Here is a 57,335-nt window from a genome sequence, read left to right on the forward strand (position 1 = left end):
ATAGAAACAATTCGTGACCAGGGCGTGACCTCCGTCAATGAAGGTCTTAGGCTTGCTGGGGAACGATGTCGCAGGAGACCACCCGATGATCCGCTGCAAACGTGTCTACGATGCCATCGAGGATCAGGACGGCCAGCGCGTGCTGGTCGACCGCTTGTGGCCGCGCAACAAGCGCAAGACCGACCTGCACGGCCAATGGCTGCGCGAGGTGGCGCCGTCCGACGAGCTGCGCAAGGCCTTCCATGCCGGCGCGCTGGACTTTGCTGGTTTCACTCGGCGTTACCAGCAGGAGCTGGCTGCCCACCCCGAACATTGGTACCCCTTGCTGGATCTGGCCGGCAAAGGCGACCTGACCTTGCTCTACGCCGGCAAGGACACCGTCCACAACAATGCCCAGGTGCTGGCCGAGTGGCTGGAGGCCGAGTTGGACCGCCGAGGGCCGGGCAGTTCCCCGGTCTGTTATGGCCAATGAGAGGCTGGCCCAGCCATGGAGCATCATGCCTTTGCAACTGACCCCGGCCAATGACAGCCACCGCACTTTCGCCCGCGACCTGACCCGCCGCGCGATGCTGCCGTACTACCGTGAATTCGACTTGCTGTGGATCGAGGAGGCCTTCGACCAGGCCTGGGGCTGGCGCGAGCAGTGGTTGGTGGAAGAGGACGGCGAGGTTCTGGGGTTTTGCAGCCTCAGCCAGGACCGCCAGGCGCTGTTCATCCGCGAACTGCACCTGTTGCCCGAGCACCGCGGGCGGGGTGTGGGCAGTTGGGTGCTGGAGGCGCTCGCTGGCTGGGCAGTACAGCGTCGCCTGCCGCTGCTGCGGCTGATGGTATTCAGCAGTAACCCAGCGCGGCAGCTGTACTTGCGCCATGGTTTCGTGGAAATGGGCGCGGATGGGTGTTTCGTCCGTATGCAGCGTCCAGTGGCTTGACAGGGCCTGGTGGGTGCCTGCCACTGCGACGTCTGGTTCGCCAGCAAGCTGGCTCCTACCGGATCATGCCTGGGCGGCGCATCAGTGTTGCCGCACCCGCGCCATCCGCCCCTGCGCCACTGTCGCCTCCAGCACTTGCCCCTGCACCGGCAACAGATCACCGATCAGCAGGTTCTGCAGCAGCGCCTTGCCATCGAAGGTATTACCGCCCAGCCACACTTCGTTCACCCCTTCGACCCGCACCAGTGCCTTGCCCACCTGGCCCAGATGATTGCCGCTGACCAGCAGCGGCCCAGGTTGCCGGGTGCTGTTGCGCAGGCTCAGGGCATATTCGGGGGTATTGCCGATGCGGTTATCCACCAGGGCCAGGCCGGTCACCTCGGCGGCATCTATCGCGCTGCCCTGGCTGCTGGCCAGCAGATTGGCGTCGATCAGCAAGGGATCTGCCGCGCTGGGGGCCAGGTTGCGTAGCTGGATGCCGTTGCCGCGACTGTCGCCGATGCGGTTGCCGGTCAGCAGCACCGGGCCGCGCTGGTCGCTGATCTCGATGGCGGCCTTGGCCGCGCCGAGGATCAGGTTGCCTTCGAGCAAGGCGCGGCTCTGGCCGCGCAGGCGCACCCCGCTGTTGTTGTCGATGCCGCGCAGCTGGTTGTCGTGCAGGCTCAACTGGCTGTCGCGGGCGTCGATTGCGTACTGCTGGGACTGCTCGAAGCGGCTGTGGGTGATAACGGCCTGGCTGTGCTGCAACTCGACACCGCTGGACATTTCACTGAACTGGCTGGCCTCCACCACCAGCGTGGCCGGGCGGGTGGCGGCGGGTTGCTGGGCGCTGAGCGCGGTGCTCAGGCCGCGGGACAGGTTGGCGTTGTAGCCCAGACGCCGCAGGCGCGAGTCGATCACCTCGGTGTGGCTGCCGGCCCAGGCCACCAGGAATGGCCGCCAGGCGCGGTCGGTGGCGCCGGGTTTGTCACCGCTCAAGCTTTCCAGGGTAGAGCGGCGCAGGCCCAGCCAGCCCTGGTTGATCAACGCGGTACCGGAAAAGCTGTAGAGGTACAGGTGGCTATCCTCCAGCAGCAACCCGGCATCGGCGCCGATCATCAACGGATAGCTCAGCAGGTAGCCGTCCTTGTAGCGCTTGAGGATGCGCGGGTCGTGCAGGGCGTCATGCAACTGCGCCAGGGTAATGCTGCCGCCGCGCAGCACCACGGCCTGCGGGTGGTGCGCCTGGTAACCGGCGATGGCACGGAACAGGCCGTTGTTGACGAAGGGCTCGAACGGCCAGCTGCCGGCCTGGGCCGAGAACATCGGCTGCAGGCTGATGCTGGCGCGGCCGGTGGGTTGCGCGCGCTGGACCGGCGCCAGGGCCACTGCGGCGCGGACCTGCTGGCGCAGTTGGGCGATGTACTGCTGGTGCTGGGCCGGGTCGATGGGCTCGACGCTGGGGCTGGCCTGCGCGGTGCTGGCCAGCAGCAGGGCGGCCAGGCAGGAGAGGGCGAAGCGACTGAGCGGTGCCATGGGAGCGTCCTTGTTCAAGGCAGGTTGGGGTAGGCTGGTTTCAGCGGGCCGCCGACCTGGCTGTAGTTGTCGACCTCGCCCTGTTCGCTGTCGTACAGCTGGCGGGCCAGGCGGTGCTGGGGCTGGCGGGCGAGGAACGGAATCAGCCAGGCCAGCTTGTAGGGGGCGACGTCGGCCTGGTCACGCCCCTTCAGCTCGGCCAGGGTGTCGGGGGCGAGCACGCTGCGGGCGGCGAAGCTGGCCAGTTGGTCGAGGGTGCGCTGGTCGGCCTCGGACCAGGCCAGGCCGTTGGCCCGGGCCGACTCGCTGAGCAGCACCAGCGGCACCAGGGCGTACTGGCTGTAGTTGGCGGCCAACTTGCCGCGCGCCACTTCCAGCGGCAGGTAGGCGTAATCGTCATGGCGCACAGCTTGGGCCAGGCCGCGGCGCAGGTTGCCGTCGGCCCATTGGATGAAATCGTCGCGGCCCACCAGCATGCCGGCGGCGGCCACGGCCCAGGCGGCCCAGTAGTCGTGGTTGTTGAAGTAGACCGTGGTGGAGTGCCGGCGCGGGTCGTATTCGTCGATCACCCGTTCACCGAGGCGGGTGAACCAGCGCTGTTGCGCCGGGCTGAGCGGGCGCTTGCCGTCCGCCGCGGCCTGGGTCAGCAGCACCGCGCCGGCCATGGCCGCCAGCGCCCATTTGCGCGCGGCCATGCCGCTGGCCGAGGCGTCCGGGTCGAGCAGGGCATCGGCTTGTGCCCAGTGTTCCAGCCACTGGTCCTGGCAGGCCAGGGCCCGGTTGGCCTCCTGCGGCTTCTTCGCCCGCTGGAAACGCTTGCCGGCGTAAATCAGGCCGCCGATGAACTGCTTGACCTGCTTGGCGATGCGTTCGCTGTCGGCGTCGGGGCTGGCACGCAGGGTCGACTTGCTGACGTCGCGCTGGTCGTACTTGCTTTGCAGGCGCAGGCTGCCCGTGTAGGGCGCGGGCGGTTGCTGGTTGCAGGTGAGGCTGCGGTAGTCGTCGATCATGGCCGCTTGCGCGGTGGCGCGGGGCGGCCAGATCGACTGGGCGGCCTGGGCCTGGGACAGCAGCGAGGCCATCAGCAACAGGCCGGCGCAGACCCCGTGGGAGCGGGCTTGCCCCGCGCTGGCGCTCACAGGCATAGCCGCGTCCGCACTTCGGTGGCCGCGGTGCCGGCCTTGGTCGGCTCGAGGAACACCGACAGCAGGTTGGCCCCGGCGAACTCGGGTGCCTTGCTCAGCTCCAGATAATACTGGCCGCCGCTCACCGCCGCTTCGCGGCGAAACCACACCTTGTCACGGGCCCCGTTGTCGTAATAGACGATGATGTAGAAGTCGCGCACGTTCTTGTCGCTCAGGCGGATATCGAGAAAGCCTGCGTTCAACGACTGCCGGGCGCTGCCGGCATTGCTCAGCAGCTCGATGCGCTCGCCTACCTTCAGCGCCGGACGCTGCAGCCTGGACCCCAATACCTCGGTGGACGCCTTGCAGCCGCCCTGAATCGCCGGCACCAGTTGCCGGTACATCAACGGCGAGTCCAGCCGGTAGTTGGCCGGCAGTTCCCAGATCACCAGCTTGGGCGGCGCCTCGGGCTTGTAGTCGGCCGACAGCAGGTACTCCAGCAGCGAGCCGTCCTCGCCGACCCCGGGCAGGGCATAGTTGAGGATGTCCACGCTCAGGTATTGCTTGAGGTAACCGTCGAAATTGAACTGCTTGCTCTCGTCCTCCCGGGCCGCGGCGTTACTGTCGCCGACCAGGATCACTTCGGGGTCTGGCGCCTCGTCGAACAGCGCGTCGCTGCTGTCGGCCACCGGGATGGTCTGGTAGCCGCGCACATACTGGAAACCGTAGTTGTTGCCGCAGATGTAGCTCAGCGCCAGGTTGAGTGTGCCGTCCTTGGGCACCATGACCCCAGGCTCGGTACGGTACTGCTTCTTGCTCAGCCCGGCGTAGAACGGCTGGCGGCGGATTTCCTCGGCCAGCAGCTGCGCCGTGGCCTCGGCGCCGGTGGGGGTCCAGTGGTGGTCGCGGCGGAAGAAATACTCGCCCTTGGGCGGCGTGCGCAGCAGTTGCATCATCGGCGCGACCACCGCGCCCCCCTGGCGCAACTGGCCCAGGTAGGCGTCGAAGTTGCGGCTGGCGCTGGCATGGTCGAAACCATGCAACTGGTCGGGATACAGCTTGTCGCGATGCATCAGCCCGCGGGTCGGTTGGATGGCCATGGCCACCTGGATGCCCTGGCGGTGGAAGGCGTCCATCAGGCGGGCGAACTCCGGGCGCATGGGCGCGGGGATGCCGAAGTCGTTGGTCAGGTCGACCATCGAGCGGAACAGCCAGCGCTCCTTGCCGGGGACGATCTGGCGCATCAGCTTCATGCGTCCTTCAGCATAGCGCTGCGGCTCGGCGAGCGCCGGGCAGATCATGCATTGCAGGTTGTCGCAGGCGCTGTCGGCCACCGGCTGCGCGGCCTGCGCCGGCAGGCTCAGCAGCGCCAGGGTGGTCGCCAGGCCGAAGGGGAGGAGGGGACTCATGGCGCGTTTCACTCGGTTGGGTCGATGCTGTTGGCCAGGCTCAGGCTGCGGTTGCCCGGCAGCAGCACGTAGCTGTAGGAACGGCCCTTCTTGAGGAACAACTCGTCAAAGCTGGCGACTTCCTGGTTGCCGACGTAAGCGGCGAAGTCAATCTTGATCTCGTTGACCATGCGCGCGCCGGTCTGGCCGTTGGCCAAGGCCTTGACCACCTCGTGCTTGCCATCGGCGGTGCGCAGCATGGCTTGCGCCGGGGTGAGGTTGTAGAAGGCCACCTGGGCTTTTTTCGGCTCGTTGACGTACTGGTCGGCGATCAGCCGCAACTGCTGGCCGTCGTAGACCACGGTGCTGGCGGCGTTGGCTGCCAGGTTCGGTTCGATGGCCTTGGCGCCGATGCCGATGCGGTGCACGCCGGCGGGCACGAAGCGGTAGCCACTGAGCTGGCCAGGGGCGACCTTCTGCGGGTTGACCTTGCCGCTGAGGCTGACATCGACGCTGGCTTCGGACAGGTTGAGCACGCGCACGAATGCCGAGTCGGCCGGGGCCACGGCGTCGTACAGGTCGGCGTTGCCTTCGGCGGCTGCGGCGGTATGGCTGGCGACGGCCAGGGCGAGGGCGGCGAACAGGGGCGGGATTTTCATCGGGTTTCTCCTTGAAACGTCAGAAATGCGCGGGCTGGGTAGGGCCTGCGAGGGTGCCGGGACGGTGGGCAAGCAGGGTGCGTAGCGGGAATTCCCAGATCACGGTGTCGATCTGCGGGTTGCGCGATTGTTCGCTGGCGAGGAACTGCTGCATCGCCTCGAACGGCCCGCGGGCCTCGACGGCGATGCTCAGCAGGTCGCGGTTGAGCGCTTCCTTGAGGAAACCGACGAAGTTCCAGTCGTCGATCTTGCTGTAGCTGGTGCCCACAAGCAGCAGGCTCTGGCGCTGCTCGGCGAACAGGTCGTCGCTGTTCTGCGCGGCCTTGAGGGTTTCGTACAGCTCGATGGTGTTGGCGCCGAATTGCGGGGCGAGGCGGGCATGATCGAATTGCAGGTAGTTCATCAGGTCGCCCTTGACCTGCTTGGTGCCGGTCGGGCGCGACAGGTATGTCTGATCACCCAGCAACTGCGGGCGCTGGCGCGCCAGCTCGTAGGCCGACAGGCGCGCGCCGTCCGGGCTCCAGTGGGTATCGGACTTGAGGAACAGGCGCGGTCCGGCCAGGTTGCGCAGGTACGCCTCGCGCAGCGGCACCACATCCAGCTGGCGGGCCCGAAGGTCGGCGACGAAGCGGTCATAGAGGCTCTGCACCCGTGGGTCGAAGGCCCGCGCGGCGTGGGCGGCGTAGACATCCAGCTTCATCGGCAATGGCAGTAGCAGCAGATGCTTGCCGCGCGCGGCCAGTTGCCGCTCGATGTCGGCGATCTGCGCCAGCTGGCTGTCTAGGTTGGCGTCCAGGTCGTTGGGCACGCGGTATTCCTGGTTGGTGAAGAGCCAACCCTCGTTGCCCAGCACCACCCCCTGGGTGCCCTCGCCGAACAGCTGGAACTGGGCATCGGCCCACAGCCTGACCGAGGGCTCGCGCAGGAAGAAACGCTTGTCGTAGGCCTGCTCGAACCTGCGCAGCAGCTTGCCGTCGACGAACAGGTGCCAGGCGTCGCCCTGGGTGCGGGCGAAGCTGAACACCGGCGGCAGCGAGTAGACGAACATCGCCGCCAGCACCAGCGCGAAGATCACACCATTGGCCTTGCTGGCCGAATTCATCACCGGATACACGGTGTTCTCCTAGAACTGGAAATACAGGAACGGCGAGAACGAACTGGCCGCCAGGCTGCTCAGGGCCAGCAGGAAGCCGCTCCACAGCAGCAGGCTGTGCAGCACGCCCACGTGACGCATGAAGTAGCCCTGTTGGTTGCCGGCGTAGAAGCGCACGTTGTTGAGCCCGGCCAGCAGCAGCCAGGCGACTGCCACCAGGGCGAAGGCCATGGCCATCTTCGAGGCGCCGAGCACGTACAGTTCCAGCGAGCCGAGGCCGTTGAAACCGAACAGCGCCTGGTAGATCGCCAGGCTGTGGCGCAGGTCCATGGTGAAGAACAGCGGCATGCTGAGGATGACCAGCAGCGCGGTGCGCAGGTTGCGCCCCAGGTGGTAGGGCGTGTTGACCTTGGTGGCCAGGCCGAACTTGCGCTCCAGCACCATGCCCAGGCCGAAGAACAGCCCCCAGCAGATGAAGGCGAAGCTCGCGCCGTGCCACAGGCCCGACAGCAGCATGGTCCAGACCAGCGCCGGCAGGGCGCCGGCCACGCGCTTGCGTACCAGCGGCATGTACACGTAGTCGCGCAGGAAGTGCGCCAGGGTCATGTGCCAGCGCGACCAGAACTCGGTGATGCTCTGCGACACATAGGGCTGGTTGAAGTTTTCCGGGAAGCGAAAGCCCATCATCAGTGCCAGACCCAGCGCCATGTGGCTGTAGCCGGCGAAGTCGAAGTACAGCTGCAGGGTCGAGACCAGCAGGCCGAACCAGGCATCGCTGAACTGCAAGCTGCCCTCGCCGATGAACAGCAGGTTGATCGGCGCCAGGCGGTCGGCGATCAGCACCTTCATGATGAACCCGAGCATGAAGCGACACACGCCCAGGGAGAACAGCTCCAGCGAGTGGCTGCGTTGGCGCAGCTGCGGCGCCAGCTGGCTGTAGCGCAGGATCGGCCCCGCCACCAGGTGCGGGAACAGCGCGACGAAGGCGGCGAAGTCGATGAAGCTGCGGGTCGGCGTGGCGTCCTTGCGGTAGATGTCGACGATGTAGCTCAGCGCATGGAACACGTAGAACGAAATGCCCAGCGGCAGGAAGATGGTCTCCAGGGTCCAGGTGTTGATGCCCAGCGGCGCCAGCAGCATGGCCAGCATCTCGGCGCCAAAATTGGCGTACTTGAAGTAGCCGAGGGTGGCCAGGTTGCCGGCCACGCCAAGCCACAGCAGGCGCAGGGCGACGCGCTTGGCGCCAGCGTCCAGGCGCGCCTTGATGGCCAGGCCGAAGCCGTAGTTCCAGGCGGTGATGGCGACGAACAGCAGCAGGAAGTCCGGCCGCCACCAGGCATAGAAGATGTAGCTGGCAGCGACGATCACCAGCGAGCGCCAGCGTGGCCGGGCCAGGTAGTAGATGGCCAGGAACAGCGGCAGGTAGAGGAACAGGAACACGTTGGAGGCGAAGATCATGCTGGGTGGCCCTCAATAACTGATCACGATGCCGAGGCTCAACTGGTAGTCGTCACCGGTGTTCAGCGCGCTGCCGGCGTTGAGATAGCTGGCGCTGACCAGGGTGTTGACGTCCAGGCGCTTGCCGTCGAGGGCCACCGGGAACATCTTCCAGTAGTAGTTGAGGTCGATCATCTGGCCGACGTTGTCGCCCTTGCCCTGGCCGGCGGCCAACGCGTCCTGGCGGCGCGCGCGGTAGTCGGCGCTCATGCGGATCGGCAGCGCGCCCTGGGCGTCGCGCAGGTTGAGCTGGGTGATACGCAGGTCCAGCGCGCTGCGCGGGGTTGGCTGGGTTTCCAGGGCCAGGCCGTAGTAGCTCAGGTTGCGCAGGTCCAGGGCCACGAAGGAACTGGTCAGGCGCGTGCTGTACGAGCCCTGGCGGGTGATGCGGTCGGACTGGATCGGGTTGAGCCGGAAGCCATCGTTGTCGTCGCCGGGCTTGTCGGTCAGGCCGCCGCGCAGGGCGACGCGCGGGGTCCAGGGCAGGTTGTCGAAGCGCTTGCCGACTTCGCCAAGTGCGGCCCAGCCACGGCTGGCGTGACCGGTGCTGGTGACGCCGCTGCCGTCGGTGTTGTCCATCGTGCCGTCGAGCGCCGCCAGCTCCAGGTGATAGTCGCTGTCCAGCGGCAGGTGCTCGCCCTTGAAGAACAGGCCGTAGCGCCAGCCCTTGAAGTCGTAGCGATCGTCGCTGTCGTGGTCGCTGCGATCGTTCTCGTGCATCAGGCGCAGCCCGACCTGGTGGTTGCTGCTCCAACGGTAGGCGTATTGGCCCATCAGGTAGAGGGTGCGCTCCTCGCTGGCGGGCAGCGAGTTGACGTCGGTGTTGTAGTTGTGGAATTTCTGGCCGACGGCGATGAAGGCGTCGGAGAAGCTGTCCTGGTAGTTGAAACGCAGCGATTCCAGGCTGTCGTCCCACCAGATGCCGTAGTCGTCGTTGAAGCGTTGGCGGCCGAACGACAGTGAGAAGCGTGGGTCGTCGCCGATCAGGTTGCGTTTGACGTACAGCTCGCGCAGCTCGGCGTACCAGCCCTCGGGTTGCTCGCGGGCGTTGTTGTTGGTCGACTCGTTCGCCAGGTTGCTCGACTGGCTGGAGTCGTAGTTCAGCCACAGGCGCCCATAGACCATCCACTTGGCCCAGCGTTTTTCCGGCGAGTACCAGGCGAACGACGGCTCATAGCGCAGGCTGTAGAAGCTTTCCCGGTTGCGACCGACCTGGGAGTCCTCGGGGCCGTAGCCGGTCTGCACGGTGAGCTTGTTGAAGAACTCCGAGGTAATCACCGGCTCGCTGCCGTCGGCGGCCAGGCGTACCGACGCTTGGCCGTCGGCCTCGGGGCCGGTGACTTCCTCCAGTGCCAGCGCCGCGGGCAGTGGCGCCAGGGCGAGCAGGGCGCCGAGCAGGGGATGGTGCGCTTTCACAGGGAGGCCTCCTTCAACAGATCGCCGCGCGCGGCCAGGGCGCGCTCGATGTCATCCTTGGGCAGGGTCTTGTCCAGCCGTTTGAGCAGGCCGCGGGCGCGGGTTTCGCCCAGGTCCATGGCGATGCGGGCATAGGTGTAGGCCTTGACCGGGTCGTGGCAGATCGCCCGGCCGCGCAGGTGCACGGTGGCCATGCGGTACCAGGCAGCGGTCGAGCCTTGCTCGGCCTGCTGTTGCCAGATGCCCAGGGCGCGCGTCTGGTCGGGCTGGTCCAGGCCGCCCTTGCTGTACAGGTCGCCCAGCAGCAACTGGGCATCGGGGTAGCGGGCCGCGATCAGTTCGTCGATCAGCCCCTGGGCTTTCTCCGGGTCCAGGGTCAGCCAGTTGTTGACCATGTAGAACGACGCCTCCAGTGCCTTGGCCTGGGTCGGCGCCTTGGCCCGCACCTGGGCGATCAGCGCCTGGGCTTGCTCGGCGTTGTGCTCGGTAGGGTTGGAAATCATGAAGTTGGCCTTGGACACCAGCGCCGGCAGATAGCCGCGAGCGACGGCGTTGTCCAGCCAGCGCTGGGCCTCGGCGATGCCGTCGGCGCGCAGCTTGTCGTTGGCCTGGTCGCGGGCGATCTGCGCGGGCGTTAGTTCCTGCTTGGGACCCAGGGCCTGGCCCAGGCGCTGCTCGCGCTCGGCATCCAGTTCGGCGCGGGTGACGCTATGGATGTTGTCCACCAGAGCACCGACGCGCTGAACGATTTCCACCGCCAGGCTGGCCATTTGCGGTTCCAGTTGGCGGGCAAAGGCAAGGAACGCGCTGTCCTGCTGTGCGCCGAGGAAGCGGTAGTAGCGGTCGACGGCGCGTGGGTCGATGCGCGCGGCCTGCTGATACCAGCGTTCGGCCCCGGCGCGGTCGCCTTGGCGTTCGGCGACCACCGCGTGGTACAGCTCGGGGCGGCAGTTGAGCAGGCAGCTACGTTCGTACAGCGCTAGCAGTTCGGCGGCACGCTCACCGGGGACCAGTTGCGGGTAGACCAGGAACACTTCCAGGCTGGTGCTGGTGCTGCGTGGGTCGAGGTCGTTGGGGTAACGGCCCAGCGCCTGGCGCATCCAGGCCTCATGGCGGCGCTGCAAATTCGGCGTGCGATCGAGCAGGCGCGCCAGCGAGGCCAGGGCCGGGACCTGCCCATGGCCGTCGGCGAAGGCTTCCTGGTACAGGCGGATGATGTCCTCCCGGCTGGCGCCGTCACTGCCGGCCAGCACGTCGCCGAGCAGCTGCTTGGCGGCCAGGTCGCCGCGCTCGGCGAGCACGCGCAGGTCGGCGCTGACGTTGGCGCTAGGGTCCTTGTACAGCGCGTAGCGCACCTGCTCCAGGCTCAGCCCGGCGCAGGCGTTGCCGACCCAGGCCAGGCCCAGGCCGACCAGCAGCAGGCGCGGGGCGTTCTTGGCGTTCATGGCCGGCCCTCAGTTGCCGCTGCCGAACGGCAGGCCCAGGTACAGGTCGACGGCCACCGCCTTCTGGTAGGCCGCCGCCGGCAGGGGCTGGTCCGGGGCAATGGTCAGGGCCAGGTTGCGGTTGACCTCGTCAGAGCGGGCGTCCACCACCTTGCCGCTGAAGTGCTGGTCCAGACCGAACACCTGCAGGTCCACCGAACGCACGCGGTCGATATCGGCGAGCTTGTCGAACGGCACGTTGGCACGCACGAACAGGCCCTGGTCCTTGGGCAGCAGGTGCATCAGCGGCGCGCCCTTGTAGCCGAAGCCGGCGAGGGGCGGCGCTGGGTAGTAGACCTGGCAATCGCACGGGCTGTTGATCACAGTCTCGACCGTGGCGCGCCCGAGCAGCGCCTGCACATCGCTGGGGGCCAGGTCGGCCAGGGCCTTGATGTCCGCCGGGGTGGTGAGCTGGGTGGCCAGCTGGGTGGAAATGCTCGCCAACGGCTGGCCGGCCTGCACCTCGGTGGCGCCGGCGGGCAGCAGGTATTTCACGTAGCCGTTGTCGGGCATGCTGATCACCTGGGCATGGGTCGCCACCGTGGCCTGCAGCGCCGGGATGCGAAAGAACAGCAGGTAGCCCTTGTAGCCGACGAAACCCAGGGCGGCGAGGCCCGCTGCGGTGTACAGCGCGGTACCGGCCAGGGCCTTGAGGCGCTCGCCCGGGGTGCGCGCGTGGGCCTGCTTGTGCTTGCGTTCCTTGATGTAGTTTTCCCGCTGCATCACGTTGAACAGGCCGTTGATGTCGGCGATCTCGCCAGACAGGTAGGCGCTGATCAGGTAGCGCAGGATGTCGCGCTTCTGCGCGTCGAGGTCGACGAACTGGGCACCGACCTCCTGGCCGCGCTGGGAGACGATACGCACCTTGCCGTCGATCGACAGGTCGACCTGGTTCAGGCGCAGCTGGATCGAGGCGTCGTACAGCGCGCCGATGGTCAGCGGCGCGCCGTGCAGCAGGCCGATGCCGCCCAGCGAGATATCCTGCAGGTCGGCCGCGAAGGGCTCGCGGCCGCTGCCGGACAGGCGCACCCGGGCGTTCATCCGGGTGCGCACGTACTGGCGCTCGTCGATGGCTTCGTGGACGATATTGGCCGCCGTCTTGCCCGGGGCCGATGGGGTGTTCGAAGTACTCATGGCAGGCGCCTTTCCTTAACGTTGCGTGAGTTCCAGCAGGACGGTGATGACCCCGAAGAAGATCGCGATGGACGCGCACAGCATCGCCTTCGAGGACCAGCGGTTCAGGCTTGCGTCGAAGTCGACGCTGCCGTTGGCCAGGGTGGTCTGCTGCCGCGTCCAGCGTTGCTGGTCCATGTGGAACAGCGCGTAGACCTTCATCAGCGAGCCGACGATCTGGTTGTAATAGAGAACGAACGGGTACATCGGGCTGACCGGGTGCCCGGCGAAGACGAACAGCACCGTCACCAGGCTGCGCGAGACCAGCACCCAGAACAGGTACACCAGCAGGTACTGGATGCCGAACACCAGGCCGGCCACCAGCGAGGCGGTCAGGCCCATCAGGCAGGTCCACATCGACACCCGCTGGTCGAGTAGCACGTACAGCGTGAACAAGCCCAGGCGAGCGCGGCCGAGCAGGGCGGTGGCGCGAAAGTTCTGCCGCAGCGAGTTGCCGTACCAGCGGAACATCAACTGGCGGGTGGCCACCCAGAAGCTGTCGCTGGGGGGGTGCTCCACGGTCAGGGTGTGGCTGTCGGGCACGTAGAAGGTGTCCCAGCCGGCGCGCATCAGGCTCAGCCAGCTCGACTTGTCGTCGCCGGTGAGGAACTGGAAGCGGCCCAGGCGCCAGTGCTCGAGAAAGTCCGCCTCGACATCGCGGATGAACGCCGGGTTGGTCATCACCCCGGCACGGAAGAACGACAACCGCCCGGTGAGGGTCAGCACCCGGTGCGACAGGGCCATCGAGCACATGTTGATGTGCCGCTGGACGAAGCGCATCGAGTGCCACTGACGCATCCAGCGGCTGCCCTCGACTTCGCAGAACTCGTTGGTGGTCAGGCCGCCGACCCTGGGCAGCACGGCGAACAGCTTGACCGCGCGCTCGACGCAGCCGGGCAGCAGCATGGTGTCGCCGTCGACCACGCCGACCACCGCGTCGTCCAGCGGCATTTGCCGTGACAGCGCGCGGAAGGCGTGGGCCAGGCCATCGCGCTTGCCGGTGCCGCGGGCGCGGACGATCACCAGCTCGATGTCGTCGCGCTCGCGCACTTCGTTGCGCAGGATGTCCTTGATGAACTGCTCGTCGCCTTTCTCGACGATCGAGGCGATCACCGTGCACGGCACCTTCAGCCGCTGCACTTCCTGGAATACCGACTGGTAGACCTTGAAGGTGGTGTGGGTGGGGATGCGGAAGCTGGTCACCACCATGAACAGGCGCGACGGCAGCGCTGTGTCGCCCAGGCGCTCGACCTGGCGGCGCAGGCGCGGGAAACGCCAGTGCAGGAAGTACATGCCGCGCAGGTAGTGAACGATGGCATTGCCATAGCGCCACAGGCCCAGGGTGCCGATGATGAAGATGAACAAATGGTGGTTGGGGTCCAGGTACTGTGGCGCGACCATCTGCGAGGCCAGCGCGATCAGCCCGGCGAGCAGCGCCCAGGCGCAGAAGCGGGCGGCCGCGCGCAGATGGGCCGGGGCCGCGAAGGGCCGCTGTTGCTGTCGATCCATGGCGCTGTAGCTCCTGTTGTCGGGTACCCGCCACGGCCGTGGCGGGGCGGCGTGGTTTACCAGCAGATGCCCTGGTGGCGGGTGTCGCTGGTGCCGTTCATGAACCCGACCAGGTCGACCACCTGCTTGCCGCTACCGGCATCCAGGGCGCGGGCGAAGCGCTCGTCGTTGTTGCCCAGCACGATCACCTCGGCGTCGTCGATCACCTGTTGCAGGTCGCTGCGCAGCAGCGCGCTGACGTGGGGGATCTGCTGTTCGATGTACTGGCGGTTAGCGCCATGGCGGCGGGCGTGCTCGACATTGGCGTCGTAGATGCGCAGCTCGTAGCCCTTGCCAATCAGTTGTTCGGCCAGGGTCAGCAGCGGGCTTTCGCGCAGGTCGTCGCTGCCGGCCTTGAAGGCCAGGCCGAGCAGGGCGATGCGCCGCTTGCCGGGGCGGGTCACCAGCTCGAAGGCCTGGCGCACCTGGTTGCGGTTGCTGTCCATCAGCGAGGCCAGCAGCGGGTGGGCGACGTCCAGCTGGCCGGCGCGGTAGGTGAGGGCGCGCACATCCTTGGGCAGGCACGAGCCGCCGAAGGCGAAGCCCGGGCGCAGGTAGTAGCGCGACAGGTTGAGCTTGTGGTCCTGGCAGACCACGTCCATCACCTCGCGGCCATCGACGCCCGAGGCCTTGGCGATGTTGCCGATTTCGTTGGCGAAGCTGACCTTGGTGGCATGCCAGACATTGCAGGTGTACTTGATCAGTTCGGCGACCTCGACCGACTTGCGGATCACCGGTGCTTCCAGGCCCTGGTACAGCGCCTCGAGCAGGTCGCCCGAGGCGCTGTCGAGTTCGCCGATCACGGTCATGGCTGGGAAGTCGTAGTCCTGGATCGCGGTGCTTTCACGCAGGAACTCGGGGTTGACCGCCACACCGAAGTCGATGCCGGCCTTCTTGCCCGAGGCGCGTTCCAGGGTCGGGACTACCAGGTTGTTCAGCGTGCCCGGCAGCACCGTGCTGCGCACCACCACCGTGTGGCGGCTGGCCTTGTCGCGCAGGGCGGCGCCGATCTCGCGGCACACGGCCTCCATGTATGCCAGGTCCAGGTCACCGTTGGGCTTGCTCGGCGTGCCGACGCACAGCAGCGACAATTCGCTGGCCAGTATCGCCGCCTGTACGTCCGTGGTGCCGCGCAGACGGCCCTGGCGCACGCCGTCGAGCAGCAGTTGCTCAAGGCCCGGCTCGACGATGGGGGAGCGTCCCTGGTTGATCATGTCGATCTTCGCCTGGTCGATGTCCACGCCCAGAACCTGGTGCCCCCGTGCCGACAGACACCCGGCGCAGACCGCGCCCACATAGCCAAGTCCGAAGATACTGATGTTCATAGGTCCCTCTCCCCAGGCGCAGCACAAGGCCGGCCGAGATATGCCGTTCATGGAAGTTGGTAAAGACAGCCGCGCAGGATCAAGCCGCGCTTGGATATGGCGAAGCAGGTTGGTTCTTGGTGGTCTTTTTACATCCTAATGAGGTTTTTGTTAGTTGGGCAAGTGTTGTTTGGTTGTTGTTTTGTTTATGTGTTTTTATTTTTGTTTTTAGTTAAAAAATCGTTATAAATCAATCAGTTAAAGTTTTCGAAAAGTTCGGCGTCAAAAAAATGATTACACTATTTGTGTCGACATATTGGCGTCAAATTCGGTATTTAGCGCTTGTGTCAGGGGGGCTGGCTTTTTGCAATGCGCCTTTTCTAGCGGTTTTTAGCGATGTTTTTGGGGGCTCTATGTGGTGCTGATTGCGTAAGTTTTGATGTTGTCGAGGGGGATTTGATCGCGTGAGGGCGGCGCTGCACTACTTTCGGCGAACCTCCCTTCATCCCAAACCCAACCCCCAACTCACCCAAAACCATGACTTGCATCGATTGGATCCAAAAGGCATAGTGCCCAGCGACCAAGCAAGTATTCACACGGGTGCCGGATGCACCCGTGTTCCACTCATGCAAAGGAGGCAATGCAGATGAACGGATTCGGTCCGCGACTCAGAGAAGAACGCGAACGCCTGGGCTTGACCCAGCGCATTTTCGGCGACATCGGCGGCGTCGAGCCCAACGCCCAGGGCAAGTACGAAAGCGGCGAGCGCACGCCGCGCATGGATTACCTCGCGGCCGTGGCCAACCGCGGTGTCGATGCCCTCTATGTACTCAGCGGCGTGCATACCCCCGCGCCGCTGGACAGCCTTACCGCCGACGAAGACCGCCTGCTCGGCGCTTTTCGCCGTTTGCCCGAGGCCGACCAAGCCGCCGTCTGGCACCTGCTCAACCGCCTGGCCGGCGAAACCGCTGGCCAGGATGCCCTGCGGATCCGCCGCCCCGACCGTCAGGCATATTTCCATGACGCTTTACGCTAGGTTGGTTGTGAAAAATTTTGTTAAGGTGGCGGGATCCAATCGCCCCACTGACGAGGTGTCTGCTTGATTAGGGTCCTGGTGGTCGACGATCACGATCTGGTACGTACAGGCATCACCCGCATGCTGGCCGACATCGATGGCCTGCAGGTGGTGGGGGAGGCGGACTCAGGCGAGGCCGCCCTCAAGCTGGCCCGTGAGCTCAAGCCCGACGTGGTCCTGATGGACGTGAAGATGCCCGGCATCGGTGGTCTGGAGGCCACGCGTAAACTGTTGCGCAGCCACCCGGACACCAAGGTGGTCGCGGTGACCGTCTGCGAGGAAGATCCGTTCCCCACCCGGCTGCTGCAAGCCGGTGCCGCCGGCTACCTGACCAAGGGCGCGGGCCTGGACGAAATGGTCCAGGCCATCCGCCTGGCATTCGCCGGCCAGCGCTACATCAGCCCGCAGATTGCCCAGCAGTTGGCGCTCAAATCGTTCCAGCCGCAAGGGTCGCCGTTCGATGCGCTGTCCGAGCGGGAAATCCAGATTGCGCTGATGATCGTCGGCTGCCAGAAGGTGCAGATCATCTCTGACAAGTTGTGTCTGTCGCCCAAGACCGTCAATACTTACCGTTATCGAATCTTCGAGAAACTCTCGGTCACCAGCGACGTCGAACTGACCTTGCTGGCTGTCCGTCACGGTATGGTCGACGCCAGTCTGTAAAAGCACACCTCATGTCTCAAACCTTTGACGCAAGCGCGTTCCTGGCGACCTGCAGCGGTCGCCCGGGCGTGTACCGGATGTTCGACGGCGAAGCCCGCCTGCTGTACGTGGGCAAGGCCAAGAACCTCAAGAAACGCCTGGCCAGCTACTTTCGCAAGGCCGGCCTGGCGCCGAAGACGGCTGCCCTGGTGGCGCGCATCGCCCAGGTCGAAACTACCATTACCGCCAACGAAACCGAGGCGCTGCTGCTCGAGCAGACGCTGATCAAGGAATGGCGGCCGCCCTACAACATCCTGCTGCGCGACGATAAGTCCTATCCCTACGTGTTTCTCTCCGACGGCCAGTTCCCGCGGCTGGGCATCCACCGTGGCGCGAAAAAGGCCAAGGGCCGTTATTTCGGCCCATATCCCAGCGCCGGGGCGATTCGCGAGAGCCTGAGCCTGTTGCAGAAGGCCTTCTCGGTGCGCCAGTGCGAGGACAGCTACTACGCCAACCGCACCCGCCCGTGCCTGCAGTACCAGATCAAGCGCTGCAAGGGGCCCTGCGTGGGGCTGGTGGAACCGGCCGAGTACGCCGAGGACGTGCGCCATTCGGTGATGTTCCTCGAGGGTCGCAGCCAGCAGCTGGGCAACGAGCTCAACGCCGAAATGGAAAAGGCCGCCATGGCCCTGAATTTCGAGAAGGCCGCCGAGCTGCGCGACCAGATCGCCCTGTTACGCCGGGTCCAGGACCAGCAGTACATGGAAGGCGGCTCCGGCGATGTCGACGTGGTGGCGGCTTTCGTCAACCCAGGCGGCGCCTGCGTGCACCTGATCAGCGTGCGTGGCGGCCGGGTGCTGGGCAGCAAGAACTTCTTCCCCCAGGTGGGCATCGAGGAGGAGGTGGCCGAGGTCATGGCCGCGTTCCTTTCCCAGTACTACCTCGGCAACGCCGAGCGCGAACTGCCAGGCGAGCTGATCGTCAACGTGGTGCATGACGACTTCGCCGCCATCACCGAGGCGGTGCAGACCCTGCGCGGCCGCGAGCTGAGCATCAGCCACCGTGTGCGCGGCACCCGGGCGCGTTGGCAGCAACTGGCGGTGACCAACGCCGAGCAGGCCCTCAACGCCCGTCTGGCCAACCGCCAGCACATGGCTGCGCGCTTCGAGGCCCTGGCCCAGGTGCTGGGCCTGGATGACGTGCCGCAGCGCCTGGAGTGCTACGACATCAGCCACTCCAGCGGCGAGGCCACCGTGGCCAGCTGCGTGGTGTTCGGCCCGGAAGGCCCGCTCAAGTCCGACTACCGCCGCTTCAATATCGAAGGCGTCACCGCCGGCGACGACTACGCCGCCATGCACCAGGCGCTGATGCGCCGCTATGGGCGCATCAAGGACGGCGAGGGCAAGCTGCCCGACGTATTGCTGGTGGACGGCGGCAAGGGCCAGTTGAACATGGCCCGTGACGTGATGCAGGAGCTTGGCCTGAGCGACCTCACCCTGCTCGGCGTGGCCAAGGGCGTGACCCGCAAGGCCGGTTTCGAAACCCTGTACCTCAACGATGTGGCCCACGAGTTCACGCTCAAGGGCGATTCGCCGGCGCTGCACCTGATCCAGCAGATCCGTGACGAAGCCCACCGTTTTGCCATCACCGGCCACCGCGCGCGGCGCGGCAAGGCCCGACGCACCTCGAGCCTGGAAGACGTGGCCGGGGTAGGGCCCAAGCGCCGCCGCGACCTGCTGAAACATTTCGGCGGCCTGCAGGAGCTCAACCGCGCCAGTGTCGACGAGATCGCCAAGGCCCCCGGCATCAGTAAAAAGCTTGCCGAGTCGATTTATGCCAGCCTGCATAGCGAGTAGAATGCCGGGTTCAACCCGCAGCCAGTCGTACCGATGAATATTCCAAACCTGCTCACCGTTCTACGCGTCCTGCTCATCCCGATCTTCATCCTGCTGTTCTATGTGCCCTATCACTGGAGCTACATGGCCGCCAGCACGGTGTTCGCCATCGCCGCCGCCACCGACTGGCTCGACGGCTATCTGGCGCGTCGGCTGCAGCAGAGCACGCCGTTCGGCGCCTTCCTCGACCCGGTGGCCGACAAGCTGATGGTGGCCGTGGCCCTGGTGTTGCTGGTGCAGGTGCACGCCAACTTCTGGCTCACGCTGCCGGCGGCGGTGATCATCGGCCGCGAGATCGTCGTCTCGGCGCTGCGCGAGTGGATGGCCGAACTGGGCGCCCGCGCCCATGTGGCGGTGTCGAACCTGGGCAAGTGGAAGACCGCCGCGCAGATGCTGGCGCTGGTGATCCTGCTGGCCAACCCGCCGGTGCTGACCTTCTGGGTGGTGCTGGGCTACGGCCTGCTGCTGGTGGCGGCGGGGCTGACCCTGGTGTCGATGGTGCATTACCTGCTGGCCGCCTGGCCGCACCTGCGCGAAGGTTCGGAGCAGAAGTAAAAGTTTTTTTGAATCAAGGGGTTGACGCCATTCTGTAAATCGCTAGAATGGCACCCATCACGACGCGGGAATAGCTCAGTTGGTAGAGCACGACCTTGCCAAGGTCGGGGTCGCGAGTTCGAGTCTCGTTTCCCGCTCCAAATATTGGCTCAAAGAATTTTATAGAATTCTTTGAGCTCTCGAAAAAAGACGCTTCGGCGTCTTTTTTCGTTCTTGTCCAAGCCATTTGCCGGTTTTGCTGTTAATCAATCAGCCAACCCGGATCACCCTCGACCAAGATTCCGCCATGGCTGGTGGTGTCTCCCTCCCTCGCTGCCGGTTGGCCCTCGATGATCGTGCTGCCAGCACCGGTTTCGATGACAGCGCCACAACTGATTCGGTCGCCGACGCGTGCTATTGCCCTGCCATCCACGAATGCTGCGCTTGCGCCTGTTTCTACGGTGCCTTCGCCATGGATAGGGCAACTATGACGATGGCCTACGAGTACGATGGGTTTCATTTGCGCTTTCCTTTTTTTAGTTGAATAGGGGCTTCGTCGTAGGCCTGTGGCGGGGGCGGTGCTGCCCGGACATTGAACAGGCGGCACACGCCGTACCAGCAGAGAGCAAGGCCGAGGTTGTAGGGGAACAACACGGCCCAGAACGGCAGTTGCCAGTTCTTCTTGCCCTGCATTTCTCCGGGCTCGCCGGTTCGCCAGGGAGCGTAATGGCGCCAGGCTTCTGCCGGGGTCAGGCAGATGGCATGAAGTGGTCGGTACCACCAGTTGGGTTCGCCGGGAGGAGGGAGTTTGGCTGGGCCGTGGTTCATGAAATGGCGGAGGTACTCCCAGACTTCGGCGACGTGCTTGATGCCGGATTCGGTGGGTTCGTTGCTGTCTACCCATAAGCAATCTTTTTGGTGCAGGCTGCCATCCTCCCGAGGTGGGGCGAAGGCGAGTGCATAACTGGTGCTGAAGGATGAGCCGCCGAATTCAGTGCGTTCGAATACGCCTCCGTATAAATTTTTCCAATTAAAGGTTATGAGTTTTTTGCCGCGCTGATAGTAAATTTTCTTGGTTGAGCGGTTGAAGTAAAATCCAGAGAGGTTCCTTATAAAATAGATTCGGTAAAGCAGAAAGGGGAGAAAAATTAAGGGTGAAATTGCCATCATGGCTATGAAGGCAAGATCGGGGGTGTCGATATTTAATAACTTAATTATTAGTAGCTCTGGGTAGACAACAATCATTCCTCCGAGGATTAGTGCAGTATAGATTTTTCCCATAAACACGGAGTCTGTTACCCAGGGGTTTCGTAAGCATAATGTGTTGTTATGCAAATTTACTAGTTGCCCAGTAATTGCGGCTTCATTTCCGGATTTTGAATTTATGCTAAACATCCATCTAACTGCCATGATCAACGCTCGAGACGAAAAATTGAATTAACCTCATTTCCTTCATTTAAACCTTGATTGGAGCTATAGGCTAAATGCAGTGAGACATGATTTTGATTGTTTATCGTGTTCTTGAAATTCAGAATTAAGCCGGCGCCTGTAACGTAGCAAACAGCAGCGAGTGGAAAGACGACCATTTCACCGTCTTCACGAAGGCTACTTAAGCTACCTGACCATTCGCTTGTGCCTACGATGAAGCCCGGTAGGAATACTGTGAATTCAACGGTGGGTTGTGTGATGGTGACTTCGTTATGTGTGATGGCGGTCCAGTCTGCTGGCGCCCAGTAATTATTTTCATGCCAAGTGCTGTCGACTCCGGTTATAGCAAAGAATCGCGCTTCTTCTGCGGATATTAATCTTGGTCTGTAATGCTCATCGTGCCAGACTTTAAGTTCGTCTTGCAGAGAAAGGAATGTAGGAAGCTTTTTTTCATGGTCCAGAACGACTTCGGGATGCACCTCTCCATCGTTTTTACGATTACCGAATATGCTCCTTGCTGCCCACAGTTCGATAGGGGTATGGAGGTGTTCATGCGATTTGGCGTGAAGGTATAAGCCTCCAGCGATGATCGCTGCTCCCAGGAGTACAAGCGCTGCCGCGCCCCACCCGGCAAAGGGTACAACTGACGTAACCCCCGCAACCGCGAGCCCGCCCTCCAGTACTAAAACGGAGCCTGCCGCAACAGCGCTTCCGCCATAAAGTGTCAAGTCAGATGCTTCAGGGTTACCGTGTAGTTTTTGTCTTTTCGATTTTTGAAGGTCTGAAGAAAATCCTAGAAAAATAGCAGGGTAACCGGATAATCGTGCAAACAGATTGCTCCCCAAGAACTTGATCACGCCATTACCAAACGCCATCCCCGGCGCCGTCGAACTCAATCTCAACATCACCGCCTTCTGCGTTGCGCGTACGCTGACCAATGTCGCCCCGGCCGCACCGATCACACCGAAAATCGACGCCGCAAACCCCAAGGTGTATTCTGGCGCATTGCTTTTCTGCAGGCTGTTGTAAGCCGTCTTCAGCGAAATCACGTTGAACCACAGCATCCCGGCATTCAGGCCACCGCCCCCGCCCGACGTGAGCAACCCGAGAAAGTTGGGTTTAACCCGCGCAGTGGTGGTCGACTCAACCGCCACCGTCCGATTGCCCGAAATACGCAGCTGCTTCATTTCCTCAACCTGCGCCATGCCGCTCTTCAAATACCGCTCCACCTCCTGGCTGAACGGGTTCTCGCGGATGGCCTGGTCGGTGATCTGGTAACGCGCCGCCAACAGCCCCAGCGCTTTCTCGGCATTGGCCTCACGCGCCGCCAGCAGCACTTGCTGACGCAGGGTATGGCTGGCATCGCCCGTACGCGGCACGATGGCATAGCGCACCGGCAGGATGGGCACGCGTGGGCTGCAGGCCGGGCCGGAGGTGGTGCTATTGGCAGAAACGTCGGTCATTTACGCTGCCTTTTGGTTGAGCGTACTGGGGCTTGCTCGAAGGCCTCTGGTGGAGGCGGTGCAGCCCGGACATTGAACAGGCGGCATACGCCGTACCAGCAGAGGGCAAGGCCGAGGTTGTAGGGGAACAACACGGCCCAGAACGGCAGTTGCCAGTTTTTCTTGCCCTGCATTTCTCCGGGCTCGCCGGTTCGCCAGGGGGCGTAGTGGCGCCAGGCTTCTGCCGGGGTCAGGCAAATGGCATGAAGCGGCCGGTGCCACCAGTTGGGTTCGCCGGGAGGAGGGAGTTTGGCCGGGCCGTGGTTCATGAAGTGGCGAATGTATTCCCAGACTTCGGCGACGTGTTTGAAGCCCGGTTCGGTGGGCTCGTTACTGTCGACCCAGAGGCAGTCTTTTTGGTGGAGGCTGCCGTCTTCTCTGTAGGGAGCAAAGGCAAGTGCATAGGAAGTGCTGAAGGATGCGCCACCATATTCAGTTCGCTTGAAAAAGCCACCGCCTGTAGTGTTCCACTCGAAAGTGAACAGCTTTCTTCCTCGCTGGTAGTATATTTTTTTGGTTGCACGGTTGAAGTAAAATCCGGAGAGATTTTTTATAAAATAGATTCTATAAAGCAAGAAGGGGAAAAAGACGAAGGGTGTAAGTGTCATTATGGCTATGAAGGCAAGATTGAGGGTGTCGAGGTTTAATATTTTGATTGATAGAAGGCTTGGGTAAATGCCAGTCATTACTCCGATGATTAGTGCGGTATAGATTTTCCCCATAAATACGGAGTCTGTTACCCAAGGATTTCGCAGGCTTAATATATCTCCAGACAGGTTTGCTAACTGTCCAGCAATGGCTGGTTTGTATCCGGAATCCGAATTTATATTAAGTGCCCAAATGACTGACATTATTAGCGCTCGAGACGAAAAATTGAACTAACCTCATTTCCTTCATTCAAGCCTTGGTTGGAGCTATAGGCTAAATGCAGTGAGGCATGAGTTTGGTTGTTTATGGTGTTCTTGAAATTCAGAATTAAGCCGGCGCCTATGACGTAGCAAATAGCAGCAAGTGGAAAGACGACCATTTCTCCGTCTTCACGAAGGCTGCTCAAGCTAGCTGACCATTCGCTTGTGCCTACGATAAAGCCCGGTAGGAATACTGTGAATTCCACGGTGGGTTGTGTGGTGGTGACTTCGTTGTGGGTGATGGCGGTCCAGTTTGCTGGTGCCCAATAATTATTTTCATGCCAGCCACTGTCGATCCCGGTCATGCCAAAGGATCGCACTTCTTCTGCGGATATTAGCCTTGGTCCGTAATGCACATCATGCCAGGCTTTAAGTTCGTCTTGCAGATAAGGGAATGGAGGAAGTTTTTTTTCATGATCCAGTACGATTTCGGGATGCACTTCTCCATCATTTTTACGATTGCCGAAAATGCTCCGTGCTGCCCAGAATTCAATAGGGGAGTGCAGGTGCGCATGTGCTTGGGCGTGAAGGTATAAGCCTCCGGCAATAATCGCTATTCCTAGAAGCACTAGCCCAGCTGCGGCCCACCCGGCAAAGGGCACTACTGACGTAGCTCCCGCTACTGCGAGTCCTGCTTCAAGGGCGACCACAGAACCCGCGGCCATGGTCAGTCCACCGCTAGCTGTATAGATAGCGGCAGTTAAATTACCGTTGTTATACTGGCGATACGCCTTTAAACCGTCTGAGACTAAGCCAAAGCCAATTGCAGGGTAGCCTGCTAAACGAGCAAACAGATTACTCCCCAAAAACTTGATCACGCCGTTACCAAACGCCATCCCCGGCGCCGTCGAGCTCAATCGCAGCATCACAGCCTTCTGCGTTGCCCGTACGCTGACCAATGTCGCCGCAGCCGCACCGATCACCCCGAAAATCGATGCCGCAAACCCGGCGGTGTATTCCGGCGCATTGCTTTTCTGCAGGCTGTTGTAAGCCGTCTTCAGCGAGATCACGTTGAACCACAGCATCCCGGCGTTCAGAGCACCGCCCCCGCCCGACGTGAGCAACCCGAGAAAGTTGGGTTTAACCCGCGCAGTGGTGGTCAACTCAACCGCTACCGTCCGATTGCCCGAAATACGCAGCTGCTTCATTTCCTCAACTTGCGCCATGCCGCTCTTCAAATACCGCTCCACCTCCTGGCTGAACGGGTTCTCGCGGATGGCCTGGTCGGTGATCTGGTAACGCGCCGCCAACAGCCCCAGCGCTTTCTCGGCATTGGCCTCACGCGCCGCCAGCAGCACTTGCTGACGCAAGGTATGGCTGGCGTCCCAGCGGGTGTGACCACGCAGGCGTTTGAGCACCACGGCGTTGACGGACTGGGCCGTGAGATCGGTGATGTCGGCAATGGCCGGAAAACGCCCGGCCAGCCCTTCGATGACATTGTCGCTGCCACCCAGCACATTGCCGGCCGCATCGGCTTTGTCCTTGAAGGGGTTGAACGGCGCCAGGGCGGTGTAGAGCGGGCTGTCGTGCTGGTCCAGCCACTGTTCCAGGCGTTTGAAGCGCCGGTCTCGGTCTTCGGTACCGGGTGTCGGCTGGCCCATCGGGTAAATCAGCAGGGCCAGGGAGATTTCCAGGCCACGGGCCGAGATGCGTTCGTCGCGGTCATAGCACGCCAGTGCGGCGGCCAGGCTGTAGGGGTCATCGATATGCGCGGCTTCGGCCGTGGCCAGCCACGCGTCGTGATCATGACTGGCTTGCAGGGCAAGGTTGCGCAGGCCTGCAATGCGCTGCTCCAGCTCATCGCGTTCGGCGAGGAACTGCAGGTATTTGTCGGTATCGATGCGCAGCGCCAAACGTGCACCGTTCGGGGAATAGTCCTCGTGTGTGAGCGCCCGATAACGTGCCTCGGCCGGGGAGAGAGGGCGTCCGGTGCGGGTGGACTGCAGTCTTGTTTCGACCACGTCGGTAGCGGGCATATCCGCCGGGTACATCGTCTCCAGTGTTTTGTTCAGCAACAGGGCGACCAGGTTGCGATGGTGAAAATCGCGGCTCTGCTGGCTGAGCCGTTCGGCATCGAGCTGGTAGCACGCCGGTACGCCTGCCTGCTCGGCGCCTTGCGCGGGCTTGGTGTGTTCGAGCTGCTCGGCGGGCATCAGGTCGTGCAGTTGGTGCTGGTAAGCCGAAACCGACAGGCTCAGGTCCAGGGCCATGCCTTCAGCATCAGCCAGCGCCACCACCACCGGTATCTTCGGTTGGGTGCTGGGATAGTCCCGGGCAATGGCGTTGAGCCTGCCGATGGACAAGGTGGTTGTGGACGCGTGGCTGCTCCAGGTCAGGGACATACGCCGGCTTGCCGGTTTGTAGTCTTCGACCCAGTTTTGCAGCGCACTGAGCGGCAGTACATGGGGCTGGGTGGAGGGGGCCGGGTTGCCGGCAATCAGCTCGGCCATGTCCAGCTGGCGCATATGCCGTTTGCGCAGGGCTGCTGAAGCGGTGATGCGGGCAGTCGTGGCGTTGCTCCACAGGTGCGGGCTATAGCCGATCCACACTTCCTTGGCGGTGTCCGGGCTGGTGTCGGCCCATACCCAGCCCATGCTCTGGCTGGACAGGTAGCGTTCGCGCAAGTGGTAGCCTTCCAGTCCTTGGTAGCGCAGCTCCTGGTAGCGTCCTTCGCCGTCGTACTCATGAATGACCAGCTTTTCGCCCTGGGGACCTTTCATGAACACGTAGATATAGCCTGGGCGCAGCGCGCGCAGGGTGTAGGACGAGTGCTGCAGCGGGGCGAAGCCTTGTTCCAGATTGAAGCCTGCGCCTGCATAGCGACAGGCCGGGGCATCGCCCGTACGCGGCACGATGGCATAGCGCACTGGCAGGATGGGCACGCGTGGGCTGCAGGCCGGGCCGGAGGTGGCGCTGCCGGCGGCAGTATCAGTCATGGTTGGATTCCTTGATTTGGACCAGTGCGTGCAGCTCGCGAAGACGGGCCTGGGGCGACTCGTTGAGGTTGGTGTAGATCTTCGTAGCCTGGTCACTGCTCATCAGCCACATGTGCCCGGCCATCAGCCGAATGAACTGACCTGCACTTTCCTCGTCGCGAAAGTTGAGGGACTTCAGCTGTGGCAACAGGGCTTCAATCCATTCCCTAATGGCGGCTAACGTTTGGGTGGCATGGGGTGGCATGGCCAAGACTTCGTGCGCCAGCGTGAGGATGAAGTGCTCGCGTATACCTGCGTGCAGCCGGTCCAGTTCATGCACGCGAAGGCGCAGCGGTGCTTGCGATATCAGGCGGGCAGTAGTCGGGGAGCGTTCGTGTGTTTTCCATTCATGGGCCGGCCCCCAGTTGACTCGCCAGGCCAGTGACGACACAGGTCCAAGCCAGGTGGCGCGATGATCGCCGTCCAATGCATCGAGCCAGGCTGCAAGATGATCCGGCTTGAAGTAAAAATTGGCCGCTCCCTGATCCGGGAGCATGACCTGAGTAAGGCTGGTGAAATGGTCCGCTAGCACTGCGAGGCAAGCTTCGCTATCCAGTGCTATGGCCCCGCCAACGGGCATCCAGGTGGTGATTGCATGGGTAAGGAGTTCTGGCGCTTCTGAAACGTCGACCAGCAAAGGGCCAAATTCGTGGCGGTCGTCCAGCGCGCTGCGCTTCCATAGCCATGCATGTCGAGTATTTCGACTGACGTTATGGATGAGGTCGAGTACTGATGGGGCATAGGCCGGTACCAATTCGCCTTCTTGCGGTATGGGCCGGTAGGCCCAGTACTCGAGCTCGCGGGTCATGAGCAGGATGAAGCGAAAGGGATGTCCGAGAGGTTCGCCGGACAGCTGCGAGGGTGTTGTATTCATTGGACTGGCCCTTTGATACAGCGGCAGTCGGGCAACGGGCAGGTGCCATCGGGGCGCCGCCCGCATAGGCGTTCCAGAGGTTTGCCAGTGATGGGTGCGCTGCTGATGGAAAAGTGGTTGGTGCTACCGCTTGGAGATTGGAGCAGGACGCCGTTGATGTGTATGGTCGGGCTGTCCAGGGTGATGCCCTTGTCATCAATCCGGATGGAGCCTCCAGGCCCTTGGATGATCACAGCTTCCGCTGTTCGAAGGTCGTAGCGTCGGGTGCGCCTGCGGATTTCCAGCCCCGCCTCCAGCTCTGCATGGCCCTCGACCTGCTGCTCAAGATTGCCGCCGACGCTGATGTGGTGATTGGCTGTGATCCGGTCGTGGCGATGATTGCCGACGGCCTCTATACGGTCTTTGGCGATGTTTATTTTCTGATTTCGGCCTATATCGACAAACGTATCCTGGCCAATCCGGACCCGCTCATCATTGCCCACCGTTTTGCTGCGGTCATGCCCGATACTGAGCGACTCGTCATGATCGACCTGTTCACTGCGGTCATTGCCGACGAAAGTGGTTTCGTTGTGTTTGACGACGTTGTTCTGGTCTTTCTGCGCATGGATAAACACCTCCTGCCGGCCCAGCTCATCCTCGAACCGCAGCTCGTTGAAGCCATCGCCCTTGTGGGTCTGGCTCTTGATGGTCATGCGGGTCTTGTGGTCGGGCAGGTCGTAGGGCGGCAACTGGTTACCGCAATAGGTGCGCCCGGTGATCATCGGCTGGTCGGGGTCACCGTTGACGTACTGGATGATCACGTCCTGGCCGATCCGCGGGATGGCCATCGACCCCCAACTGCCACCTGCCCATCCCTGGGATACCCGCACCCAGCAGGAACTGAACTCGTTGTTGTTGCTCTCCCGGTCCCAGGGAAAGCTGACTTTGACCCGACCCCATTCGTCGCAATAGATCTCCTCACCGGACGGCCCGACCACGGTGGCCATGTGAGGACCGTCGACGCGGGGCTTTTTGAGCGGAGCAGGGCGCCACTCGGTTCTGCCGGGTACAAGCTGCGCGGTTTGCTCGTAACGTGTGCTCTGATCGAGGCCGGCGGCTTCTTCCTGCAGGCTGGTGAACTGGCTGCCCTTGTGAACCACGCTGTTCACGCGCCAATGCGCATTCAGATCATCGCGTGGGTGGCCTGTGAGCGTGAAGCTGAGCCCAGGCTGCAGCCTTACGTCATCGCCCTGAACTTCCGCAATGCGCACATCATGGCGCAGGGCAGTTATCCGGTTTTCGGTGAACGGTTTGCCCACGGCATCGCGTTTGTAGCGGCCGGGATAGTCGAAGCGTTCGTACTCGGTGGACTGGTGTTCCAGGAAAGGGCCGCAAGCACGGTGTTCCTGGCGATACGCCGGGTGAGTGAAGGTGTAGTCGCGCTGGACCTGTCGCGAGGTTCGTACCTGCTCGCTGTAGCGCAAACGCCGAAGGCAAGGCCTGGCTTGATCGCCGCCACTGCTGGATTGATACAGGACGGTGTTCGGATCGATAACCTCCTCGCTATCGAAGAGGTCATCGTTGTCGGTCTTGAGCGCGCCATGGCTGATCAGTCCGAGGGATTGCAACTGATCAGTGATGATCAATTTATGCAGTTTTTCGCTGTGTTCGAAGCGATAGACAAAACCCTCTTCAGCCGCCAGGCGGGCGATGAAGTCGAGGTCGGTCTCGCCCGCTTGCACGCAGAATTCGCGCACCTGGTGGTCCAGGCTCGCGCGAAGCTCGTATTGATCGATGCCCTGACGCTGGAGCATCAGTTCAATAATCTGCGGGACAGTCTTTTGCTGAAAGATGCGCCAGTTCGAGCGCAGTCCGGCGCGGGCCAGTATGGGCTCGACCAAGGCGTGGTAGTAGGTACGGTAAAAGCCGCTTTCACCCTGGCTGAATCGGCTGACCAGCCCATGCACGTGGCGCAGCGGACCTTTGCCATCCCAGATCGTGAATACGATGGGTTTATCCAGCAGTTGGCCGAAATCGATGTCGGGCTCGAAGCTGATCAATTCCAGCTCGAGAGTGAAAGGCGCGCTGATTTCTTCCTTGAGTTCAAACGACACCACTTCAAACTCGGCATTGCCAACGAGTGGCTCGAAGGTGTACCGCAAATCAGATTGGCTGGGCATCAAAAGTCCTTACGCCGTCCGAGAGTTCAAACGCCCCCGGCAGGGCCTGCCTGCCAGGGAGGTTCAGCCGGGTTAGACGACGGGTTTACGCCAGTCGTCGGAGCCTTCGGTGCCTGCGGTGACGTGTGTCCAGGAGATCTTCCGGTACGACATCGATACCTCGATCAACTGGGTAAAGTCAGCGTTCTCCTTGTTTTGTGCGTGCGGCAAGGTGGTGTTGATGTCGACGATGGTGGCGTCCTCCAACTTGGTGGTGAAGAAGTGCTCCTGCTTGCCCTCAACCGAAGTGCGATACCAGTTGACTTCAACAGTCGGCAGCATTTCGCCGCTGGACAGGGCCTGATACATCAGCGGTGTCGCCTTGTTCAGGGCGCTGGTGAAGATGAAGGGTTTGTGGACCCGTTGGCCTGCAGGTTGGCCGCTTTGCGGGTCGGTAGGTACGGTCACCTGGTGCTTGATCTCCTGCACCAGAATCTCGTCTTCGTGGCCCTCGACAAACACGTTGCCGACCGAATCGGAGGTGAAGGCGCCCGCGGTGATGTTGCCTTGGGTCTGGCCTTCGATCTTGATGTAAGCGGGTGTTGGCATGACAGTTTCTCCTGCGTCCATGTGGATAAGCACGCGCACAAGCGGCAGCGTGGCCATCGGAATCGATGGGCTTTTTCAACGCGGCAAACGCTGCGTCAAATCGTTGAATACGGTTGTGCCGACCGCCGGCGGTTTACTGCTGCAAGATGCCGTTGAGCGACTCCAGCACTTCTGTAGTTATCAGGTGCAGGCGGTAGCTGTAGATGCCGTAGGCCGTGGCCATGGCAATGGCGCAAATCACCAGCGGGCTCCACCAGGGCCATTGCCGATTCATGCGGAAGTTGCGCGGGGCAACGTTGGTGTAGGGGTCGCAGGCCGTTGTCGGCGTGGGCCCTCGTAGTTCACGTATGATTCCGTGGAGTTGGTGAATGAGGGTGTTCAGCGTCTCTGCGCCTTTGGGCGCGAGGGCGTACTTGCCTTTGAGCCCCAGGCACAGGGTGAAGTACATGAACTCCAGCACGTCCTTGTAGCGCTGGGGTTCTTGCATCAGGCGCGAGATAACGGTGAAGATCTTTTCGCCGCCAAACGTTTCGCTGTGGAAAATGCTGAGCAGGGGTTCCTGGCTCCAAAGGCTGGCCTGGCCCCATGGCCGTTCCATCACGGCTTCATCAATGAACAGGCACAAGCCATAGGAATACGCCAGAAGTTGCGTGGTCTCGTAGCCATGCTGACGCATCTCTTGCTGGATGTTTTCAATCTGGTTGCGCACCTGCTGGTGCACGTCCTTGATGTTTGGCAAGGTATCGAGCGTGCGTAGGCGCATGACCAGTCCAAGCAACGGTGTGGCTGCGTCCAGCATCAGGTTGTCGTAGCCGCCCCGTAGTTGAAAGTCGGGATCGGCGGGGTAGCCCTTGTAATCAGGAGCGGGCTTTGGTGTGGTTGCCTCGGAGGCCACGTCCCCAGTGGGTAAAGGCGTTGCAAGCGTTGATGGCAACTGCTCAGCTTGAGCTGATACGGTTTCATTGTGTGCGAGATTGTTCTCTTGCATCTCACTCACTCCTGATCGCCCAGAACTGCAACTCGAGCCCAGGGAACTCCCCCGCGATATGAATCCCGAAGCCGTTGGCCGTCTTCATGCAGGCCCAGGCCGGGTCGCGGCGGTCGAGCTCGAAGTAGCTGAAGCCCGCATGGAAGGGCAGATCGCGAGGGGCCACAGGCAGCGGATTTAGCGCAATGCCGGGCAACTGCTTATGCACCAGGTCATTCAAGGTCTCCAGGGATGTGACCTTGGCTTTCTGCAGGAACAGCCGGCGCAATGTTGGCGGCGGCAGGTCCGCGCGCACGGCGAGAATGAAGTCCGCGTCATCGATCAGGCGGCGGTCTTCGAGCGTTGTTGTCATCACGCCGTAATCCAGCGCGTCTAGCGGCAGCGAGATGGCTCGCGGTTGCAGGACCGTTCCCAGGGCGCGGCGTAAAATGTCCTGCAGCGGCTTGAATGACGTGCGCAAAGCGGTGTGCTGATAGGCGGGGAACTCTGGAGGCAGCCGGCTTTCGTCGGTGAAGGTCACGAACTCGCCACAGGCCTGGCTCATATGCAGGTACAACTGCTCGGGGTGTGTCTGCCCCTGCCTGGCCAAGTGCTGGAAGCACGGCCACCAGCGGTTCATGGCCTGCAGCAGGTTGAAGTCGCGGATGTCGGCAATACCGGACTGGCCCGATGCGCCTATCCGGCTAGCCAGGTTGCGCGAGCGCTCGCGCAGGGTATTGGTGATCTCCTCGAGGTAACGCTGGAGTGCCGGCACCGCCCGTACCGAGACGCTGGTCGGGTAGAACCCTTCATCCAGTTGCAGGCTGCCATCGGGCCGGCGCTCCAGAATGCGTGCCATGGCAAGGCGAGTGTAAGCGCTGCTGTCATCGGCCTTGCGTTTGAGCTGAAGGTTGGGTACTGCCAGATCGACCTGCGCCAAGTCGCCGTCGGCGCTATGGGTGTCCTTGATTTCCTGAGCCTGTGCGCTGTAGCGGAAGTTGGCGGCATTGTCGGGCCAGCTCACCTCTCGGCCACCCTCGGTGCGCAGTGGCAGGCAGAGGTAGATCTCGCTGTCTTTCGCGCCGTTGTCCTCGATTTCCAGCGGCGGCGGCGGTGGCAGATCTGCCGGGATATCGAACACCGTGCCGTCCGGCATGGTGCCGCGCGCGCGGGTGATGGCGATCTTGCCCAGGCTCAAATATTCGTCGTTCAGTTGCAGCTCGCTGAATCCATAAAAGGCTGCGTTCAGGCTGCCAAGGCGTTGATGCAGGGCCGCTTCAGCGGCACGGCCAGCCTGCTGGAAATGCTGCGGTTTGACGAACAGACCTTCAGGCCACAGGACGGGATTACGTGAACTCATGAGCGCTCCATGTCAGCGTGAGTAAGTGAGAAGGGCTGGCTTGCAGGCGCCATCAGTCCTCCTCCTTGAGCAGGATCTGCGTGTCGTTGAGCAAGACCGACAAGATGATGTGTTGGCCGCGCGGTGGAATGCGCAGTACCTGGCTCCAGGTCGCGTTTTCCTGGTGGCGGTAGTCGGCGATCACCGCGATGAACCGGGTCTCGGCCTCGATAGCGGCAAACGGAATGAACTTGAATTGCCCGGGGCGTAGCAGGTAGTCGTCATCACGAATGTAGGTGCTGCGCAGCACCTTGGCGGGGGTCTTTTCCAACAGCTCATAAATGCTGTTGCGCAGCAGCGAGTCGTCGCGCAGTTGCAGGATCTTGATGGCCATTGGGGTGGCGGCCAGCTCGGGGGCCACTGTGGTTGCACGCGGTAAGGTCAGCACTACATCCGAGTCTTCGTAGTGGCCCGGCGTGTTTTCCTCCAAGGGAGAGCGAGCCGGCTCATCGGCTTCGTCCTCTGGTAGTTCGACGGGCGAGATGGCCGGGAATTGCTCGTGAAGAAACTCGAGCAGGGTCCCGACTTTCTCGGTCAGGGCATAGGGGTCGGCCGCGCTCAAGCTGACTGCGTAGGGGCTGGGCTCCAGGCTGCTTTCTTGCTCAGTCGCTGCTTGCAGGCTGTTGGGGTTGCTGTTGAGCGTGGGGCTGGCGTTGATGCTGAACGCGATTTCGGTGGGCTGATCCTTGGTCGCGCCGACGGGTATTGAGGGGTCCAACGCCACTTGGCCCATTTTGCTCAGGGCGGTGCAGCCCGAGAGCCCGATCAGTGTTGCCAGAAGGCCGGCCGTGAGTGAATGACGCGTCATGAGCGTTCTCCTACGATCAGGCGATCCAGCGGGTTCTCTTGCACTGGCCGTGTCACTGCTTCCAGGGCAGCCAAGGGATCGTTGCCCATACCCGGATCGAAGGCCGAGTAGATCTCAGCGACTTCTGGAGCCGCCGTGGGCTTGGGCAGCCAACGCTGCGCGGGTGTGTCCAGGATGAGTCGGTCGAGCACCCGCAAGTCTGTGTTGAACAACTCTTCCAGCGAACGGGCATCAGCTTGTGAAAGCTGGGCCAGCAGTCGATAAGCGCCAACACGTAGCCGGTCACCCTCGAGCAACCGCCTGGGTGACAGCGGCCCCAGGCTATCGAGGTTGTCGTTCAAGTAGGTGCGCTCGCAGCGGTCGATCACGCAGAAGCCGCCTTCGATCCAGCGGATCTCGCAATGGATCGGCGCCACGCCCTGTTCACGATCATTGATCAGCCACGTGGCTCCCGCGCTGCCGACGGTGCCGCCTGCACGATCGAATTCGTGCCGGGCGGTAACGTTGTGCTGCAACTGGTCGAGGTTGGTGATGCTCAAGATCAAAGTGCTCATGAGCGCCCCCGGAACCGCACGACGGGGCTGATCTGGCCGTGGCGGTCATCGACGAAGCTGGTCCAGCCCAATTGGGCGCCACGGCTGGGGTGCAGACAAAAGGGCGACAGCGCGTGCTGCTTCAGCCGCAGCTCCAGGTCGTAGGCCAAGCCGTCGCGCAACAGAAAGTCGATCAGGGCACGCAAGCGGTTGAAGTTGATGCCGCTGGGCAACAGGTCACGCAGCTGTGCCTGGTCGAGCTCGCTGATCACGATGGTGAACTTGCTGCTGCGAGTCCGCGTGCGACTGCCAACCAGGAAGGAATTGCCCAGCTCACCATTGCTGCGGCCAAGGCTTACCTGTTGCTGGATGGTCGTAGGTACCGAGCGGGTTTCGAACTCGCGAATCTGTACCTGCTTCAGGTCGAAGCAGTGCGCGATGATGCCGGCGACGGTGCCCGGTGCGCGGCTGCGGCTCGCGATAACACCCGCGAAGCTGAGCAGCCGGCTCCAGGGCAACGCCGTGTCGCCGCGCAGCTGTTTGTCATTCAACCCGAGCAGGGCAAAGATGTACTGGGAGAACCCATCGCGGGCACCCGGCTGGAAACGAATGTAATAGCGGTACTTGCGCCAGATGCGGTGTAGCAGGCTGAGCAGATAGTGATTGAAGAAGTCGAAGAACGCCGGTCGCACGCCGATACCCTGTGCATGCTCGTATGCCACCTGCTCCAGGTAGTAGGAAGGCAAAGGCGAATCAGTGCCGTGCAGGCCCATGAACGTGGCGCATACGCGATAGCGATCTTGTGCCTCGGGCATGCGTTCGGCCTTGCAGATGTCCGAAGCGGGGAAGCTCAGCCGCGGGTCGCTGCCAAGTCGAACGCGCAAGCGGGCCTCTTCGCTGGGCCAGCGGGGTTCAAGATCGTCTCCGTGAAGCCCGTGAAGGCGCTCGAGCAGTTGGTAGAAGTTGTACCGGTGCGCGCCCGCGAGCAATTTGTCGGCTAGATCAGCGGCTGCTTGCCGGTCTGGATGGGCCATGTGTAGTGCTCGTTGTTGGTGATGTTGATCACTTCCAGTTGATGGAAGGAATTGATGCTGGCGTACAAGGCGAAGAAGTGCGCCAGCACGCAGCCGAACAGGTACAGGTCGCCTTCGCAGAGGAATGCGGCCTGGTCGAGCTTCAGTTGCGTGCGCAGGCCACGAATGGGCTGTCCTTTGATCAGCCAATCCAGAGGCGCCGTTTGGATATCCCGAATGCCGTCGAGGCGTTTGCGGGTGGTGCGTGTCTGCTGGATGTCGTGCAAGGCCGCGAAGTCATAGGCGCGAATAACCGCCTTCAATGGCTCGGTCGAGAGCAGCGACAAGTAGTTGAGCGACATGTTGGAGATCAAGGCCCATTGCAACTGGCCGTCCAGCACCGGCCGATAGGGGCGGGTCGGTGCACAGATATTGGTGTAGGTGGTCAGCGCCGGGGTGACTTCGCAGAGCACATTGATGTCGTCGATGCCCAGAGCCAGGGGCAGGTCGCGGTTGGTGCAAGTCAGGTCGATGGACGCCGTTTCCAGCTCACCGATATAGGTATTGGCGTCGGCACGCACGAAGGCGATGCGATGCGTGACGCCATCACCGCGCAGTGAGTCTTCGAGGGTGTAGCGGTAGTACAGCGCCGTGCGCCCTTGAACGTGCTCGATCTCGTGGGCGAAGGATTCGAAGGGGCGGAAGGTTCGCAGGTGCTTACCGGTACTTCCGTCGCTTGTCGTACGGGTGCTGATCACCTGATCGACACTGAAGATTTCGTAGGCGTGACGCTCGGCGCCTTTGGGTGTGAGCTCGGCCTGGGCGGCCTCGTTGGAGAGATCAATGGGCTCGGCGCTGTGCTTGAACAGGTTTACCGCAGGGGCGCAGAACAGGTTGAAATCCGCTTTGCCAATGCGTAGCGAGTCTGGTAGTTGACGGGTGAAGTGGAATTCCACGCCGACCTGCTGAGTCGTCTGATCAGGCCAGATCTTCTCCAGGCCCGTCAGGGCGAAGAAGTGAAAGCGCTCAGGAAAAATGAAGTATTCCTGCAGGATCCGGTAACCGTCGAAGACGTTCTGCGGATAAGGCAGCAAAGCGTCGTCCGGGCTGAAACCTGGGAAAACGATGCTGCTGGCCGGCAGCCGGCGAGCCTGACCATTGATGGTCACGCTGACATGGCTGAGATAGTGAGCGATCCAGAGGTACAGCGTGCGCGCTGTTCGGGTGGTACCGCTCAGGTGAAAGTCGAGGCTGGTGCATTCGAGCGTGTTCAATGGGCGCTCGACCAAGGTGCGTAGGTCGATGCGAACCACTGAACTGTCGAGCGTTTGAGTTGAGCCCACCGCGTCGATCTCGAACGGGTGAATGTCCACGGCGGTACAGGTGCGGAACTCACAGGGAATTCCATCGACAGGCTTGGAGAGCAGGCGTGCCCCCCTTGGCACGCGTTGCGACTGGCTGAGCGCCTGTTTGCGCGGTGTGAACTGGATGATCGTGGCACTTGGCAGCGGGCGAAGGTAGTTGGGCCACAGCAGCTGCAACATGGGGTGCGTCAGCTCTGGGAGGTCGTCCTCCAACTTGAGGCGCAGCTTGGCCGTCAGGAACGCGAAGGCCTCCATCAAGCGCTCGACATCGGGGTCGCTGCCACCCTTGCCCAGCAGGCGGGCAAGTTGTGGATTGTCCTGGGCGAAGTCGTTCCCCAGTTCATGGAGGTAGCGCAGCTCTTCGCTGAATCGATCCTTGAGCGACATCGATCACCTCACTTGGGTATGGCGGTTATGGCCGTTGACCAGCAGCTCCAGTTGCAACTGCTCCGTGTGGTTATTCACCTGCACGTGGCAGTCCAGCCTGAAATGCAGCTCCTGAGGGGCGTGACAGTCGGGCACGGCCTTGAGTGAACGCACCTGCACGCGAGGCTCGAAACGCTGGATGGTGCGGCGTATGTCGGCGCTCACTTGTTTCAGGAGGTCGCCACTGCTGACGTCATGCCCGTTGAAATCGCGCAGGCCCAGCTCAGGGCTGCTCTGTGAGCAACCCTGGCGAGCGTTGAGCAGCGTTTCCAAGTGGCGCTTGATGGCGGCGAACTTGTGGGATGCGTTCTCTTGCCTGGACGGCGCCCGGATCACGGACTGATCGGCAACCAATCGATCGAAAAATCCGCTCATTGGGTGTCGAGCCGGCCTACCAGCGATATCTCGAAGTTCGCGCCCATGTATTTGAAGTGCGGGCGCACGGCGAGCGAAACCTGGTACCAACCCGGATCGCCGGCAACGTCTGAAACCTCGACCTTTGCAGCACGTAGGGGACGGCGGCTGCGCACGTCGGCCGAGGGATTTTCCTGGTCGGCGACGTACTGCTTGATCCATTTGTTCAGCTCGGACTCAAGGTCGCGACGTTCCTTCCAGCTGCCGATCTGCTCGCGTTGCAGCACCTTGATGTAATGGGCCAGCCGGTTGACGATGAACAGGTACGGCAACTGTGTGCCCAGCTTGTAGTTGGTTTGAGCCTGCAAGCCTTCCGGGGTCTTGGGGAAGTTCTTGGGTTTCTGTACCGAATTGGCCGAGAAGAACGCGGCGTTGTCGCTGTCCTTGCGCATGGTCAGCGCAATGAAGCCTTCTTCGGCCAGCTCGAATTCCTTGCGGTCGGAAATCAGCACCTCGGTAGGGATCTTCGCTTGCAACTGCCCAAGCGCCTCGTAGAGATGCACCGGCAGATCCTCCACGGCGCCACCGGACTGCGGGCCGATGATGTTCGGGCACCAGCGGTAGCGGGCAAAGCTGTCGTTGATGCAGCTGGCCAGCAGGAAGGCGGAATTGCCCCACAGGTAATTGTCGTGTCGCCCGTCGATGCTTTCTTCGTAGTTGAAGCTTTTGATCGGCTGTTCCTGGGGGTGGTAGGCCGAGCGAAGCATGAAGCGTGGCCCGGTCAGCGCAGTGTGGCGGGCATCTTCGCTTTCGCGGAAGGCGCGCCATTTGGCATGTCGCGGACCTGCGAAAATGTCTTTGATTTCCTTCAGATTGGGCAGCTCTTCAAAGCTGCTCAGATTGAAGAAGTCGGGGGAGGGGGCGGCCAGGAACGGGGCATGCGACATGGCGCCCACGGAGGCCATGTAGCTCAGTAACTTGATGTCTGGCGAAGAGGGGCCGAAGTTGTAGTTGCCCAGCATGGCCGCCACCGGCTCACCACCGAACTGCCCATAGCCTGCGGTGTAAACATGTTTGTACATACCGCTGCAGGTGATATCGGCGGCATTGTCGAAATCGTCGAGCAAGTCTTCTTTGCTGACATGCAGGACTTCAAGCTTGATGTTCTCGCGGAAGTCCGTGCGGTCCACCAGGAGTTTGAGGCTGCGCCACGAGGATTCGAGCGCCTGGAATGCCGGTTGATGAAGAATGGCATCCATTTGCTTGCTGAGCACTCGATCCAGCTCTGCAATCATTTGGTCGACGCGGTGTTTATTGATTAATTGATCTGGGGCATCGCTTTTGAGTATTTCTGCAATAAAGGCCGATACGCCTTGACGAGCCACTTGATAGCCCTCTTGAGCGGGCACTAGTTTTGTTTCCGCCATGATCTGATCGAGCAAGGTGGCATGGCTCAATGTCTCGCCAGATAGTTCTGCGGCGAGTGAGGTGCTGGTTGGCTTTGGCATGGGACGCTCCGTTGTCTCAGTCTTCTTTTGGCGCCTCAAGCACCAGGTTCAATTCTTCGGCGAGTTGTTTGCGGGCCTGCTCGTTGCTCAACAGGTGCTGCAATTGCTTGCGGAAAGCGGGCACGTTGCCCAGCGGGCCTTTCAGTGCCACCAGCGCCTCACGCAGCTCCAGAAGCTTGCTGAGCTCTGGTACTTGGCGGGCGATGCCGTCTGGCCCGAAGTCATTGAACGATCTGAACTGCAGGTTGACCGCCAGCTCCGCGTCGGCGGCCGTGCTGAGCATGGAAGGTACCGACACGGCCAAGCTGACATCGGCGTCGTTCAACACGTTGTTGAAGGTGTGTTTATCTATACGCATGACCGATCGGTCTTCCAGCGCACGGGTGTCATCCAGGCCGAAGTCGCCCATTACCAACATCTTGTGCGGCAGCTCTACTTCGGCCTGTTCATCGCCGGTGGCGGGTACGTATTTGATGTTGATGCGTTCTTTGGGTGCAACCGACCCTGTGGATTTGGCCATCGCAGAATCTCTCCGTGTTCTTAAGAATTGTCCGTATTGGGTTTTTAGTTACAGATTAGTATGTGGGAAGATTCCTATTTATTTGTCTGATGTATAAACAAAGTGCGGGATTGGTTGTGCGTCGCGTAAAAACATTGCACTTGGTTTTGTCATATCGTCGAGTGTGAAAATGTTAAAAAATATTTTTTTGTTTGTTGCTGTTCCGATGGGCTAGGCTCTTGCCGTTTGCGGGAATTTGAGTGCCTGAGAGGGCTGTTTCAGATTCACTAATTTGAATAGGTCATATGCGCCGTATGAAAGGTATTTACTTGCGATGCTGGGTAATAAAACTTGTGGCGTAAGTCTTTGGCTGGTGCTCGGGTGCATGCCAATACCCGTGTATTCCGATCAGGATTGCTCGCGGATCGTGTCCAACCTTGAGCGTTTGGCGTGTTTTGATGAAGCCGCCGGAACGCCTGCACACTCGGTGCCCATGCAGTGGTCGCCGCCAGAACAGGACTCCCCCACGGTGCGCCGGGTGCTGACTCACGAAGCAGGACGCCATCCCGACGACCTGGCGTTTCGACTCACGCCTGAAGACGACGGGCTGACGATCTCTGCACCTGCAATCGCTTCGACCGCGTCGCATCCCTACCTGGTGATCAGTTGTTTGCAGAACATTTCCAGGCTGCAACTGGTCACCGCGCAACCCATTGATGCTGGTCGGGTGACGGTGCGATTGCAGGGGGAGCGGAGCACCACCGTCGCAACCCCTTGGCAGGTGACGGAGAACGGTCAGGTACTCGATGCGGGCCGGGGCTTGCCCGGAATCGAGCAGATCAAGCAACTGATTGGGGCCCATCGCATTCAGGTCCAAAGCGACAACCGCTCCATTGATGGATTGGTCTTCGATGCTCAAGGCCTGGACCCGCTCATCGACGAGGCGCGCAAAACATGTCGCTGGTAGCAGAGGTCAACGCACAGGAAATTACACGGCTGCTCGCACCAATCGATGCGCAGGCACCGGTCGGTCTGTTCGATGTGGAGGACGAAACCTATCAGGCCATTGACCAGGAAATGGTCAAGCTGGGCGGGCTGCAAGCATCCACCATCGACTGGGCCTATATCGAGGAAGCGTCACGCCAGTATCTGGCGCAGCAGTGCAAGCACTTGCGTATCGTCGCGCACCTGAGCGCTGCGTGGCTTCGCAGTGGATGTTGGGAGCGATGGGGTTTTACCTTGGCGTTGCTGGCCGGCATGGTCGAGCGCTATTGGGAGGTTGCGCATCCAAAGCCTGGCCCCAAAGGTTTCCTGGGCAAGCGCAAGCTGGTTGGCCTTGTGCTCGACCGCTTGAACGAAGCGCTGCCGCGCCTGGACCGCTACACATTCACCCCTGTTCATGCGGCCGTAGCTCAAGAGGCATTGCAGCGCCTGCAACAGCAGCAAGCCGTTGCTCAGTTGGATGGAGCCTTTCTGAATGATGTAGATCGACTGCTGCGCAAGCAGGCGGAACAGGCGAGCGGTGCTGGCGAGCCTGCTGCGGCGAAACCGTCGTCGGCGACCACCGAGTCTGCACCGCTGGCCGAGATCATTGCCACTCCAATGCCTCGTGTCTCGTTAGGCAGCGAGCGTGAATCACGACGGGCCGTGCTGGCCATGGCCGAGTTGATCAACCAACAAGACCCCTACGACCCGACGGGCTACCAGCTACGTCGATTCGGCCTGTGGGCCCATATCCAGGCGGCGCCTCAAATCAAGCAAGGCAATCGCACGGAACTGATGGCGGTGCCGCTGGATATCGCCAGCGACTATGAAGAGGCGATTGCTGGCACCGCGATCGACGCGGCGTTGCTTCAGCGGATCGAAAAGAGCGTGACGGCCTGCCCCTTCTGGGTACGCGGCAGTTTCCTCGCGGCCAGTGCGGCGACACGGCTGGCGATGGGGGAGGTAGCTGAGGCAATTCGCGCAGCGACTGCCCGATTCGTCCAACGCATGCCCGCGCTCCAGCAGTTGTGTTTCAGCGACGGCAGATCGTTCGTGGACGATCAAAGCATGGCTTGGCTCAGAGGCGCAGTTGGGCAAGCGCAAGCCGAATCTGCCCACGAGTTCGCAGGCCTGCGCGAAGAGTTGGCCGGTCAGTTGGACGCAGGTGGGGTAGAGCCGGTTTTGCTCAAGTTGCAGGCCATGCAGGCGGACCTTCGTGCTCCGCGTGAGCGCTGCCATACCACCGTCATTGCGGCCGATTTCTTGGCAGCGCGAGGCGTGTCCTGGTTGGCTCAGGACCTGTGCGCCAGCGTCGCACGGACCATGCAGCACACCACGGCCGCCGTTTGGGAGCCAGAGGTGTTTCAACGACTGCAACATTATGCCTCTGCTCATGTGTTGGCTGATCAGAACAAGGACTAGGCCCCATGAATCAACTATGGACGCTATTGAAACGATGGGGTTTGCCCCTGATGACTCGGATCGGCCTGGCCATGCCGCTGCTGCTTGTGCTGGGTACCGTGCTGATGCTGGTCGCCATCTGGTGGCTCGGGCCGCAGTGGATGTGGCGTGAACAGTACCCGCTGGCCAGCATGGCGCATCGCAGCCTGGCCAGCCTGGTGCTCGTGCTGGTGCCGCTGTTGTGCTGGCTAGTGGTGCTGCGCAGGCGATACGTTCGCCTGCAGGCTGAGCGCAAGCAGGCGGTGGCCGCTGAGCTGGACAGCGTATTGCCGCTGGTTCAGGCGCAAGAGAAAGCCTTGGACCAAGGACTTTCGCGATTTCTCGATGGCGCAGGCGGGCGACGTGCGTTGTATCGGTTGCCCTGGTACTTGGTAATAGGCGACCAGCATGCCGGTAAGACCAGCTTCATCGATCGCACAGAACAAAGCTTTTCCCTGACCCGTATCGACAAGGCACAAGCACGAGGCAGGCAGGCCCAAGCGCTGGCCTTTCCGATAGGTTGGTGGGTCAGCAACGATGCGGTGATCATCGATCCGCCAGGGGCGTTCATGAGGCAGGAGTCGCTGGCAGGCTCGCCCGTCGACGAACCAGGCGCACCGCATGTATCACCTGCGGCCCCCGCCAGATTGTGGCAGCACCTGCTGGATTGGCTATTGCGCAACCGCAGCCAGAGAGCCCTCAATGGCGTATTGCTGGTAGTCGACTTGCCTGCGCTATTGCATGGCACGCCTGAGCAGCGCGTTGCCTTGGCACATGTGTTGCGCACCCGTCTGTACGAGGTCGGTAGTCAGTTGGGTTCGCGGCTGCCGCTGTATGTGGTGCTGACCAAGTTCGACCTGCTGGATGGGTTCGATCAGCTCTATGCCGGTCTTTCCGTCTCGATGCGGGAAAAAATGCTCGGTTTCACGTTCAAGCTGGATGCGATCGGCACGTTCGACGCTTGGCTGGAGGAGTATGGCGATCACTACGAGCAGTTGATCAGCCAGCTATTCGAGCAGGTGGTGGATCGGCTCGATGCGCTGGACAGTGCTGCGCAGCGCGCGCGCCTGTTCTCATTGCATGCCCAATTGATCGGCTTGCGCCCAATACTGCTGGGGTTTCTGAAGGAAGCGCTGGCCAGTGATCGCTACACCACGCCGGCCTTGGTACGTGGTGTGTACTGGTCCTCGGTCATCCAGCAAGGTGACATGTTCAATGCGTTCGTGCGCGAAGCCGCGCAGCCCTACAAGACGAAGCTCCCTCTGCTCGAGGGCAAGGCGCAAGGCAAGGCGCTGCCGTACTTCATTCAGCATGCGTTCGGGCGCGTCATCTATAAGGAAGCCGGGCTTGCTGGGGACAACATCAAGGTGGCGCGCAGCAAGCGCCAACTCCTATGGGGCGGCTCTGGGTTGGGCATACTGGCTTTTTGTGTCGCCATTGCCAGCTGGCAGCGCTTTTTCGACATCAATGGTGCCAAGGCTGCCAACGTGCTTGCCAAAAGCAGGGAATACAGCCATCACGAGGTGGATCAGCGTATGGATCCTACCGGACGTAACCTGCTGGAGCCGCTGGACCAGATTCGCGATGCGGTATCCGTATTTGGCGACTACCGCGTTGCATGGCCGGGTGTTTCCGATATGGGGCTGTATCAGGGGCGCGCCATCGGCCCGCGTGTCGATGAGGCATATCTCAGCTTGCTCTCCAAGCGGTTCCTGCCGGCCTTGGCCAGTGGTGTGATCGATACCATGGATGCGGCTTCGCCAGGCAGTGAGCAGCAAATGGCTGCCCTCAGGGTTTACCGCATGCTGGAAGACCGCCAGAACCGCCGCGCCGAATGGGTCGAAGAGTGGATGGCCCGACAGTGGCAGCAGAAATTCCCTGGCCAGGGGCAACTGCAGCGCGACCTCATGCGGCACCTTAAGTACGCCTTGGCCTACGCCGATACCGACCTGCCGCAGTACAGCCAACGTGTCGCCGTGGTGCAGGCAGCGCTGCGCAAGGTGCCGCTAGCCGAGCGGGTTTACGCCGGCCTGAAACAACAGGCGGGGGAGCAGTTGCACACCGGGTTGGACTTGCGTCATCAGGTCGGGCCGGCCTTCGACGTGGTGTATCAGGCGTCCATGGGCGCCAGGAAGGGTGATGATGTGCTGTTAGCGCCGATGCTCACGGCCAAAGGCTTCAAGGAGTACTTCGAACCACGCAGTCAGAGCTTCGCCGATTTGGCGATGATCGACCAATGGGTGCTGGGCGAGCGTAGCCAGCTCGATTATTCGGATGCCGACCGGGAGGCGCTGAGCGAACGGCTGCGTAACTTATACAGCGCCGATTACATTGACAGTTGGCGCCGTGCCCTCAACGCATTCAGCGTGGCTGATTTTCGTGACCTAGACCATGGTGTCGCGATCTTGCAGCAGTTGACGGGGCCTGCGGCGCCGCTGCATCGATTGATCGATACGGTAAGGGACAACACGTCGCTGTCATCGACTGGCGTTGTTGAGGCGGCAGATGAAGCCAAGACAGTGCTGCCGACAAACAGCAAGCCTGAGCATCAGCAGGCGTGGACTATTCAAAGGGCCTTTGCCGGGCTGAGCGCGATGCTGCAGGGAACGGCAGAGAAGCCTAGCTACTACGATGAAACCCTGGCTGCTATCACAGCCGTGCACGACTACGCCAAGGCGGTGCAGGACAGCCCGGACCGAGGCAAGGCTGCACTGCAGGCCGTGCATCAGCGCTTTACGATGACCGGGCATGATCCCATCGGCACCTTGCAACGGGTATCCATCGGCTTGCCTGAGCCGATCAACCACCAGATCCGAAAGGTGGCTGATCAAACGGCGCAGGTGTTAAACGTTGAAGCCCTGCGCGAGCTGGAACGGCGCTGGGACGCCGAGGTGTACAGCTTCTTCCAGCAGCGCCTGGCAGGCCGATACCCCTTCGTGGCCAGGGCGCCCGATGCCTCCCTGGATGACTTCGAGGCGTTCTTTGGGCCGAAAGGTCGGCTACAGCAGTTCAATGATCAGTATCTGAAGGTGTTCCTGAAGGACAACCTCGAAGCCCTGCAAGCCGGGCAGCAGGGGCAGTCCCTGATCCGCAGCGATGTGATCGAGCAGTTGGAACTGGCAGACCGCATTCGTGAAACGTTCTTCGATCAGCGCGGCAACTTGAGTGTGCAGTTCAGTATCGAGCCGTTAGGGCTGAGTGCGAACCAGCGCACCAGCTTGCTGGACCTAGACGGTCAGTTGATTTCCTACACCCATGGCACGAGCCAGATCACTGGCATCATTTGGCCAAATACGCTTGGGCAACATGTGCGTAGCAACCTGACGCTGCTTAGGCAGAACGGCAATAGCAGCAGCCTGGAGTATCGAGGGCCATGGTCCATGTTTCGCCTGCTCAGTCGCGGTTCGCTCAATGGGCGGACGGCGACCAGCGTGGACCTGAGCTTCAGGACCGGTGATGGCGTGATGCGCTATCGGCTCAGCGCTGAGAAGGCCTTCAACCCGATCACCCAGGAGCCTTTCAAAGGGTTCCGATTACCGCGCGGTTTGTTGCAACAGCCACCCAAGCTTGCACAGGCCAGGTAGAGTCCCCTGGGCAGCAGGTCGGTCACAGTGGCGAGATCATCCGGCAAGCGTTGCTCGCAATCGCTTCCCAGCATAGAAGAAGAGGCCCAAAGGCCTCTGTCTTCCCACACTTGAACTCTACAGCGGCGCGCCGGTGCTCGCTTCAGGCGCCGAGGTCAGATGGATCGCTGAACACAGCAGGCGCAGGGCGATGCGGTCGCGTTCTGGCAGGGCGCGGAAGTGCTCGAGCAGGTTCGACTCTTCTTCACTGAGCGGGCGGCACGAAGGGGTGGCGCGGCCCTGGGGCAGTTTGCGTAAGAGCTGGATCAGATAGTTATTCTTGAATGCCATACATCACCTTGCTTGTGTCTCCATCCCTGGGCGATTGCTCTGTGTCCTTGCGTGGGCGCAATGCCCAGACAAACACGTGGCGGAATTTGCAGTGTAGGGGCATGTAGCCATGCCCCGCATCCCGCGCATCATTACATTTGTTTTCCACTCCCGCTGGCCAGGTTTCATGACGCGCGGTGCAGCGAGCAAGAAACAGAGTGTGCTGTTCATCGCCCTCCCTGAAAGTGGTGTTGCCAACCCAACAACCCTTTCAGGATGAGGTCCGATCATGCAATTGACAGGCAAGGTAGCCATTATCACTGGTGCCAGCTCGGGTATCGGTCACGCCGCCGCGCTCTTGTTCGCCCGCCACGGCGCCCGGCTGGTGCTCAGTGCGCGACGGCAGGCGGCGCTCGAGCAATTGCTCGAGACGCTGGGCCGTGAAGGCTATCCACTGGCGGTGGCGGTCGCGGGGGATATCAACGACCCCGCCCTGGCCCAGGAACTGGTGAATACTGCCCAGGGCCATTTCGGCGGCCTGGATATCGCATTCAACAATGCTGGCACCCTGGGTGAGCTGGCGCCGTTGCCGGCGTTGTCGCTCAGCGCCTGGCGGCACACCCTCGACACCAACCTCACCAGCGCCTTTCTCTGCGCCCAGGCCCAGCTGCCGGCACTGCAGGCCCGAGGTGGCGGTGCGCTGGTGTTCACTTCCAGCTTCGTCGGCCATACCCTGGGCCTGCCCGGCATGGCCGCCTACGCTGCCAGCAAGGCGGGGCTGATCGGGCTGACCCAGGTCATCGCCGCGGAATATGGCGCCCAGGGCATTCGTGCCAATGCGTTGTTGCCGGGTGGCACCGACACGCCCATGGGCCGCAGCGTGGCGAACAGCCCCGAGGCGCTGGCGCAGGTGGCGGGGCTGCACGCGCTCAAGCGCCTCGCGCAGCCGCAAGAGATCGCCGAGGCGGCGTTGTTCCTCGCCTCGCCAGCGTCGAGTTTCATGACTGGCGCGGCGTTGCGGGTGGATGGCGGGATATCGATTGTGCGCTAACCGAGCAAGCTGGCGTACATGAGCATTGCGAGGTTGCTTGCAATGCAGCATCAGCGCGTATCAAGGTGTCTCGTACAACAAGGGCCGCACTGCGGCCCTCAGGGTGGGTGTCAGTCTGCCTGCTTGGGTGCGAAGCGCAGGATGCAGCAGGCGATCACCGCCGACAGCAACGAGCCTAGCAGGATGCCGATCTTGGCGGCGTCGACCTTGTCGGCCTGGCCGGGGAAGGCCAGCTCGCCAATGAACAGGCTCATGGTGAAGCCGATGCCGCACAGCATCGCCACGCCATAGATCTGCAGCCAGCTGGCGCCGCGTGGCTTGCTGGCCAGGCCGCTTTTCACCGCCAGCAGCACGCCGGCGAACACGCCAAGCTGTTTGCCCAGCAGCAGGCCCAGGGCGATGGCCAGGGGCAGCGGGGCGAAGATGTCAACCCAGCCCAGGTCGCCGAACGAAACCCCGGCGTTGGCAAAGCCGAAGGCCGGTACGATCAGCAAGCCCACCCAGGGGGCCAGGCCGTGTTCCAGCTTGAGCAGCGGGCTGGCCTCGCGGGCCTTTTCAGTGCCGGTGCTGTAGGGAATCAGCAGCGCGCCGACCACGCCGGCGATGGTGGCGTGCACGCCCGACAGCAGGGTCACGTACCACAGCGCGGCGATGCCCAGCAGGTAGGGCCACAGCGCGACCACGCGCAGGCGATTGAAGGCCAGCAGCACGGCGATGATAGCGGCGGCGCCAGCCAGCGCCAGCAGGTCGATCGACGAGGTGTAGAACACCGCGATGATCGCCACCGCGCCCATGTCGTCGATGATCGCCACCGAGACCAGCATCACTTTCAGTGACAGTGGCGCATGGCGCCCGAGCAGCGCCAGGGCGCCGACGGCGAAGGCGATATCGGTGGCGGCGGGGATCGCCCAGCCGCCGGCCAGGCCGGGCTCGCCGCGGGACACGGCCAGGTAGATCAGCGCGGGAACCGCCATGCCCATCAGCGCCGGCAAGGCCGGCAGGCGGCGTTGCTCCCAGCTGGCCAGGCGGCCGTCGACCAGCTCGCGCTTGATCTCCAGGCCCACCAGCAGGAAGAAGATCGCCATCAGGCCATCGTTGATCCACATGTGCACGGTCATCGGGCCGAGCTTGTCGGTCAGGGTCGGGCCCACGGGCAGGTGCAGCAGATGCAGGTAGGCATCGGCCCAGGGGCTGTTGGCGATGACGATGGCCAGGGCGGCGGTGAACATCAGCAAGACGCCGCCGGCCGCTTCGGTGGCCAGCAACTCGCGCAGCATCGAGCGCTTGTGGGGAAGGGGGGCATGCATGGTGCGGTCCTCGTTCATGACGTCGCCCTCGCGAAGGCAGCGGCGCGGCGGGCAACAGGCACGGCGAGACGATGGCGCCGATTGCGACGGGCCACTGCGGCGATGAGCGAGAAGAAGGATGGGTAAAGCGGCGCGGCAAGCCATACCGTGAACACACGGGACGGAAAGCGCCATGGGGATAGCAGGCATGCGTGCAACATGGTCGAATCTCACGGAAAACAAATGAATGTTCTCCGTATTCGGGAAGGGCTCCCGGGCGCACGCAGCACACGCCAGGCGCACATTCTAGCGATGCGGATGGGTGTTTGCCTCGGTTATTTGCGTCCAAATGTTGCCGGGTGCGCTTGTCAGCCTACCGGGGCTTGCGTAGCATCGACGGCCAGGAGATGGCATTCCTCCTTGAACCGCCTTCGGCTTTTCCTATAGAGCCTAGTGCTGATGATGCCTGCGCCAACCCCCAGTGGAGGGGTGCGCAGGCGCTTGCCTGCCTCTCCATGGGGGTCTTTCCGACCTTTGATGGAGCTTGTCGATGTACCTGTCCTTATTTTCCGTTGTCGTCGGTGGTAGTGCCGGTTGCGTGCTGCGCTGGTGGTTGGGCCTGCGCCTGAATTCGCTGTTTGCCGGCATGCCCATGGGCACCTTGCTGGTCAACCTGGTTGGTGGCTTGATCATCGGTGCGGCGATGGCGTTGTTCCTGCGCTTTCCCAACCTCGACCCGGCCTGGCGCCTGCTGATCACCACCGGTTTCTGCGGCGGCCTGACCACGTTCTCGACCTTTTCCGCCGAGGTGCTATCGATGCTCATGCATGGCCGCGCCGGCTGGGCGATGGTCACGGTGCTGGCGCATGTGCTGGGTTCGCTGTTGATGACCTTCGCCGGGTTTGCCTTGGCGCGCTGGCTTGCTTGAAGGTGGCGTTGCGCGCGTGCACAGCCGCACACCCGGTAATCACGGCCGGCACATCAAGCGCTGGCGCTCGTAGTTCACCGCCTTGTCCCGCTCCGGCAACTGGTAAGGCGCCGTGCATTGCCGCTCGCCCCATTTCAGGCTCAGCTCGCCCTGGTCCTGCTCCAGCAGCACCAAGGCCTTGCCGCTTGGATCGGCAATCGCCAGTTGGCGGCCTTCGGCATCCTCCACCGAGGCGCCAAACGGCAGCGCTTGGCCATTGCCATCGAACAGCTCGAACTGCACGCGGCGCCCGCTCTTGCCGGTATAGCGGGCCAGCACCACGGCGCCGCGGCGCGGCACCAGCTGCTGGGTGGCGTTGTCTATCTCGATGTCGCCGCCCAAGTCGCGAGTGTCCAGGCTGATCCAGTTGACCCGGTACGGCTGGGTGTTGGGGATCACCGCATAGCCGTTGCGTCCGGTTTCCACACCGCTGTAGCTGCTGATCTTCGCGCCCTTCACCCCAGGCACCTGGGCCAGGGCGAAGGTCTCGCTGACGGTCTGGCCGAGGTTGATGCCGCCACGGTGGGCCACCACCGCGCCGGCCAGGTTGAGGTTTTGCGAGTCGTAGCCACGGCCCTGGCTGTAGCCCAGGCTGATGTCGGCCACCGAGGTGCGGGTGTTCAGGTTGGCCGAGGCCGAGTTGCCGCTGGTGCGGCTGTGGCCGCCCTGGATCGAATAGAAGGTGTCGCTGGTTTCCGACAGGTAGCCGTTGACGCCCGCCTGGGTGGTGGCGTTGCCTTTCTGCGTGCTGGTGGTGACGAATGCGCGCGGCGCCCGCACGCGGCTGCCCAGCGGGAACGACACCGAGAGGTTGAACTGGGTGTCGTCGCTGGTGGGGCCGGCGTTGTCCAGGTCCTTGGTGTGGCTGACATCGAGGTTGTAGGTGACCTCGCCCCAGTTGTTGCTGTAGCCGGCCGACAGGCTCTGCGAGCCGCCACGGTTCCAGTAGCGCTGGTCGATGGCGGTCAGGTACAGGCTGCCGAACTCGCGGTTGCGCCCCAGGCTCTGGCTGATGGTCAGGTCGGTGCGGGTCTTGGAGTTGCCACTGCGCCTGCGTACGTCGCTGCTGAGGTCCTCGATGTGGTTGGTGAGGCTGCGAAAGCCCTCGGTGGAGTAGCGGTAGGCTGCCAGGGTGAAGTTGGTGTCGGTACCGGTGAAGGTCTTCGCGTACAGCGCCCGCAGGCTATTGCCCTGGGTGGTCTGGCCCTGGGCCTTGCTCGAGGAATGGGTGACGTCGAGGGAAAACGCGCCCAACAGAGTGTTCAGCCCGCTGCCCACGGCCAACGCCTTGTAGTCGTCGGTGGCTTGCAGGCCGAGCACGCCGGTCAGGGTGTTGGACAGGCCGTAGGCCAGCGTGCCGCTGAGCATCTGCGGCGTGGCCAGGCCCTCGCTGTTGCTGTTGTAGCGCCCGGCGGACAGGCTGTACTTGACCTGGCCGTCGCGCACCATCAGCGGCAGGCTGGAGAACGCCTGCACGCTGACCCGGCGGCGGCCATCGGCCTCGATGATGGTGATCTCGAGGTCGCCGTTGGAGCCGCTGGGGTAGATGTCGCTGATCTCGAACGGTCCGGGCGGTACGCTGGTGGTGTACAGCACGTAGTTGTTCTGGCGGATTTCCACGGTCGCGCTGGTCTGGGCCACGCCACGCACCACGGGGGCATAGCCGCGTTCGCTGTCGGCGCGCATACCTTCGTCCGAAGCCAGTTTCAGGCCACGGTAGCGCACGCTGTCGAACAGGTCGGCGTCGCTGAAGATCTCGCCGGCGCTGAACTGGCCCTTGAGCGCGGTAACGTCGTGTTGCAGGTAGCTGCGGTTGCTCTTGAAGGTATCCGGCCGGCCGGTGCCGCTGCTGAAGTTGGACTCGTTGCGCAGCCGCCAGCCGCCCAGGTTTAGGCCATTGCGCAGGCTCAGGTTGTTGGCGGTGCGGGTCTGGTCGTCGCTGGTGCTGCGGCTGGTGTTGAACTGATAGTTGACGAACGCTGCGGATACACCCTCATCCCACAGTTGTGGGTCGACGTAGCCGCGCAGTCCGCGCTTCATGGCCAACTGCGGAATGCTCGCGGCCAGGCGCAGGCGGTTCGAATCGTAGCTCAGGCTGGCCTGGGCGATCAGCGTGGGCAGGTCGTGGCAGGCCTGCGCTGTGTCCAGGCGTTCCTGGGCCCTGAGCTTGTCCATGTCGATGCCCAACTGCTCGAGCAGCTCCAGGGTCAGGCAGGGCTCCACCCGCCCGGTCTGGTCGTTGCGCTTGAAGTCGATGTCACGTCGGCCCACCAGCACCTCGTTGCTGTACAGGTCGACCCGGTAGTTGCCCGGCAGCACACTGTTGGCCGACAGCAGCAACTGCAGGTCGACCGTCGATTGCGCGCCCTGCAGGAAGGTGGTGTTGAAACCCAGCAGTTGCGTGTCGGGGGCGGGGTCGGCGGCGGCCAGGCCGGGCAGGGCGGCGCCGATCACCAGCGACAGGGCGTTGCGTTGCCAGGTCGGGCGGGGCGTGCCGCGCTTGGACGCGCGCGCGCCTGCATCGGCCCCGCGGACGGGGCGGGCTGCGATGGACAGAGACATACGAGGAACCTATTTCATGTCCCGGCACGGGCTAGGCACGGCAAGGCCGCACGCAAACCGGCGCGCGAGGTAGGGCGCGACGGTTTTCAGAAGGCGATGGTGGGTTCTGCGGGCTTGGCGTTGGCCGGTTGGGCGTTGTCCAGACGCGCCGAATATTTATGTTGGGCGCCATAGTCGTTGATGTTCTTGAAGGTCAGGGTCAGCGAACTTTGGGTCGGTGAAAGCACGCTGCCCAGGGTTTTTTGAGCACCGGGCGCAATCATGGTCGAGTCGGCGGTGAAGACGGTTTGTTTACCCAGCTTCAGTTCGATATCGGCCATGGACACGTGATACAAACTAGGGTTTTTCACGGTCAATTGCGCTTTACCCGCGTGCGCGGTTAGTTGCCAGACCAGTTGTTCCGGTGCCAACAAGGCATTACCGGGCAAGTTGGCCGGGCGGAAGAAAATCTTGATGCGTTGGCGCACCGCCAACTGCAAGGTATTGGCTTGGCCACTGGCTTGTGGAATTTCCTGGACATTCAGCCAGACCACCGATTCGCGATCGCTCGGCAGGCCTTGGCCTTCATACAGAATGCGCAGCAGTTGCTCTTGCTTGGGCAATACCCTGGCCAGCGGCGGGGTAATGGCGAACGGCACTTGCGCCAGTTCGCTGTCGCCACCATCCACCCAGGATTGCACCAGGACTTCCTGGTTGCCATTGCGCACGGTGACGTTGGCTTCCTTGTGCGCGCCGTCGAACACGACGCGGGTGGCGCTGAGGGAAATACTGGCGGTTGCCTGGGCGGCGGCGAGCATGCCCAGCAAGCCGAGCACGGGATACACGGAACGACGCAACATGGTCGGGCACCTTGCGGGATGAACAAGTGGCGAGGCTTTGCAGCCTCGCGCATGGGGCACCTGCGGGGCGATTACTCGTACTGCAGGATGAACGGCAGGGTGGCGTCACCACGACCGGCGGTGGCGGTGCCGGCAGCGCCGGTGGTCACGTAGGCGGCGGAGAAGCTCAGGGTGGCGTCGCCGCCCTCGGCACCGGTGCCGTGCACGTCGCTCTGGATCTTGGCGGTGGCCGCCGAGCTCAGGTCGATCAGGTTGCCGGCAGGGTCGAGCAGGGCGATACCGACGTTGGCGGCGGTGCCGGTGCCTTTGGTCAGGGCCAGGACTTTCTTGCCGGTTACCAGGCCCGAGCCGCCGCTGTTGGCGTCGAAGACCATGGATACCTTGGTGCCCACGTTGCAGTTGACGTTGAGGTTGAAGTCCTTGCCGGTGACGCGGCCCGATGCCGGGTTCTCGGCGGTGCCCATGTCCTTGATCGAGACAGTGCCCATGTCCACGGCGATGACGCGGTCGGCATTGGCGCCGTCGACCGAGCAGGCGTCATTGTTGATCACGCCGGTGAAGGCGATCTTGCCGCTGCCGCCTTTGATCGGGCCGCTAGGTTCGGCGGCGAAGGCGCCGGCGGAAGCGGCGATCAGCGACAGGGTCAATGCGGCCAGGGAGAACTTTTTCATTTTGATGTCCACGCGATTATTGGTAAGTGCTGCATGTGAATGCACGCTTACGATAAGTCGCGTGGAGGGAGTGGCACATCAGACGAATCTGAATGGTAGCTTGGTGCCATTATTTCAATTAAAAATATGGCCGGCCAGGCAGTAGGCCAAGAGTTCCTGATCACTGTTTACATCAAGTTTGCGCATGGCCGAAACTTTCTGCGCGCTGATGGTCTTGGTACTGCGGTTTTGGCTGCGGGCAATTTCACTGACACTTTGTCCGGAAACGAACAGGCGCAATATTTCAAACTCCTTGGGCGACAGGCTCTCTACCCGTTGATCGAGCGCGGTGGTGCAGGCGACGACCGAGTTGCGCGCCGGGGCTTGCGAGCGGTAGGGATTGTTGCGGGCGACGGCATTGAGGGCTTTTTCGATTTCGCCGTGCAACTGGCTCTTCTGGATGACGCCGTCCACCCCCAGTTCATGCAGCCGCGTGAGGATCAGCGGGTTGGAAATCATGGTCAGGACCAGGATACGTACCGTCGGGTAGTTGCGCTTGAGGTAGTCGATCAGTTTCAGGCCGTCGCCATAGGGCGAGTCGGCCGGCATGTTGTAGTCGGAGATGACCACGTCTACCGGTTGCGCTTCGAGCAGATCGATCAGCCCTTGCGAGCAGACCGCTTCGCCGACCACGCCAAAGCGCGCGTCACGCTCGACCAGTTCGCGCACGCCGAGCAGCACGATCGGATGATCGTCGGCGATGATGACCTTGAGTTTTTCCATAAAAGACGACCCGTTAGCCGGTGCGGATGGGAGGGGGAATTCCATTGGGGTTCAGCGTATGGGGAGATTCTATTGGAGTGTGGCCAGGGTTGCCGCCAGCCTGGCCAACACCTCTTCCACGCGCCCGGCCAGGGACGCATCGAGCGGTGCGCCGAGCAGGGCATTTTCCAATGCGCAGCATTGCTCGGCCAGGGCCCGGGCCTGCACGGCGCCCAGGGCGCCGGCGATGCTGTGCAGGCGCTGGCCCAGGCGCTGGTTATCGCGTTGCGCCAGGGCCTGGCGCAGGTGATCCATGTCCTCCTGCAGGGTGCTGACGAACAGCGCGCGCATGGCCGGCGACAGTTGCACGGTGTCGGCTGGCACCGCGACCAGGGTGTCAGGTGCATCGCGGCTGGGGCCTTCGACCAGGCTTGGTCGGCACAAGCGCACCAGGTGGCTGCGCAAGGTTTGCAGGCTCAAGGGCTTGACCATCCAGGCATTCATGCCCACTTCGAGGCAGCGTTGGCCCTCCTCGCGCAGTGCGTTGGCGGTGACGCCGATGATCGGCAACTGGGCATCGTGCTGGCGTAGCGTCCTGGCCAGTTCATAGCCGTTCAGCAGCGGCATGTTCACATCGGTCAGCACCGCGTCGAACAGGCCGGGCTGCCAGCGCTGCAGGGCTTGCTCGCCATTGGCCGCGAGCACCGTGGTGCAGCCCAGCGCTTCGAGCTGCTCTTGGAGGATCGCCTGGTTGATCGGGTTGTCCTCGGCCACGAGGATATGCAAACGCAGGGCGGCACGCTGTTGTCGTACCGCCTGCTGGTCATCTGCCACGCCGCCCTGGCGGACCCGGGCAATGGCCCGGGCGATGGCGCGTACATCGTGCATGTCCACTCGCCAGCGCCCCTCGACCCAGGCTGCGGGCACGGGGCCGTCGCTGCTGGCGCAGATGCGCGTGCCTTGCCAGGGTTCGGCGTCCGGGCAATCGAGCAGGTCCACCCGCAGGGCCTGGGCATTGTCTTGCTCCTGCGCCGGGATCGTCAGGGTCGCGGCGATGCCCAGGCGCTGCAGCCAGTCGACGCAATGCTGGGCCAGCTCCGGTATCGGTGCGCGGACATACACCGGGCTCGGCTCGGGCGCCAGTTGCGGACAGTCGCCCAGTGCGCCTTCAGCCAGCGGCAAGCTGACCTTGAGTGAAAAGCTGCTGCCCAACCCTGGCTCGCTGACCACCTTGATCTGCCCGCCCATCATCTGCGCCAGCCAGTTGCAAATCGGCAGGCCCAGGCCCGCGCCGCCCTCGCTGGTGGCATCCATGACCTGGTAGAACAGCTCGAAGAGCCGAGCTTGTTGCAGCTCGGAGATCCCGATGCCGCTGTCGGTCACCTGCCATTCCAGGCTGACCTGGGTGGCGTCGATCGTCAGCACGCGGGTGCGCAGCACCACCCGGCCAGTGTCGGTGAACTTGATGGCGTTGCTCAGCAGGTTGTTGAGGATCTGCCGGATGCGTATCGGGTCGCCGACCACATGCGCCGGCAGCTGTGCATCGGTGCAGGCATACAGCAGCAAGCCCTTGCGCTCGGCAAAGGCGCGATAGGTGCGCAGGGTGTCCTCTAGCATGTCCAGCGGGCAGAATGCCACGGGCTCCAGGGCCATTTGCCCGGACTCGATCTTGGACACGTCGAGCACATCGCTGATCAGCTGGAACAGGGTCGCCGAGGAACGCTGGATGGTGTGCAGGTAGCCCTGCTGGCGACTATCCAGCGGGGTCAGGCCGAGCAGTTCGAGGGTACCCAGCACGCCGTACAGCGGGGTACGGATTTCATGGCTCATGGTCGCCAGGAACAGGGTCTTGGCCTGGTTGGCGGCGTCGGCGGCGCGGCGTGCGTCTTCCAGTGCCTGGGCGTCCTCGACATGGCGGGTGACATCGCTCAAGGCGAGCAGCTTGACATCCTCGCCGTGATAACGGGTCGAGACGAAACCGACCTTGAGGTGGCGCCCGTCGATCTGCACGTGATGCTCGCCGCTGCGGCTGTTGTTCAACTGCGGCGCAAGCGTCTTGATCAGCTCGCCGCTCCCGTGCCACTGCTGGGCACATTGGTTCTCCAGGAGCACGGCATGGTCGGCGTCACGTACCACGCACAGCCCGGTTGGGGCGGTATCGATGACCACCCGGCTGAAGGCCTCGCTCTCGGCGATGGTTTCGTGGGCCGCGCGGGCCGGCAAGATGACCCGCTGCTGGTACCAGCGGATGGCCACCCGGCCCAGGCCGAAGATCACCAGGAAGGTGACGGCGAGGCTGGCCAGCGACCAGAACGCATAGCGGAAGAAGTGCTGGTAGGTCACGGTGTAGACCGCGCTCCAACCGCCGTTGGCCTGTTCGTGCAGACGGAACACCAGGCCGTTGGCCTTGAAGTTCAGGCCCTCTTGCAAGTCGGCCAGCGGCACGGGGTCGCCGATCAGGACGCTGCCGGAGGGGGCGACCAGGGTGAAACGGTCATACACGGTCCAGGCCATGATGCGTTCGAAATCGTTGATCTGAGCCAGATCGACCAACGACGCCACCTGGAATCGTCCAGCGCTGGCCCGCGCCGGGTCCTGGATAATACTGGCGAACGCCAGTACCCGTGCCGGTGAGGCCTGATCGGGATGGGCGACGTAGCTGCGCCAAAGGACCGCGTCCTCCTGCGCCCAGGCGGCTTCTGTAGGCAGGCGCGCGGCCACCTGGCCGATTACTGTCATGAAGGGTTCGTTGCCACTGACCGTCTGGCCACGACCACGGCCGGCGGCGGGCACGGCGATATCGTAGTGCATCCCTGGCGAGAACAGGATCACCTGGGGCGAGCGGTAGTGGGCGGCCGACCAGAAGCTGCTGTAGAAGGCGGCGAGGTTCGCGCCCTGGCTGAAGATGCGCGGCATTTGGCTGCTCTCGACGCGCTCGCGGTCGAGTTTGACGCTGAATGGCAGGGTGAACGAGAACGCCTGGCCTTCGAAGATTTCCGGGCCTTCCGCGACCATGGGTGTCAGTGATGCATCCAGGGGGCGGTGCCGCTCAAGCAGTTCGCCTTCGACGCTTTGCCGCACCAATGCCTTCAAGAAGTACTCCTGCTCGCGGATGTTCTCCATCAGGCGGGCAAAGTGAATGTTCACCGTGTCATTGTGCTCGTCGATCAGGCGCTGGATCGACCAGACGCTGAAAGCCAGCAGCAGCACGGCCAGCCCCAGCAGCGCGGTCATGCCTTTGTTCAGGCGCAGAGAGCTGCGGGCAAGGTTTTCCAGCAGGGCGTTGTACTGTTTCATTGGGGGCAGCGGAATCCGGAAGGCCTGGGAGGCGTCGATATCAAATGGATATTACCTCCGAAGTTCGGCCTTCACAGGGGTAATGCAAATTAATAGGCCGCGGGCGGGCCATCGTTGTGCAGCAGGTGCTGGAACTGATCGACCGACACGGCGTGGGAGATCAGAAACCCTTGTACCTGGTTGCAGTCGACCTTGCGCAGCATTTCCAGCTCCTGGGGCGTCTCGACCCCTTCGGCGACCACGGTGAGGCCAAGCTTGCGGCCCAGGGCGACGATACTGGCCAGGGCCGAGGCCAGGCTTTCGCTCTCATCGCAGCGTTGCACCAACGCGCGGTCGATCTTGAGCTCGGTGAAAGGCGTCGAGACCAGGCTCATATAAGAGCTGTAGCCCTTGCCGAAGTCATCCTGGGACAGGCCGAAACCTTTCATCCGCAAGCGACAGGCGCCGGCGTAGAAGTTGCTCAGGTCTTCGGGGATCGAGCACTCCATCAGCTCGAAGCACAGCTTGGCGGGCACCCCCTGGTGGTGCAGGACGAAGGCCAGCAAACGGTCGGCCAGGTCATGGCTGTTGAGCAGGTGGGTCGGCAGGTTGATCGACACCGGGATGTCATAGCCCTGCTCGCGCCAACGCGCCTGGGCGTCCATGGCCTGCTTGAGCATTGCCCACAACAGGCGCTCTTCCAGACCGAAGGCGTTGAGGGTCGGCAGGAAGGTGCCCGGCAACAGCACGCCTTGTTCCGGATGCATCCAGCGCACCAAGGCCTCGGCGGCGACGATGCGGCCGTTGCGCAAGGACTTCTTGGGTTGGAACCAGGCCTGGAAGGCGCGGTTGTTCAGGGCGTCGACCAGGGCCTGGCGGTCAAACTCAAGGGCGGCCGGGGTGCTTTGCGTGGTGGCCTGGCGGCGCAACTGCAACTGGTCGATCAGACTGCGCAGGGCCGCGGGCTCGACCGGCTTGGAAATCAGCCCGAGCACATCCACGCCCAGGTTCTTGGCCACCAGGCTGGCGGCCATTAGCATGCGC

General features: G+C 62.4%; 46 protein-coding genes, 1 tRNA gene, 1 pseudogene and 1 riboswitch (1 of these 49 running past the window's edge). Of the genes and pseudogenes, 12 read left to right on the forward strand and 36 right to left on the reverse strand.

Annotated features, from left to right (window positions below):
- Positions 1 to 85 precede the first annotated feature (85 nt).
- On the forward strand, positions 86 to 472 hold the full coding sequence (locus tag E3U47_RS14290; RefSeq protein WP_134692109.1) for a DUF488 domain-containing protein: 387 nt from the start codon (positions 86 to 88) through the stop codon (positions 470 to 472).
- A gap of 25 nt (positions 473 to 497) precedes the next feature.
- Positions 498 to 929, forward strand: coding sequence for a GNAT family N-acetyltransferase (locus tag E3U47_RS14295; RefSeq protein ID WP_134692110.1), 432 nt, complete (start codon positions 498 to 500; stop codon positions 927 to 929).
- A gap of 81 nt (positions 930 to 1,010) precedes the next feature.
- On the opposite strand, the gene E3U47_RS14300 is transcribed toward E3U47_RS14295, so the two are convergent.
- Genes E3U47_RS14300 through E3U47_RS14350 form a run of 11 tightly spaced genes read right to left on the reverse strand, consistent with a single transcriptional unit; the run spans position 1,011 to position 15,151 of the window.
- Positions 1,011 to 2,444 carry a right-handed parallel beta-helix repeat-containing protein gene (locus E3U47_RS14300; RefSeq protein ID WP_134692112.1) on the reverse strand — a complete coding sequence of 478 codons (1,434 nt, stop codon included), beginning with the start codon at positions 2,442 to 2,444 and terminating at the stop codon, positions 1,011 to 1,013.
- Between the two features lie 14 nt (positions 2,445 to 2,458).
- Positions 2,459 to 3,589 carry a polysaccharide lyase gene (locus E3U47_RS14305; RefSeq protein WP_134692114.1) on the reverse strand — a complete coding sequence of 377 codons (1,131 nt, stop codon included), beginning with the start codon at positions 3,587 to 3,589 and terminating at the stop codon, positions 2,459 to 2,461.
- Entirely contained in the window at positions 3,580 to 4,977 is a 1,398-nt protein-coding gene (locus E3U47_RS14310; RefSeq protein WP_134692116.1) for an alginate biosynthesis protein AlgX, read from the reverse strand. Before E3U47_RS14310 ends, E3U47_RS14305 begins: the two co-directional genes overlap by 10 nt.
- An 8-nt stretch (positions 4,978 to 4,985) precedes the next feature.
- Positions 4,986 to 5,615: an alginate O-acetyltransferase AlgF gene (locus E3U47_RS14315; protein WP_134692118.1), complete on the reverse strand. Its 630-nt coding sequence runs from the start codon at positions 5,613 to 5,615 to the stop codon at positions 4,986 to 4,988.
- A gap of 19 nt (positions 5,616 to 5,634) precedes the next feature.
- Positions 5,635 to 6,729, reverse strand: coding sequence for an alginate O-acetyltransferase (locus E3U47_RS14320; RefSeq protein ID WP_167659486.1), 1,095 nt, complete (start codon positions 6,727 to 6,729; stop codon positions 5,635 to 5,637).
- A 9-nt stretch (positions 6,730 to 6,738) separates the two neighbouring features.
- On the reverse strand, positions 6,739 to 8,166 hold the full coding sequence (locus E3U47_RS14325) for an MBOAT family protein (RefSeq protein ID WP_134692120.1): 1,428 nt from the start codon (positions 8,164 to 8,166) through the stop codon (positions 6,739 to 6,741).
- A 12-nt stretch (positions 8,167 to 8,178) separates the two neighbouring features.
- On the reverse strand, positions 8,179 to 9,621 hold the full coding sequence (locus E3U47_RS14330; RefSeq protein WP_134692122.1) for an alginate export family protein: 1,443 nt from the start codon (positions 9,619 to 9,621) through the stop codon (positions 8,179 to 8,181).
- A complete protein-coding gene (locus E3U47_RS14335) occupies positions 9,618 to 11,066 on the reverse strand; it encodes a sel1 repeat family protein (protein ID WP_134692124.1) in 1,449 nt (482 codons plus the stop codon). The genes E3U47_RS14330 and E3U47_RS14335 overlap by 4 nt, the downstream gene beginning before the upstream one ends.
- A gap of 9 nt (positions 11,067 to 11,075) precedes the next feature.
- Positions 11,076 to 12,239, reverse strand: a complete 1,164-nt coding sequence (locus E3U47_RS14340; protein WP_134692126.1) for a PilZ domain-containing protein — start codon at positions 12,237 to 12,239, stop codon at positions 11,076 to 11,078.
- A gap of 15 nt (positions 12,240 to 12,254) precedes the next feature.
- Positions 12,255 to 13,787: a glycosyltransferase gene (locus E3U47_RS14345; protein ID WP_134692128.1), complete on the reverse strand. Its 1,533-nt coding sequence runs from the start codon at positions 13,785 to 13,787 to the stop codon at positions 12,255 to 12,257.
- Between the two features lie 56 nt (positions 13,788 to 13,843).
- Positions 13,844 to 15,151 (reverse strand): nucleotide sugar dehydrogenase, encoded by a 1,308-nt coding sequence (locus E3U47_RS14350; RefSeq protein WP_134692130.1) that lies wholly within the window; start codon positions 15,149 to 15,151, stop codon positions 13,844 to 13,846.
- Between the two features lie 625 nt (positions 15,152 to 15,776).
- Here E3U47_RS14350 and E3U47_RS14355 point away from each other — a divergent pair.
- The 5 genes from E3U47_RS14355 (at position 15,777) to E3U47_RS14375 (ending at position 19,437) form a co-directional block, all read left to right on the forward strand.
- Positions 15,777 to 16,166, forward strand: a complete 390-nt coding sequence (locus E3U47_RS14355) for a helix-turn-helix domain-containing protein (RefSeq protein WP_134692132.1) — start codon at positions 15,777 to 15,779, stop codon at positions 16,164 to 16,166.
- 63 nt (positions 16,167 to 16,229) lie between these two features.
- Complete coding sequence (uvrY, locus tag E3U47_RS14360; RefSeq protein WP_054892718.1) at positions 16,230 to 16,868, forward strand: UvrY/SirA/GacA family response regulator transcription factor; 639 nt, start codon at positions 16,230 to 16,232, stop codon at positions 16,866 to 16,868.
- An 11-nt stretch (positions 16,869 to 16,879) separates the two neighbouring features.
- Positions 16,880 to 18,703 carry an excinuclease ABC subunit UvrC gene (uvrC, locus tag E3U47_RS14365; protein WP_134692133.1) on the forward strand — a complete coding sequence of 608 codons (1,824 nt, stop codon included), beginning with the start codon at positions 16,880 to 16,882 and terminating at the stop codon, positions 18,701 to 18,703.
- A 33-nt stretch (positions 18,704 to 18,736) separates the two neighbouring features.
- Entirely contained in the window at positions 18,737 to 19,297 is a 561-nt protein-coding gene (gene pgsA, locus E3U47_RS14370) for a CDP-diacylglycerol--glycerol-3-phosphate 3-phosphatidyltransferase (RefSeq protein ID WP_011534581.1), read from the forward strand.
- 64 nt (positions 19,298 to 19,361) lie between these two features.
- Positions 19,362 to 19,437: transfer RNA gene (locus E3U47_RS14375), tRNA-Gly, on the forward strand.
- A 101-nt stretch (positions 19,438 to 19,538) separates the two neighbouring features.
- On the opposite strand, the gene E3U47_RS14380 is transcribed toward E3U47_RS14375, so the two are convergent.
- The 17 genes and pseudogenes from E3U47_RS14380 to tssB form a co-directional block, all read right to left on the reverse strand.
- Entirely contained in the window at positions 19,539 to 19,796 is a 258-nt protein-coding gene (locus tag E3U47_RS14380) for a PAAR domain-containing protein (RefSeq protein ID WP_134692135.1), read from the reverse strand.
- Entirely contained in the window at positions 19,793 to 20,686 is an 894-nt protein-coding gene (locus E3U47_RS14385) for a DUF6708 domain-containing protein (RefSeq protein WP_134692137.1), read from the reverse strand. Before E3U47_RS14385 ends, E3U47_RS14380 begins: the two co-directional genes overlap by 4 nt.
- A gap of 2 nt (positions 20,687 to 20,688) precedes the next feature.
- Positions 20,689 to 22,068, reverse strand: a pseudogene (locus tag E3U47_RS14390) (hypothetical protein); the annotation flags it as partial.
- 95 nt (positions 22,069 to 22,163) lie between these two features.
- Positions 22,164 to 23,057 (reverse strand): hypothetical protein, encoded by an 894-nt coding sequence (locus E3U47_RS14395; RefSeq protein ID WP_134692139.1) that lies wholly within the window; start codon positions 23,055 to 23,057, stop codon positions 22,164 to 22,166.
- A gap of 2 nt (positions 23,058 to 23,059) precedes the next feature.
- Positions 23,060 to 26,050: a T6SS effector BTH_I2691 family protein gene (locus E3U47_RS14400; RefSeq protein ID WP_134692141.1), complete on the reverse strand. Its 2,991-nt coding sequence runs from the start codon at positions 26,048 to 26,050 to the stop codon at positions 23,060 to 23,062.
- Positions 26,043 to 26,963 (reverse strand): DUF4123 domain-containing protein, encoded by a 921-nt coding sequence (locus E3U47_RS14405; RefSeq protein WP_256660279.1) that lies wholly within the window; start codon positions 26,961 to 26,963, stop codon positions 26,043 to 26,045. The genes E3U47_RS14400 and E3U47_RS14405 overlap by 8 nt, the downstream gene beginning before the upstream one ends.
- Positions 26,960 to 29,122 carry a type VI secretion system Vgr family protein gene (locus tag E3U47_RS14410; protein WP_134692143.1) on the reverse strand — a complete coding sequence of 721 codons (2,163 nt, stop codon included), beginning with the start codon at positions 29,120 to 29,122 and terminating at the stop codon, positions 26,960 to 26,962. The genes E3U47_RS14405 and E3U47_RS14410 overlap by 4 nt, the downstream gene beginning before the upstream one ends.
- Before the next feature lie 72 nt (positions 29,123 to 29,194).
- The gene (locus E3U47_RS14415) at positions 29,195 to 29,710 is read right to left on the reverse strand and encodes an Hcp family type VI secretion system effector (protein WP_102682902.1); all 516 of its coding nucleotides are present in this window, start codon (positions 29,708 to 29,710) and stop codon (positions 29,195 to 29,197) included.
- A gap of 133 nt (positions 29,711 to 29,843) precedes the next feature.
- Positions 29,844 to 30,698 carry a type IVB secretion system protein IcmH/DotU gene (gene icmH, locus E3U47_RS14420; protein WP_134692145.1) on the reverse strand — a complete coding sequence of 285 codons (855 nt, stop codon included), beginning with the start codon at positions 30,696 to 30,698 and terminating at the stop codon, positions 29,844 to 29,846.
- A gap of 1 nt (position 30,699) precedes the next feature.
- Positions 30,700 to 32,037: a type VI secretion system baseplate subunit TssK gene (gene tssK / locus E3U47_RS14425; RefSeq protein ID WP_134692147.1), complete on the reverse strand. Its 1,338-nt coding sequence runs from the start codon at positions 32,035 to 32,037 to the stop codon at positions 30,700 to 30,702.
- A 52-nt stretch (positions 32,038 to 32,089) separates the two neighbouring features.
- Entirely contained in the window at positions 32,090 to 32,884 is a 795-nt protein-coding gene (tssJ, locus tag E3U47_RS14430; protein WP_134692149.1) for a type VI secretion system lipoprotein TssJ, read from the reverse strand.
- Entirely contained in the window at positions 32,881 to 33,438 is a 558-nt protein-coding gene (locus E3U47_RS14435; RefSeq protein ID WP_134692151.1) for an FHA domain-containing protein, read from the reverse strand. The genes tssJ and E3U47_RS14435 overlap by 4 nt, the downstream gene beginning before the upstream one ends.
- Positions 33,435 to 34,451, reverse strand: a complete 1,017-nt coding sequence (gene tssG, locus E3U47_RS14440; protein WP_134692153.1) for a type VI secretion system baseplate subunit TssG — start codon at positions 34,449 to 34,451, stop codon at positions 33,435 to 33,437. The genes E3U47_RS14435 and tssG overlap by 4 nt, the downstream gene beginning before the upstream one ends.
- On the reverse strand, positions 34,415 to 36,181 hold the full coding sequence (gene tssF, locus E3U47_RS14445; RefSeq protein ID WP_134692155.1) for a type VI secretion system baseplate subunit TssF: 1,767 nt from the start codon (positions 36,179 to 36,181) through the stop codon (positions 34,415 to 34,417). Before tssF ends, tssG begins: the two co-directional genes overlap by 37 nt.
- A 3-nt stretch (positions 36,182 to 36,184) precedes the next feature.
- On the reverse strand, positions 36,185 to 36,595 hold the full coding sequence (gene tssE / locus E3U47_RS14450) for a type VI secretion system baseplate subunit TssE (RefSeq protein WP_134692157.1): 411 nt from the start codon (positions 36,593 to 36,595) through the stop codon (positions 36,185 to 36,187).
- Positions 36,592 to 38,082 carry a type VI secretion system contractile sheath large subunit gene (tssC, locus tag E3U47_RS14455; protein WP_134692159.1) on the reverse strand — a complete coding sequence of 497 codons (1,491 nt, stop codon included), beginning with the start codon at positions 38,080 to 38,082 and terminating at the stop codon, positions 36,592 to 36,594. Before tssC ends, tssE begins: the two co-directional genes overlap by 4 nt.
- 16 nt (positions 38,083 to 38,098) lie before the next feature.
- On the reverse strand, positions 38,099 to 38,602 hold the full coding sequence (gene tssB / locus E3U47_RS14460) for a type VI secretion system contractile sheath small subunit (protein WP_134692161.1): 504 nt from the start codon (positions 38,600 to 38,602) through the stop codon (positions 38,099 to 38,101).
- A 406-nt stretch (positions 38,603 to 39,008) separates the two neighbouring features.
- On the opposite strand from tssB, the gene vasI reads away from it, so the two are divergent.
- The 3 genes from vasI to tssM are packed head-to-tail and all read left to right on the forward strand — an operon-like array spanning position 39,009 to position 44,589.
- The gene (gene vasI, locus E3U47_RS14465; protein WP_256660280.1) at positions 39,009 to 39,548 is read left to right on the forward strand and encodes a type VI secretion system-associated protein VasI; all 540 of its coding nucleotides are present in this window, start codon (positions 39,009 to 39,011) and stop codon (positions 39,546 to 39,548) included.
- Positions 39,536 to 40,987: a type VI secretion system protein TssA gene (gene tssA / locus E3U47_RS14470; RefSeq protein ID WP_134692163.1), complete on the forward strand. Its 1,452-nt coding sequence runs from the start codon at positions 39,536 to 39,538 to the stop codon at positions 40,985 to 40,987. The genes vasI and tssA overlap by 13 nt, the downstream gene beginning before the upstream one ends.
- 5 nt (positions 40,988 to 40,992) lie before the next feature.
- Complete coding sequence (gene tssM / locus E3U47_RS14475; protein ID WP_134692165.1) at positions 40,993 to 44,589, forward strand: type VI secretion system membrane subunit TssM; 3,597 nt, start codon at positions 40,993 to 40,995, stop codon at positions 44,587 to 44,589.
- A gap of 117 nt (positions 44,590 to 44,706) precedes the next feature.
- On the opposite strand, the gene E3U47_RS14480 is transcribed toward tssM, so the two are convergent.
- The gene (locus E3U47_RS14480) at positions 44,707 to 44,919 is read right to left on the reverse strand and encodes a hypothetical protein (RefSeq protein ID WP_134692167.1); all 213 of its coding nucleotides are present in this window, start codon (positions 44,917 to 44,919) and stop codon (positions 44,707 to 44,709) included.
- 268 nt (positions 44,920 to 45,187) lie between these two features.
- On the opposite strand from E3U47_RS14480, the gene E3U47_RS14485 reads away from it, so the two are divergent.
- Positions 45,188 to 45,949, forward strand: a complete 762-nt coding sequence (locus E3U47_RS14485) for an SDR family oxidoreductase (protein WP_134692169.1) — start codon at positions 45,188 to 45,190, stop codon at positions 45,947 to 45,949.
- A 110-nt stretch (positions 45,950 to 46,059) separates the two neighbouring features.
- On the opposite strand, the gene nhaA is transcribed toward E3U47_RS14485, so the two are convergent.
- Positions 46,060 to 47,256 (reverse strand): Na+/H+ antiporter NhaA, encoded by a 1,197-nt coding sequence (nhaA, locus tag E3U47_RS14490; protein ID WP_134692171.1) that lies wholly within the window; start codon positions 47,254 to 47,256, stop codon positions 46,060 to 46,062.
- A 373-nt stretch (positions 47,257 to 47,629) separates the two neighbouring features.
- Positions 47,630 to 47,711: riboswitch (Fluoride riboswitch) on the forward strand.
- Positions 47,712 to 47,785: 74 nt separating this feature from the next.
- Between nhaA and crcB the strand changes: the two genes are divergently transcribed.
- Positions 47,786 to 48,163: a fluoride efflux transporter CrcB gene (gene crcB / locus E3U47_RS14495; protein ID WP_134692173.1), complete on the forward strand. Its 378-nt coding sequence runs from the start codon at positions 47,786 to 47,788 to the stop codon at positions 48,161 to 48,163.
- Positions 48,164 to 48,202: 39 nt separating this feature from the next.
- Here the strand turns inward: crcB and E3U47_RS14500 are convergent, their stop codons facing one another.
- From E3U47_RS14500 to E3U47_RS14525, 6 genes are all read right to left on the reverse strand, one after another.
- Entirely contained in the window at positions 48,203 to 50,764 is a 2,562-nt protein-coding gene (locus tag E3U47_RS14500) for a fimbria/pilus outer membrane usher protein (RefSeq protein ID WP_134692175.1), read from the reverse strand.
- A gap of 86 nt (positions 50,765 to 50,850) precedes the next feature.
- Positions 50,851 to 51,603: a molecular chaperone gene (locus E3U47_RS14505; RefSeq protein WP_134692177.1), complete on the reverse strand. Its 753-nt coding sequence runs from the start codon at positions 51,601 to 51,603 to the stop codon at positions 50,851 to 50,853.
- Positions 51,604 to 51,674: 71 nt separating this feature from the next.
- Positions 51,675 to 52,274, reverse strand: coding sequence for a fimbrial protein (locus E3U47_RS14510; RefSeq protein WP_134692179.1), 600 nt, complete (start codon positions 52,272 to 52,274; stop codon positions 51,675 to 51,677).
- A gap of 114 nt (positions 52,275 to 52,388) precedes the next feature.
- Positions 52,389 to 53,036, reverse strand: coding sequence for a response regulator (locus E3U47_RS14515; RefSeq protein WP_134692181.1), 648 nt, complete (start codon positions 53,034 to 53,036; stop codon positions 52,389 to 52,391).
- A gap of 69 nt (positions 53,037 to 53,105) precedes the next feature.
- Entirely contained in the window at positions 53,106 to 56,312 is a 3,207-nt protein-coding gene (locus E3U47_RS14520) for a hybrid sensor histidine kinase/response regulator (protein WP_134692183.1), read from the reverse strand.
- A gap of 89 nt (positions 56,313 to 56,401) precedes the next feature.
- On the reverse strand, positions 56,402 to 57,335 hold the 3' portion of the coding sequence (locus E3U47_RS14525; RefSeq protein ID WP_134692185.1) for an EAL domain-containing protein. The gene runs 260 nt beyond the window's last position; 934 of the gene's 1,194 nt are visible here — the last part of the coding sequence; the start codon falls outside the window, past its right edge — the gene reads right to left on this strand; its stop codon occupies positions 56,402 to 56,404.

Origin of the sequence: Pseudomonas sp. RIT623, from assembly GCF_004519305.1 — a bacterium.
GTDB lineage: Bacteria > Pseudomonadota > Gammaproteobacteria > Pseudomonadales > Pseudomonadaceae > Aquipseudomonas.

Coding starts and splice junctions, on each gene's coding strand:
- E3U47_RS14500 (WP_134692175.1), bottom strand. CDS start 50,764: ATGTCTCTGTCCATCGCAGCCCGCCCCGTCCGCGGGGCCGATGCAGGC.
- E3U47_RS14515 (WP_134692181.1), bottom strand. CDS start 53,036: ATGGAAAAACTCAAGGTCATCATCGCCGACGATCATCCGATCGTGCTG.
- E3U47_RS14345 (WP_134692128.1), bottom strand. CDS start 13,787: ATGGATCGACAGCAACAGCGGCCCTTCGCGGCCCCGGCCCATCTGCGC.
- E3U47_RS14310 (WP_134692116.1), bottom strand. CDS start 4,977: ATGAGTCCCCTCCTCCCCTTCGGCCTGGCGACCACCCTGGCGCTGCTG.
- E3U47_RS14295 (WP_134692110.1), top strand. CDS start 498: ATGCCTTTGCAACTGACCCCGGCCAATGACAGCCACCGCACTTTCGCC.
- tssG (WP_134692153.1), bottom strand. CDS start 34,451: ATGGCCCATCCAGACCGGCAAGCAGCCGCTGATCTAGCCGACAAATTG.
- tssJ (WP_134692149.1), bottom strand. CDS start 32,884: ATGACGCGTCATTCACTCACGGCCGGCCTTCTGGCAACACTGATCGGG.
- E3U47_RS14510 (WP_134692179.1), bottom strand. CDS start 52,274: ATGAAAAAGTTCTCCCTGGCCGCATTGACCCTGTCGCTGATCGCCGCT.
- E3U47_RS14350 (WP_134692130.1), bottom strand. CDS start 15,151: ATGAACATCAGTATCTTCGGACTTGGCTATGTGGGCGCGGTCTGCGCC.
- E3U47_RS14400 (WP_134692141.1), bottom strand. CDS start 26,050: ATGACTGATACTGCCGCCGGCAGCGCCACCTCCGGCCCGGCCTGCAGC.
- tssK (WP_134692147.1), bottom strand. CDS start 32,037: ATGAGTTCACGTAATCCCGTCCTGTGGCCTGAAGGTCTGTTCGTCAAA.
- E3U47_RS14325 (WP_134692120.1), bottom strand. CDS start 8,166: ATGATCTTCGCCTCCAACGTGTTCCTGTTCCTCTACCTGCCGCTGTTC.
- E3U47_RS14435 (WP_134692151.1), bottom strand. CDS start 33,438: ATGAGCACTTTGATCTTGAGCATCACCAACCTCGACCAGTTGCAGCAC.
- tssA (WP_134692163.1), top strand. CDS start 39,536: ATGTCGCTGGTAGCAGAGGTCAACGCACAGGAAATTACACGGCTGCTC.
- E3U47_RS14410 (WP_134692143.1), bottom strand. CDS start 29,122: ATGCCCAGCCAATCTGATTTGCGGTACACCTTCGAGCCACTCGTTGGC.
- E3U47_RS14315 (WP_134692118.1), bottom strand. CDS start 5,615: ATGAAAATCCCGCCCCTGTTCGCCGCCCTCGCCCTGGCCGTCGCCAGC.
- E3U47_RS14290 (WP_134692109.1), top strand. CDS start 86: ATGATCCGCTGCAAACGTGTCTACGATGCCATCGAGGATCAGGACGGC.
- tssE (WP_134692157.1), bottom strand. CDS start 36,595: ATGAGCGGATTTTTCGATCGATTGGTTGCCGATCAGTCCGTGATCCGG.
- icmH (WP_134692145.1), bottom strand. CDS start 30,698: ATGCAAGAGAACAATCTCGCACACAATGAAACCGTATCAGCTCAAGCT.
- tssF (WP_134692155.1), bottom strand. CDS start 36,181: ATGTCGCTCAAGGATCGATTCAGCGAAGAGCTGCGCTACCTCCATGAA.
- E3U47_RS14520 (WP_134692183.1), bottom strand. CDS start 56,312: ATGAAACAGTACAACGCCCTGCTGGAAAACCTTGCCCGCAGCTCTCTG.
- crcB (WP_134692173.1), top strand. CDS start 47,786: ATGTACCTGTCCTTATTTTCCGTTGTCGTCGGTGGTAGTGCCGGTTGC.
- E3U47_RS14380 (WP_134692135.1), bottom strand. CDS start 19,796: ATGAAACCCATCGTACTCGTAGGCCATCGTCATAGTTGCCCTATCCAT.
- tssB (WP_134692161.1), bottom strand. CDS start 38,602: ATGGCCAAATCCACAGGGTCGGTTGCACCCAAAGAACGCATCAACATC.
- E3U47_RS14300 (WP_134692112.1), bottom strand. CDS start 2,444: ATGGCACCGCTCAGTCGCTTCGCCCTCTCCTGCCTGGCCGCCCTGCTG.
- E3U47_RS14405 (WP_256660279.1), bottom strand. CDS start 26,963: ATGAATACAACACCCTCGCAGCTGTCCGGCGAACCTCTCGGACATCCC.
- uvrC (WP_134692133.1), top strand. CDS start 16,880: ATGTCTCAAACCTTTGACGCAAGCGCGTTCCTGGCGACCTGCAGCGGT.
- E3U47_RS14480 (WP_134692167.1), bottom strand. CDS start 44,919: ATGGCATTCAAGAATAACTATCTGATCCAGCTCTTACGCAAACTGCCC.
- pgsA (WP_011534581.1), top strand. CDS start 18,737: ATGAATATTCCAAACCTGCTCACCGTTCTACGCGTCCTGCTCATCCCG.
- E3U47_RS14355 (WP_134692132.1), top strand. CDS start 15,777: ATGAACGGATTCGGTCCGCGACTCAGAGAAGAACGCGAACGCCTGGGC.
- nhaA (WP_134692171.1), bottom strand. CDS start 47,256: ATGCATGCCCCCCTTCCCCACAAGCGCTCGATGCTGCGCGAGTTGCTG.
- E3U47_RS14385 (WP_134692137.1), bottom strand. CDS start 20,686: ATGGCAGTTAGATGGATGTTTAGCATAAATTCAAAATCCGGAAATGAA.
- E3U47_RS14415 (WP_102682902.1), bottom strand. CDS start 29,710: ATGCCAACACCCGCTTACATCAAGATCGAAGGCCAGACCCAAGGCAAC.
- E3U47_RS14305 (WP_134692114.1), bottom strand. CDS start 3,589: ATGCCTGTGAGCGCCAGCGCGGGGCAAGCCCGCTCCCACGGGGTCTGC.
- E3U47_RS14395 (WP_134692139.1), bottom strand. CDS start 23,057: ATGTCAGTCATTTGGGCACTTAATATAAATTCGGATTCCGGATACAAA.
- tssM (WP_134692165.1), top strand. CDS start 40,993: ATGAATCAACTATGGACGCTATTGAAACGATGGGGTTTGCCCCTGATG.
- E3U47_RS14340 (WP_134692126.1), bottom strand. CDS start 12,239: ATGAGTACTTCGAACACCCCATCGGCCCCGGGCAAGACGGCGGCCAAT.
- E3U47_RS14335 (WP_134692124.1), bottom strand. CDS start 11,066: ATGAACGCCAAGAACGCCCCGCGCCTGCTGCTGGTCGGCCTGGGCCTG.
- tssC (WP_134692159.1), bottom strand. CDS start 38,082: ATGCCAAAGCCAACCAGCACCTCACTCGCCGCAGAACTATCTGGCGAG.
- E3U47_RS14485 (WP_134692169.1), top strand. CDS start 45,188: ATGCAATTGACAGGCAAGGTAGCCATTATCACTGGTGCCAGCTCGGGT.
- E3U47_RS14505 (WP_134692177.1), bottom strand. CDS start 51,603: ATGTTGCGTCGTTCCGTGTATCCCGTGCTCGGCTTGCTGGGCATGCTC.